The following is a 57,671-nucleotide window of genomic DNA, read 5'->3' on the forward strand; positions in this document are numbered from 1 at the left end:
AGCGGGCTGTCCCGCCGCGGTGTGGATATGGCCGGCAACGGCCGTTTCATCCGCAACCTCATCGAAGCCGCTGAGGAAGAACGAGAATTCCGGCTCGCCAATGACGAGTCGATCGACCTGAGCGAGATCGACGAGGCAGCGCTCATGCGCATCGAGGCCCCCGATATGAAGGCCGCGCTGACCACGCTGCTCACCTCGCTCGGTCTTTCTTCTGCCACAGACTGAGGGGGCTCGCTGTGACTAATGCCGAACTGCGTTCGGATGAACTCTGGTTGTTCCGGGTGCTACCGCTGCGCCTGGTCATACCGGTAGGACTGGTGGGGGTGCTGGCTTCGCTGGTGACCGTCGCCTGCCATACACCTTGGTGGGCGGTGGCTTTGGCAGGAGCGCTGCCCGTGCTCATCGGCCTGGCGCCAGTACGCGGCGAGGCCATCGGCCTGCGCCTGGGTAGCTGGGTGGCCTTCCGCTGGCGGCAGTTCGGCCATCGCGCGGAGGACGAGTCGACCCAGTTCGATGTGCCGCTACCCGATGGCGGCAGCTACGGATTGCGTTGGGACGGAACACTGCTCATCACCATGCTGCGCATCGAAACCCCACCCGATACCCTGACCCTGCTGCGCCGCGGCTCGCTGAGTACCGATCAGCTGCTGCCGTTGGCCGAAATCGCTTCCTGCTTAAGGCAATACGATGTCGAGCTGGATTCGGCCGATGTGATCAGCACAGGTACCCGTACGGCGGGCACCGAGGCCGTACTGTCCGGCTACGCGGCCAGTATCGCGCCGCTGGGTCGCCTGTACGACGAAATCCTCGGCCCGCTACCGGCTATCGCGCACCGCACCGTGTGGCTGGTGCTGCGGTTGAACCCGCTGTCCAATACCAAGGCTGTACACAACCGCGGAGGCGGCTCGGAAGGCGCACTGCGCGCCGCCATTGTCGCCACCCGCCGTGTCGCCAATCGCCTTGCTGCCCGGGGTATTACGGCTTCAGTGCTCACTACGGCCGAAATGACCGCAGCTACCCGCGAATTGACCCGAGGCATCCCACTGAACGAGTTCGTGGAGACCCCGAAGTCTCTCGAACACAATGGCGTTCACCTCACCAGCTTCCAGGTCGACCCGGCGCTCTTCACCGCCGACGGCCTGGCGTCGGTCTGGTCCGTCCGCAGCCTCGCGACGACTGTCACCGTACGACTGCGTCCGGTCGAGTCCGCCGCATCCGGCACCGACCGCCAGGACGAGTTCATCGAGGTCGACGCCCGAGTCCGCTACGACACTCCCCAGGCCCTGGACGAGCCGCCGGTCCTGGGTTTGCGCGAACTCCCCCAGCGCCAACTGTGGGCGCTCACAGACACTCTCGCCTTCGGTGCGCAAGAGCTCCAAACCCGCACCCACCGTGGCCCGGTCAGCGCCCTGGCCGATATCGCGGTACCCACAGCGGGCTGCGGTCAGCTCATCGGCGCGGACGCCACCGGCAGGGGAATAGCGGTGCCGCTCATCGGCAATGGCTCCCGCCGCATCGACATCATCTCCGACCTGCACTTGGCCCAGCAGGTCATCCTGCGTGCCATCGCCCTCGGCGCCGGCGCCGTGGTGCACACCGCCCGCCCCTGGGCCTGGCAGAACATGGTCAACAATGTCGGAGCCACCCACGCCCTCTCACTGGCCTCATCGGTCACCCACAGCTCCCGCAACAGCGTCATGACGGCCCGCACCCCCCATCCCGCCGCCACCGTCATCGTCTTCGACGGCGTCCCCTCCACCACCCCGCCGGGCTCGGCGACCGTAATCACCCTCCACGAAACCCTCCCGCAGAACTACCAGCCCGACGCCGACGTGACGATCGTCCAGCACCCCAACGCCCCACATACGGTCACCGTCCACACCCCCGCGAGAAGGACTACGGCACAGCTGGTCACCACCCCGACCGAACAGCACTACATCGGCGGAGACATCAGCTACCGCTGAAGAAGCATTTGACACCTGCGTGAAATGCGGGCATGGGCGAGCAGAATCTGGGCTGAGCTATCCGTCCAATTATGGAGGGCGTCAATCGCTCCACGATCCAACGCCGTTTTCGCGTAGCGGTACCGCCGGTGACGCCGAAGACGCTACGGCCACGCCGGTAGCTCAGTGCTTCGGCAGGTTGCCGACGATCTCCTGCATGATGGATTTCGTTGAGGCGCATATCGTCTGGTAGACGTCGCCGCCTTCGCCGGAACCTTGCAGGGTCAACTCGACCAATTCAGTCTTGCCGCCCGTGGTGCGATAGGGGTATTCGAGCGCGCAGATCGAGTCCACGACGTGGTTGTCCGGAATGGCCTTCGTGCCGTTGCCCAGGTCGATCGAGGAGTTCGTATTGACTTCCTCGGGTTTCACCAGATTGAGCTGAAGCTTCACCTCGGACGAGCCCTGCCAATGGCATTCGTGCGCCGAAATCTCGGACGGCGTAACCAGAACCGGTCCGACTGTGCCGTTCAACCGCTCGTTGGAGACCAGTCCGCACGGATCGATCTGGCCCAGCGATATGGCGTCGATCCGCTGCGGTGGCGCACTGCGCGTGGCGACCAGCCGAGTAAGCACCTTTTCGGCGAAGTCGCACGAGGTCATATTGCGCATGGAGACGACGATGCCCCACTTTTGGTTCGTGCCCGAGAGGTCGACACCCCGGTCGCAGTCGGAACCGCCGGTGTCGCCGTAGGCGAGGATCGGCATGCCGTCCACAGTTCGACCGGTCGGGTTGAGCGAGGACGTGCTGTAGCCGGGCCTGACCGCCAAGTATTGGCGACCGGTCGTGACTCCGCAGTCCCAGCCCAGGTAGGTCTCGGTCTTCCACGTCGAAACATCTTCGGGCCAGCCCGAATCCGGGAGTACCGAGCCTTGCATCGACTGCTGGAGCCACGCGCAGGCATCGGCATTGCGCATCCGGGTGAGCACCGCGGTTGCAGTAGGTGGTCCGGTTGGCTTGTCCGACATTCGAATCCAAGTGATGCCACCTGCTACCAGCAGCAGCACCAGCAGGACGGCCAAACCCGCCCGCAGGACTATCGTGCGCCGCCGCGACGTCTCCTTATCCGATTCCGCCGGATCGGCCACGGCAAATCCCGTGCCCATTAGGGTGGACCCCTGGCCATTCCCCGAAATGATTACGGTGGCATCAGGGTTAGCCGTGAGGGCGGTGAGCCCGGCAAGGCTGCGTTGGATGCCGGCCTGCACCGGTGCGGGCCACGGCGCGGCACCTTCCGGCAGCCAGCCGATCTGGTCCAGCAGTTGTGCCGGAGACGGCCGATACTGTGGTTTCTTGTTCAGGCAGGGACCTATCAGGTGGCGCAGCTCCGGCGGGACCCGCTCCCAATCCGGTTCCGAGTGCACGATATTGAATAGCGTGTACGCCATCGACGTTGCCGAGAAGGGGCTCTCCCCCGTCGCCGCCATAACCAGCAGCGCGCCCAGCGAGAAGATATCGCTAGCTGGTGTAATCACCTCCGCCGAAGCCTGTTCCGGCGACATGTACGCGGGAGAGCCCAGGACGGAACCGACTTCGGTCAACCCGCTCGGGTTCTCATTGAGCTGCGCGATACCGAAGTCGATCACCCGCGGACCCTCGGTCGTCAGCATCACGTTGGCGGGCTTGAGATCTCGATGCACCAGCCCGACCCGGTGAATGTCCTGCAAGGCCACCGCCAAGCCCGCGGCCAATGCCAGAACGGCAGGGACCGGTAGCGGCCCGTACTCGGCCACTGCTTTGTCCAGTGGTTGGCCAACGACGAAGACCGAAGCCAGCCAGGGGTTTCCGCCATCGACGTCGAAATCAACGACCGGGGCCGTGAACGCCCCCGACACTCGGGTGCTCGCGTGCACCTCACGCCGGAATCGAGCCCGATACTCGTGCTCGCCCAGCAGATGCTGATGGATCTGCTTGATCGCCACGAATCGCCCATCCGGCCCTATGCCGAGCAGGACCCGGCCCATACCGCCCGAACCCAGCACTCCCAGAACGCGATAGCGGCCGATAACTCGGGGCTCGTCCTGAGCGAGCGGTTTGACAGTCATGACTTCGGCAAGCGTGGCAGAACGTCGGCGATCAGCTTCTTAGCCTGGTCACAGGCCGTATCATTGGCCCCCCAGTCGCTGATCCGGACCATGACGATCTCCGCATTCTCGTCGGCGGTTGGCCGCCCCTGGTATTCCACCTCGCAGTTGCCATTCGCGGCCTTCGTCCACAATTTGTCGATATAGATCGTGGATTGCCCTACCTGAACGATCTGGTATCGGCTGGTGTCCTTGTCGGGCCGTAGCCTTTCGGTCAGCGTGACTTCCACGGTTCCGGTGCTGCCCACATAGTGGCAGTCGCCGGCGGAACTCACGCGCCGCGCGGGATCACCGGCGAGGCCGCCCGCGAGCGTCGGGTCGAGCAGTGAGCACGCGTCGGCATGCAGGATCGAGTCGTGCGGCAACTTCAGCTGCGGGGCGTAGACGGTGAGTTGCTGCACGACGGCCGTGATCGCCCTCTCCGCCATCTGGCAGCTGTCGACGCCTGTCGGTGCTTCGGTCTGCACCGTCAGGGCATTGTGTCCACCGTTCTGGGTGATGACGGAGAGATCACACGTCAGGCCCGGGGTCTCGTTGCCGAGAATCGGCGTCCAGCCCACGGTTTGACCGGTCGGTTTCTTATTGCTTTCGACCTCGTCGGCAGAGGTGAAGTTGTCCAGTTCCACCGAGATCTTGTGATTGCCGGAGTCCATAACCGCGGTGCTACAGCCGGCATATTGCTTCTTCGGATCCCTGACCCGCGTGCCCAATTTCGGGACCACGAGATCGAGGAGCTTGCAGACATCGAGTTGCTGCAACTCCATTGTCGTGACGGTCAGCGAGGGATCGGCCAGCGGCTGCGGATGCCCGCTCTGCAAGGCTAATTCGCGCATGCCGAAGATTCCCGCGCCGACCACCACCAAAGCCGCCACAGCTGCGGCCGCCCACCGCAGCATATTGCGCCGCCCGGACTTGGCGAGTTCCAGCTCGTCGTGGAACTTGAACTCGCGTTCGGCGGTGCGAACCCACCAATCGGAGTCGGCGCGATGTGCCTCCATCCGGGCGCGCACCGGCTCCGGCCACGCCGGTTCTGGCTGAATCCGGCCCGCTGCCTCCAGCAATTGTTCCGCCGTGGGACGCTGCACCGGATCCTTGGACAGGCACGCGTCCACCAGTTCTCGCAGCTCTGGCGGCACGCCGTCGGTATTGGGCATGGTGTGCATGACGCTGTAGAGGATCTGCGGTGTAGACAGGCCGGGGAAAGGACTGGAACCCGTCGCCGCCATGGTCAGAATCGCGCCCACCGAGAACACATCGGCGGCGGGCGTGAGCGGCTGGCCCTCGGCCTGCTCGGGTGCCATGTACGCAGGAGAGCCGATGACCGACCCGGTGGCGGTCAGCCCGTCACCGTCCTGCGTGCGGGCAATGCCGAAGTCGATGACCCGGGGGCCTTCGGTGGTCAGAAGAACGTTGCCCGGCTTGAGATCTCGGTGCACCAATCCGGCGCGGTGGATCTCCAGTAGTGCCGACGCCAACCCGGTCGCGAGCAATCTCAGCCCACCCAGATTCATCGGCCCACACTCGTCGATGACCGTCTTCAGATCTGGGCCATTGATGTATTCGGTTGCCAGCCAGGGACTCTCGGATTCGGCATCACTATCGACCACGGCAGCGGTGTACGCACCGGTGAGCTGTCGGCTGGCCTGCACCTCGCGGGCGAACCGCCCCCGGAATTCTGGATCTTCGGCCAGGTGTTTGTGAATCTGCTTGATCGCCACCAGTCGTCCAGTCGGCGTGCGGCCCAACAGCACCCGGCCCATGCCGCCCCGGCCGATGACCGCGAGAGTGCGATTGCGCCCCAGCCACTTCGGATCCTGCGGCGTCAGCGCCTTCATGCCGTCCCTCCCATGACCGAATACTGCGCGGCGGCCAGTTGACGCACATCGGTGTCGGTATTGCTGTACACCATCGCTACGTACTCGCCGCGCATCACGATGCAGCGGAAACGCCTGGCCTCCACGGAATTCGGCACAGGCTTGGTAAGTTGGCCGCAGGTCACGTCGGCGAGTCCGGATACACCCTTCATCGGCGTGAATTCGGGACCGTCACGCAGTTCGCCGAGAAATCCAGCGTAGCTCTTGGCCGTGGCCTCGTCGCGCATCTTGAACAGGTGCTTGTTATAGGAGACCGCCACCTCGGTGACGCCGTGATCAGTGTTCTTCCTGGCATCCTCCGCGGGGCTTGCCAGGAACACGGAGTAGGCGTGCACCCCATAGACGACGAACTTCATGTCGGTGGGCGTGGGCTCCTCGGTCTGTACCACCCGAGTCAACAACTTGTCCGGATCTAGTTGCATCTTAGGCAGATCCGCCGCCGGAGTCGGGGTGTAATTCGCGAGCAGATCGATCTGTCGCTGGTACGACCGGGTGACCATGTCGATCAACTGCCCGAGATCCGGATCCTGCAACTGCGCGTACACCCGGATCACCAGCGACTTGTAGGCCATGACGCTGCCGAGCGTGGGAATGCCGGGCCGCCAATGATTGATGGCGGCAGGAAAGGCATCCACCGCGACCGGCGCGTTGTCGGCATTCGCTTGGAAGTCGGCGCGATCCATATCGGCCGCCGCCGCACCCGCGGCCGCCTCATCGGGAAACTCGAGTAACGACACGGCCAGGAACTTCTCCGACTGCCCTGCCGCATAGGACTTGTTCGCCGCTAGCGCTCCGAAGGCCGCGAGCGGGCCGTGGCCGTCCGCGGCGTCCGATTCCGGGCCAGAGATGAACGAACTCTCCAGCCCGCGGTAGTTGGCGAATACGCCGCCGCCACGCCCCACTTTCAGCTCCGGATCGATATCCGTCGCATAGAGGATGTGCTCGCCCAGCCGCAACGACTCCGCCAGCACACCCCGGGACCTACTGGGCTTCTGGTCGTAGTCCGCAGCGCCGGGCTTGCCGGAATAGGGTCCGTAATCCGGTGTGTCCCCGCCGCTTCCACCACATGCCGCTACCCCCGCCAGCATGACGAACCCGACCGCCGCAGCGGCGGCTCCCCTCAGCCTGAACCGCATATACCCCTCCCGAGCCCTCCGCGCTTTCTCGGCGGACCCTCTAACAAATTCGAACTGCGAGCCGTACCCCCAGCGATCCGGCACAACCGACGCACAACCTAACATCGGCTGGGCGACACGACCATTCGGCACCGCCCGCACAGAATCGCCAAATAGGTCCGCCCGTCATTGACCGGTCGGCAGAGTATCGCGAATGGTCAGGGCATCCTGCGCGGACAGTGTCGGACCGGGGACCAACTGGCCGACGATCTCCCAGGGAGCCAGGCGCGGTGCGGTGCCAAGTCCGAGAACCTGTGCGGTAGCGAGATCCGGTATGCCGTAACGAATTCCGTTGTCGGCGATGTAGAACAGATTCTCACGACGCGGGCTGCCCGGTTCGATTCCGGTGGTTCGCACGAACTCGCCGGTGGACGGCGGCACGAAGACGGCGTCGATGCGATCACCGGTCGGGCCATCTGCGGTGGCCAATGCGACCGGCGTCTGCGAATCACGCAGCGGCAAGCGCGTACCCACGAGCAGTTGGACCGAAGCCCGATCGGCAGGCCCCTCGGCGGCGTCCGCCTGCTCCTTGCCAACAGCGCTGTTCTTCGCCCAGGTAATACAGGCGACCGGGTTGTCCTCCGCGGTAATGATCTTCGGCGCGACGCTCGGGAAGTCGTCCACCGGTAGCGAATGCACGTTCGGGATTCCGGACAGCATGTCCGGCGTAACGGACCTGATGTCGGCCATATTCTGGGAGTTGGCAGCACGAATCACCTCGGTGGTGAACTCCGAAATAGACTGAATGCCATCGGCCAGCACGACATACAGGTGGGACCGATCCGACCCGTTCAGTGCCGAGACCTGGATAACACCGCCGACCGGCACACTGCTCAGTCGACCGGGACCGGCGTCGCCGGCATGCGGGATAGTGGGAGCAACCAATGGCGGCACCTTGATTGCCGCGTCCACCAGATCTGTCGATATGGGTCGCGGCCGTTTGCCGGTCAGATCGAGCGATTGCATCATGCCATCGCTTTGAAGGTTGAACTCGGCACGCTTGCCGTCGTAGATCAGATAGGTGTGATCGACCCCGTTGCCGTCAACCTTATGCGCAAAAACGGCGGTGGCCGGATCGGATTTCTTCATCCGGTCGCTGAGCTCCAGTCCGCCGGAGATCACTGTGGTGACCGCGCCGGCCGACGACGCCGCACCGCCGGATGCGGACAGCTGCACTGCGTCACACAGGGTCCACTGTGCCCGATCGCCCTGTCCAGTGCCGGGCAAAGACGCTGGCGCACCGGGGATTCCACGGAGAGGACCGCGCGGAACCGAATCGAGCTTGCTGTCCTTGATCGATTTCGGCGACTCACTGGTACCCGTTATCAAACGCGCCGAAGCGAGATTCAACGCCGGATACATGGTCAGCTTCGTCTTGTCGTTCTTGTCCCGGACTACGGCATAGAGCGCGCCACTGTCCTTGCCCATCACAATGTTCGCGTCACCGATCGAGCCCTGGGGCCGGATGAAGGCCATGATCGCGGCGCCCGCTACCACCAGCACCGCCAGCACCGCACCGGAGATCAGGGACCGGAACTGTGCGCGCATCGGATCGTGCAGCATGCGCACATCGCGGCGCATCAGCGCGTGATCGAGTCGTCGCAGCAGGAAGCGGTACCCATTGACCTGGGCACGCGTGGTCAATTGGGCTGGCACAAATCCTCCGTCGGGACGAAAACAACTCGCATAACACTATCGGGGTGATCAGCTGACGACGGCGCACCCCTCCCAGGGGAGGGGCGCGCCGTTTTCAGTACAGAACGATCGGCTTCTTCAGAAGTTGCCGAAGCCGTCACCGATCTTCTGGTCGGCGCCGAGGGCCTCGTTCAACGCCGACTCCACGAGCTTCGCAATCTCGTTCAGCTTGTGCACCGCGCCGCTCGACCCGTCGTGGCCGTCGTATTCCTTGCGCCAGTTGTCATACGTTCCCATGAAACCGGTCAACGAGTCGCCGGTCCACGCTGCCGCCATCTGGTCCTTGGCGCTTGTCATTTCATCTCCGGCGGCCGTCAACTTGCCAAAGTTCACCCGGAGCTCATCCCTCAGCGTCTCGATGATTGCCCGGTCATACCGCATTCCGTCGCTCATTATTAATCTCCTCTGTTGATCCGCAGTTGAGTTCTATCGCCTACACCAGGTTGGTGTGGAAGCCGATCTTGTCGAAGCCCTGCGCGTTCGTGGAATCGACACTCATGAATTCAGCTTTGCCGACTCCGACCTGTGTCTCGATGTCGCCGAGAAGCCTTTTCAGCGCGACGACCTCCTGGTCCCAGGTATCGGCAGCCTTTTGGAACGCCGCTGCCGCATCGCCCTGAAAGCCTGGTCGCGCGGCATCCACAGACTGCTGGGTGTTATCGAGAATTACCTTGACGGTCGCAACAACCTCCGCCATGTGGCCCTTGGCCTTCTCGGCAGCGGCGTGGTCGGATGAGACAATATTCGCGCCCATGGTGTACCTACCTTCACGTGTCTGTATGGATCAATAGGCGATGCGGCCTTGCATCACCCATTCGGAGTGGATCAGCTGTCTTCTTGCCGATGGCTTACGACAGCCACCTCCCCCCAGGCAGCTGCTCGATCAGCGCCGACATCGCTTGCGCGATGCGGTGCTCGGTGCCCGGTGTCAATGTGGACCAGACTTGCTGGTCCGGTGCGACCCCCGGGGCGGCCACAATGCGGCCTCGTGCGGTGTCGTACACCACGACGGCCCCGGGTGATCGGTCTGTGATGCCGTCGGCGTAGGCGTAGGCCACCACTTCGGCATAGGAATGGCAGGACGAGAGCGCGAGGCCATATGCTGTGGCGTCGGTGTCGGCGACACCGAGGCTGTACACGGTGCTCGCGTAATCTTCCGAAGTCATTGCGGTGTCGAAGCGTTCGGCCAAGTCCGTGGACAAGGCACTGAAGCTGGCGACATCCGCGGGCGGGCAGGGACCAAGGGCGTCGAGTATCGGCCGGGCAAGCGATTCGCCCGACCCGTCCGACCAAGTCGAGCGGATCTCGACGCTGTCCCCGCGGCGGACTGCCAACACGTGTTCCTCACCGCGCCTGGCCAAGCACACTCGCACCTGGCCTTCGCTGGCCACAATACGCACTGCCAGTTCACGATCCGGCTGGGCCAGCACGAAAAGCGCGGTGGCAACGCCCGGGTCGACATCGCCGCGAGAATCGAGCACGTGACCGGCGATGAGCTCGGCGCGAGCCTGCTCCTGCGCCAGCGCCAAGTCCCGGTACGAATCCTGCTGTGGCCCCACAGATAGCACCAGCGGTAAGGTCTGCACACCGAGCTGGGCGGCGAGCGCGATCACGCTGTCATTAGTGAGCGTTGTCATGCCGTCGCCACCTCACCGGTAGATGGTGCTGCGGGTTTGACGTTCTCGACGCCCGTGCTCGAGGCATTGAACGCGATATCCACCGGTACGCGTTGCGCATTCGGATCGACACCACCGAGCACCGCCGGCCCGACCTGCATGCCCGAGGTGAGCCCGAGCTCCGCATCACTGGGAGCGCCAGTCAGTCCGGAGCGCGTGGTGTGCTCGTCGTCGCCCTGCGTACCACCGGCCGCAGCGCCCGGAGCCATTGGCATGGAGGAACCCGTCTGAACCGTGACCGGTTGCGTCACAATCTTTTCCGATTCCGCCGCGTTCACCTGCGCATTGCCGCGCACGCGGAACTCGGTCTTGACCGGAGCGAAGTCGATCAGCCCGATCGGCATTCCCGAGATTCCCGGCATAGCCGGAATCTCCGGCGTCGTCGTCGCCTCCGGATCCACAGCTGTTGCCTGGTTGCCCCCGGTATCCATCCCCGCAGTGATCTGCGGCGGCGCCTGCTGGTCCCACGGTGTTGCGAGTGATTCCGTCGCCCCCTCGTAGGTGCGCATCACCCGCGCGGCAATGGCTTTCGCATCATCCGCAGCGGTATCGGTTTGTGCGAGTTTGGCCAGCATGGGTGCGCCGACCGCAGCGCCCAGCTGCTCGAGCAGCTCCTTGAGTTGCTTGATCTTCTCCACATCACTGGCATCCGGCATCGCCAACTTGGCGATTTCGTATGCGGCAGCGTGCGCTTCGGCCTGCGCGGCATTAGAGGCCGCATCGGCCGCCAAGGAAGCAAGCCAGTCACGCAGCGCCCGGATACGTTCGATGAACGGCTTGCTGTTCTTCGATTCCCAAGCGCTGTCGAGGATTTCGAGAATCCGCTCGTATTCGATGGCGGCCGCGCCGAAACCGGCGCTGAGACGCGCCCAGGCGAGACCGGCCTCGGCGGCGGGCACTGCGCCCGCCCCCGTTACCAGGTCTCGGGCCAGCTGCTCGGGCGGTCTGGCTTCCCAGACCGTCCCGGTGAAGCCGGGTTTCGTCGTTTCCAGCATCGAATACTGTCCGTTCAGACCGTCGGCGACGCGAAGCTGAGCGCGCTCTGCTCCTCGACCTGCCCGAAGTGACCGGCCTGCGCGCGCAGTGCGGCGGCCAGCTTGCGGACCTCGTCCACGCCGGCGCCGCCGGACGTCTGGAACGAACCGGCGACCGAGTTCAGCGTCTGCGCGGCCCGCACGGAGACCTCGTCCGCACCCGCGGGTGCGATATCGAGCTTGGCCTGCTCGACCGTCATCCCATTGGAGATCCGGTCGGCCAGCGCATCGAGCTGCGTGGCGGCCTGCAGTGCGGTCGTCGCGTCGAAACGCACGCCCTCGAATTCGTTGGTGCTCATACCAATCCTCCTCTATCCCCTGATCTCAGAGCGTGAGCGCTTTGTCCGGCGGCTCGTCGACGGCCTCGACCGCGCCGACCACCGGAATGGAAACACCCTCGATAACGCCGACCACTTCGTCGCCGTGTGCGCCGGTGACCAGAGCGGTACGCTCGCCGCTCGCTTCTTCGTCTCCGGATTTGTTCGCCAGACCCGCTCCCGAGGACATGCCAGGCATGCCCGAGGTGGACCGAGTCTGAGTCGCTTCGGTTTGAGCTGCTGCACGCGAGATCGGCGAACCAGATCCGAGCCCCTCGCCTGTCGGAAGCTTCGCCCCCGACGGGGAACTCAGCGGATTCGACCCCAGCCCCGCCCCCATCGGCATGCCGTTCGGAATCCCCCCGCCGCCCCCGCCGGTCGAATCATCCGCCTTGACGGTGGTGGTGTCGAGCGGTTTTCCATCGGTCGTCTTATCGTCGGTGGTTGTGGTCTTGTTGGCCGTGGTCGCCGTATCGGTATTGGTAGTCGATGTGGTCAAGGCGCTGACCAGCTGCTGGCCGGCCGTGCCGACACTACTGAGCGCGGTCGAGCCGGAACTCGCTACTTCGCTGCCCTTTTCGACAACCTTCTCCGCGGCGGTCCCACCGACGCTGAGGAACGGCTGGACCATCTGGGTCACCTGGTTGGCCAGCGACGCCACATCGGCGACATTGGGTGCACCGGTGATCGGGACCTTCATTCCGGCCGTCACGGCCGCAGCGGTGTGCACGGTCAGTTCAGCACGGGTATTGGCCGCGATGACCCCGGCCTCCGACAATGCGTCAGAGACCATCAGGAGCAAGGCCGGCAGTCCGGCCGGGGTTACCAGGAAGGCGATGTCCGCGATCACCTCTGTGACAAATCGTGAAATGAGGGCGGAGAGTAACGCATACCCCTGTGCGACAGCCCTTTCGGCGTCGAACAGGATCACCTTCAGCTGATCACCCTGCGCGGTGACCACCGGAACGTCGGCTTCCACCTGCTTGCTCTTGGACTCCGCCGCCTTCGCCGCGTCGCCCTGCCAGCTGTTCGAGACCGCGCTGGTCGCTGCCGAACTGGTAGAAGCTGCCGAGGTGAGCGCCTTGCTGATCGAAGAGAAGATCGAGACCAGCTCGGTGCCCATGCTGGAGGCGCCGGTGCCCATCGCGGACAGCAGACTGATCGCCGGCTGAATGAGCGTCGACGGATCAATCGTCGGCAGCGTAGGCATCTGAAGGCCGGACAGGTCCGGCAATGTGATCGCTGGAAGCTGAGGCAGCTGAGGCAGCCCCAGACCCTTGATCACGTCTGCCACCGGTGTATCCACCAGCGCCCCAACCGGACTGGTACGTACAACGTCCAGAACGGTGGGACTTGGTGTCGTGGTTACTACACCGACGGATTCACTCACAGGTTACTGAGGAAGGTCGTCGCCGAGGCCAGATCGGTGCCCGAATACGTGCCCACCGCCGAGAACGCGCTGATCGCGGTTTCCCCGTGCACGGCAGCGATTTCCGCCGCCGATGACATGTAGTTTCCCTGAGCGCCCGCGAACGCCAGCAAGAAGTCCTGCCCGATCAGCCCGAACATCGGCACCGCCGAAGCGAGCGCGCTGATCGAGTCGGCCGCAGCCGCACCCGCTACCTGCGCCGCGATTCCGGCATGTGTGGTGCCGTAGCCCATGATTTGTTCGAAGTCCGCCTTCACGTAATCGGCCATCGGTGGTCCCTCCCAGGTACATCGATCTTGAATGACACTACAAGCACCAAATTGGTTGTGCCAGAGAGTAAAACGAAAATTCTGGCGCAAAACTGCGTTAACGGACGGGTCTACCCGGCCATCTCCTCGTTGAACTGGTTGACGATCTGACCCCGGCGCTCGAACGCCGCCCGGGCCGCCGCAGCCGCCGTGGTGACCACGACCCGCTCGAATTCGTCCGGCGACATCCGCGAAATTTCGTGGCTGAACTGCAGATCCCGCAGCGCCCCGTTTCCATCGACCTCTGCCATCACGGCCCCGTCCTCGGAAGTCTCGCGCCCCCGGACAGCCGCCATCTGCTCGGCCAAATCCTGAAATCTGTACAACTGCCGACGAACCCGTTCCTCGAGCTCATCCATCGACCCGACCACGTGTCCCCCTCCTCACACAGTCCGAAGCCAGCTCTGCGGCTCTGTATCGTAGTCCTGCTCCTCGACAATCTCTTGTCGAGCGACGTCAGCCTCGGTGGGAAGGCCGGTGCGCGCCAGGGAGGCAGCGCTCATCCCGGCTTCTTCCAGCTGCTTCCGCTTCGCCAGCCCGGCCCGGGCAGCAGCCCGCTGACACAGGCGCAGCATCTCCCCAGCCAGCTGCGATGGATCCCTATGCAGCTCAGCCGGATCAACCTTCACAGCAAGCGGCAAACCTTGCTCGGTGGTTTTCACCCGAATCGCCCCAGAAGGCGTCGCCGCACTAACCGAAGCCCAACCCTGCCCAGCAGAGCTGGAATCCGCCGCCCCCGCGTCGGTCATGCAGAACCCCTCCCGTTTAGCTATGCGTAGAGATACCATACGACGTCCTCAGGCGCCAGCGATATTCAACGCCATGCGCCCTTGGTCACCCCCATGAGACGCCATCCGCACCTTGCCTCGCAGGCATCGGCACCGCCGGCCCAAGTAATATCAGCCTCCGGTGATCAAACGGACCGCCAGATCCTTCGTCGCTTCGTCCACCCCTGCGACCTGGCAACGGCGAGTAGCTATGTGCCGCAACAACTCCGGCCTCGGCGAAACCCCATGCTCGTGCAGGTAGTGCGGTACGGCTCCCGACCGAATCCACACCCCACCTGTGCGGATTCCAAATAGGCCAACACGGCAGCCCACGAATTCGGATCGAGCGCCGGCCGTTCGACGAGGGGACGGCCGTCAGCGCCACGGCCGTCGTATACCCGCGCCATGCGCGGTGACCGGCGAAGCTCTGTGGAGCTGCAGGATTCGGCACAGGCAGCGAGGCGAGCAGCACAGACGTAGCGGGTCTATCGCCGGATCACGTTGTGGCGCAACACTGCCGACCCTGGCCGCCGCTGGCACCGGATATCCGCGAAGGCACACGATCAGCTCGCGCAGCGCCCGTTCCCGCCAGCCTGGATTATCGCGGGCGACACGGACGCGGGTTGCCGTCACCATTCGTTCCTATTCCGCCGCATCGCATTATGCCATTTGCTGAAACAAAAAGTGGCCCAGTCAGTTCGAGTCGGACGCAGGCCGATGCGCGACGATTAACCTTATGTTCGCCTGATGTACAACCCATGCGGTGGATGAGCGATAGAAGATCGTCGAGGAGCTTCATAGGTTCTCGATCGGGGTGGGTCGTGGCGTGGATGACCGCGCTCGGGGATCGCTTTCCGAGCTGGCTGCTGACAGCGCTGAATTTCGGGCAAGCGTATCCGAAGGGTGACGAGGATCGGCTCTTCGAACTCGGTGACGCCTGGCACCGAGCCGCGTCCACGCTGGAGCAGCTCGAGCCCGATCTGAAGCGCGTCGCCGGCGCTGTCCCGCAGTACTACACCGGCGACGGAGCCACCGCGGTCAGCAAGGAATTCGACACTCTCTTCGATGCGGGGTTCGACTCCTCGATTCCGAAACTCGTCGAAAGCCTGCACAGACTCGGCCACGACACCCGCGCTACCGGTACCGAGATCGAGTACATCAAGATTCAGGAAGAGGCGTTCGCGGTCCTCACCCTGTACACCGCCGTCTCGCTGATGGTGTCGATGTACGGCGACGTGCTGCTGCCCGCCTTCCTGGCCGCCGCGCGCGAAGCGATGGCCGAAATGGCGGAAGCCGCCACAGAACGCATCGCGGCCATTGTGGCCCGCTCGGGCTTGGACACCCTGGCCAAACCGTTGCTTCGAGAGGTCGTCATCCCGCTCACCGAGAAAATGGCAACCAATGCTCCGCTGCGGTACGGGGTACGAACCTTGGGAGGGACGCTCGGAGGAGCCGTGCTCGGCGCCGGTTTGGACGCAGGCACCCAGGTCGTTCAGATATTGGAAGGGCATCGAGACGACGGCTTCGACTTGAAGCGGACCTTCCAGACCTCGATCTCATGGGGCGCAGGCGGATTGCTCGGCACGCCCGTGCACCTCGGGGCCGCAGAACTGCTGACCGATCGTTTGTCCTCACGACTGGGCGGATTGATCAGCGGCGGCGTGGGCGGAATGGCCGGAGGCGTCGGCATGTACGCCGGAGGTCTCGGCAACCAGATCTATGACCACTTCGCCGGCGGCACCCGAATCGACTGGAGCTTCGATCCGAAGCTGCTCGTCGGTGGCGCGGTACTCGGCGGATTGGGCGGGGCCAAACACGGCCTCGACAATGGGGGCGGCTCGTCGGGCGAGGGCACCGGGCGTGGTTCGCCGCGCTCCGATGTTCCGGACGGCGGCTCACCGAAACCCCCTGTCATCACCCCGGATTCAAACGCGGACGGCAAGCATCTGTTCCGGGCCTTCACCAAGGAAGCCCACTCGGACGTCCTCAGTAGTCAACCGGAGCACATCCAGCAGCTCGGCCGGAACCTCACAGAGGAGGCGCTGAAGATGCGCGCCGAGGCATTCCAGCAAGGCGGGTTCAGCGAACAGCAGGTCTCCAAGCTGGAAGAGCTGCGCTCACAGTGGCGCACAGTCGTGCCGCCGGAGGGCACCGCGCCCCACCCCGGCAAATCTGGAACACCCGAATTCCGCGCCGGATCACCCGATACGACGGCGCGGCCCCCGGAGCCGACGGTTCGGCCGAGCGCCGTGGATCGGAGTACGACACCGACCGGCCCGGGTCCGAGCACCCAATCGCCATCCGTCCCGCAACGTACTGGGCTCCAGCCGGATTCGGCTTCCGAAACCAGCAGGGCCGGAGGGGCGCCGGTTACCGGCGCAGACAACCGCGGCACGAACGTCGCTGCTACACAGCGTGGGGAGCGCCTGCCGGCGGTCGTGGCCGAGGAACCCCAACCCCCCGCGGCCCGCGAGCGCGGGACTGGTGCGCTTCAGGCGGATCCGATTCCGGACATCGTCCCCGCCGAGCTTCCAAAACACGCGAATCCTGCTGTACCGCAGGCTGATCCATCCACCCACAGCACGCCGGTGACAGTGCGTGCGGCGGGCGGGAACTCGACCGCGGCCTACGATGCGCTCCGCCGCCGTGCGGGTGACGAATTCACCACCACCCTCCAGGTACGTGTGCACCTCGACGACGCCGAAAGTCTTCCACCCGAACATATTCAAGCCATCAGAGACAATCTTCGGGCCGCCGTCCACGAAGCATTCGATATCGGTGCGACACTAAGCCACGGCGACCACGTGGAAGTCCATATCAAGTACACCGCCGCGGCGGATGACGCGCACCTGAGTATTCCGGTCGGCCATCCGGACGGCACTGAACTCCACTCCTGGTCGAGAGAAACCGACTCCGTTGCCTTGGTTCGGCAGCTGCGCGGTCATCTCGGATTGCCCAACGAGAACGGTGAATTCGCCCTCACCCCCGCGGATCTCCGCCTGATCAGCCACGATGTCATGGCTGCGAACACGGACTCTCCAGTGCGGGGCCTGCACCACCATGACGAGCAGTTCGGTCCCAGTCCGCTGCTCGATCAGCTCGAAGATCCGCGCTACCAGGAACAGATCCTCGACGCGGCGCGGCAGGACGACCACTACACCACCGACTTCGATCCACGCACCCAGCCCGCTGCGCGGCTGGTCAACGACGGGGGCCCGGAGGTTCCCGGCCGCCGCACCAACTGCATGGAGGCAGCCCTCTCCGGTTTGTTCACCTTCAAGGGCAAACCGACTGTCGCACTGGCGATGCGCGCCGAGATCCATCTCGACGGCACCGTCGCCTACTCGACCGGTGAGCCGTCGGAACGCGCGGTCGCGGTTCTCGGCGGCCCGTACGTCGAGTTCCCCGGGGATATCCCCGCGCAGTACCAGCGGCTACAGGACCTCATCGCCGAACTCGGGCCGGGCTCGGCGGCCTTCGTCCGGACGAGATGGCAGATGCTCGATCCGGACACCGACGAACGGATCTTCCGACCCGATGGCAGCGCGCGGTTGCGGGGTGGGCACGCCAGCTTGATCGTTTATCCACGAGACGCGCCGGGACCGGTCTGGTGGGATCCGCAGAGTCATGAATTCTGTACCGAACCACCTGCCGAATTCCTGCACAGGTCAGGCTTTCTGAATGCCATTCCCCTACTACCGGATGGGAGCCCACACTTTGCCCGAACCATTGAGCACGACACAGGACGCTTGGGACTACCTGGCTCAAGTCCTCTCGATCGGCCGGTCCTACGACCTCTACCCGTTCGAGCTGGGATGGGTGATCGCCCCGCGTCTGACGAGGGAGGAAGAGGGGCAGGACGCCTGGGTGGTGCTGGCCCAGATGGTGCTGGACGCCCGAACCAGGGTGATCTACCAGTTCCCGAGCTGGTCGGTGATCAAGGTGAAGGAGCGCTACCTGGAGATGGTGCGGAAGGAAGCACCGCTGCAGGGGTACCAGATCTATCCACATCGGATTCGTCTGCACCTGGACCTGACACGCCACGAACCGGACCTGGTCGAGTACGAGATCCGGATCGAATCCCTGACGGACACAACGGAAGTGACTCCGGAGTACACCCTGTCCATCGATCGCCGGACCATGCGGTATCACCCGACGGACACCTGGTCGGCGATGGCAGCGACCTGGGCGATCGACCGGAGCCAGGGGAACCTGGTCTGGCCGCTGGCGGGGCACGTCGACTACTGACCGGTTTCGAGTCCGAAGAACCGGGAGGGGAGCTGCTCAGCGGCCTCCCCGAATCTCCGTGGGATCCCATCGGCCCAGAGCAGCATCACCAACCCACATCCCATGAGGTTCGCAACGAATTACGCAGTGCAGCAGACCAACTGGCCGCGAGGCACACCGAGATCGCCACGGTCGCGGACGCTCTCGCCGACATGGCGCGTGAGCTCGGCACCGATCCGGAGGGTCTGCGCGCGACGGAGCTGCAGCGGGCTATGGAATCGGCGCTGAATGCCAAGGACGCCGAACTCGAAGAGCTCAGCCGACGCGGCAACATCCCCTCGGGTGAGATGGTCGCGTATTGGGACGAACTCCATGCCCAGGAAGCTCTCGGCCTCGAGCGCCTCGAATTCCGTCGCCGCATGTACGCGTCTTTCAGCCGGCTTCACGCCGAGTCGCAGCAGGTGATGAACATTCGGATAGCGGCGGAGACCATCGCAGTACAGGACGTCCTCGAGGCCATGGGTGCTCGACCGGCGGGACCTGAAGGCGTCGGCGTCCTATTCGGCGACCCGGTCCAGGTCCTGGTGGTGTCGCGCACGGTCGTCCTGGACGATCCGGTCTCACCGGATTCGCGGCAGCGGTTTCTGTCCAACGGCGTCAAAATGCGCTATCTGCAAGTGCGCGTCGAGGATTCGGGTGAGGTCACCGTCGTCGACGTGCGCGGGCCGACCGAATCGCCACAGGCTCATACGACCAGTCCGCAATCCATATCGGCGCCACCGCAACAGCGCCGCGCCGCTCCGCAGCCGGCGCCCGGCGCCCGCGCCCCGGAGCCGGTCGACCTCACGGCACAGCGCGAAGATCTGGTTGTACGGCGAGATGCGATGCAGCAGTTGCTCAATGAGCGTACCGATGCGTTGGGCATCGAGCCGACGCTGCTCGACCCCCGTCCCGGCGAATCGCAGGAGAACTGGCGCACGCGGGTCGACGATGTAGTGGCCGCCCTGCACCAACGACCGACGGCGGGCAAGGGCGTGACCGGGTTCCTGCCGCGAGTCCCGGTCGAGGATATTCCGCGCTTCCGGAGCGCCGTGGACGAACTCGCCCAGACCATCGCCGACCTCGATACGGCGACAACGGCCGTCCACCAGGCCGACACCCGCATCGAGGCGGCCTCGTGGCTGGAGACCGAGCGCGCCGCCCTCATCACACGCGGAGAAACCCTGCGGGAGTTGCGGGATCAGATTGCCGCGACATTGGGCCTGACACCCGATCGGCTCGAGCCCGCTGTCATCGATCACACACTGGCTCGGCTCCGAGACAACATCGACCCGCTCGAGAGCACCGTCACCGATCGCGCCGTTGAGGAACTCGCCGAGAAGTCCACCGATCTACAGCGAATCACCGACGACATCGCGACCATCGACGCCGACCTCACCTCGGTCGCAGCGGGCGAAGTCCCCCACGCCTACCACGACCAACTGGTGAACGACCGGAAAGCTGTGGTGCAGGAACGCGAATTCTGGCGCGGCAAGCGTGACAATCGCGCCGCGCGGTTGAATCTGCCGGACCCGGACGAAGCACTCGGGCCGGCGCACCTGCCCGATACCCTGGCAGAACTCCGTGAACAGGTGACAAGCTTCCACACCACCGTCACGATCGGCGACGACCCAGCCGCGTCGATATCCGAACACTTGGCACCACAGGAACTCGCCCGCCGCAACCGCGCCATCGACAATCTCGAGGACGCGGCGGAGCGATTCAACGAATTGAGTTCGGCCCTGGCCGAATTGAACGAGCGCCTGCCATCGAACCTGCCCCGCGAGTCCCCGTACCCCACCTCACTGGCCGAGGTGGAGCGTCTGAGCACCGATCGCGCGAATCTCTGGACCACCAATACCGAACTGCGTAAGCAACGCGCCGAACTCGCCCGGCAGCTCGGCGTGGACCTGGCCGACCTGGGGCCAGACCGCCTGGCACGCACCATCGACGACCTGTACGACACCAAAGTCCCGCCCCGTACTCGAGACGCGTTCAACGACCGCGTGCGCCGACTGGCCGAAGTATCTCGGCAATTGCACCCGATCGACAATGAGATCGGCCGCATTCAGGACCGCCTGGCCGAAATATCTGGCGCTGGAAAGGAGATTCTCGACGCCGCCGGCGCACGCCGACTTACCGAACGTGTCGGAATCGTCGATGGTCATGACCCGCGGGTGATAGTCATCGGGCCCCGAGAATCGCTCGAACATGCAGCAGTCGAACATGATTCAGCCCTAGCAGACGCGATTCGCCATGACGCAAGGTTGGCGAACGCGATGCGCCTGCCATCGACAGTCGTCGAGTACCACCGAATCGTGGCCGAGTACGACGGTCGATGGCGAACCGAGCAAGGCCTTTCACCTAAGCGACTCCTTGCTCGATACGGCTTGGAAAGTGTGGCGATATGGCGTGACAGCCAGGGCATTTGGCACCACATCGAACCCGATCGGCCGAACATCGGCGGGGGCTCGCAGTACAAGCCAAAGACTTACTCTCCCAAGGAAATCCCTGACGGAATGAGCACAAGCACGCTCGACACCAACCAGGCCCTGCTACAGGACCCGTTCATGCACGGCCACCCTGGTGAGGTCGATCGCGCCCTCCTGACCCCGGTCCCGGCCGGCGGCCGAATGGACGAGGACGTGCTGCACACATTCAAGGACCCGTTCGCGGGTACGGCCGGAATGGTGTTCAGGCTCGCCGTCGAGGCGCCGAAACTACTGGGGCTCAAGTTTCATCACCCCGACGACCCCTACACCTTCCACGTTCGCGTCAATCCGAAGAACACAGCCTGGTACAAGAACTACTTCGCGGACCATCCCGTGATCCGGCAACCGATGGTGCGGCAGTGGGAGGCATGGGAGCACGGCGACACCAGTACCACAGACTTCGACGTGGAGAAGCAGCAGCAAGCCGTCTCGCGATGGGCGGGGGTCCGGGAATGGGCGGACCAGCAATACGACGTCTTCCGAGCCGATGACGGCGACCTCGAACGGATTCGGACCAATCTCACCGCGAAGCGGGACGCCATCCTGGAAGCGCAGGCGGACAAGCTGATCGACAAGGCAGCCGAGGAGGCTGACAAGCATATTCGCCCGGATCTGGAGCGCATCGTCCGCACCTCCGGGGTACAGCTGCGCGACGAACGGCCCGAGACCATGGAGGCACTTCTCGATCACATGGCCTTCAGCGATCGCCTGGAAGTCCTGGATCTCTTGTCCGAGCCCGCATTCACCCAGGATCAGCTGCGCCAGATCAAAGACCATCTGATGCGCGACGAACTTCTGGTCAACGATCCGCGCACGGGCGATCCGGTCCGGCGTCCCCTCGACGCGGTCGCCGACGTCGCCGAGGCCTGGCATCGACTCATCGACGGCACACCAGGGCCGGCGGACATCCTGCTACTGCGGGACGCGCTGGCCGAATCGAACTACCTACGCGAACATCCGGGCGCATTCTGGAGCGTAGCCAACCAGCATGCGATAGCACTGGGCTACGACTGGGACAGCAACCGGACTTCGCCGGCGGCCTGGCGGGCGAAGATCGACTACACGCCTTTGCCTTTGGAACCAGAACCCGGACTCCCATCGCGCCCGTCCAGGTTCGAAGCACCGCAACAACCCCACCTACCGCGGGGACCCGAACCAGAGTCGCAACCACAGCCCGAGTCCGAGGCACCATCGCAGTCCGAGGCAACTTCTCAACCAAAACCCGAAGCGGATCCCGGGCGATCGCTCGCAATGCCCACGGCCCCGGTGCAGGAATCGAATATCGAACCACGCCTGGAATCCAGCCCAGAAACGCCGGTCGAAGGTATCGAAGATCCGAAGCCCTCTGCGGCAGAACCGGATTCCTCTCATATTCGCCGACCATGGCTATGGGGCGTGGGCACTCCCCGACAGCCGCCCAATCCGCCATGCGGCCCAATTCCGCCGAGCGGACCGGTCCCGTCCGAGCCTCCACCGAAGCCGCAGCCTGGACCTGGCAGCTCAACGCCGAACACGTCCGAGCCGCCCAAGGATTCGACAACACCTCCCGGAGCCGAAAGCGACTCCGACGGTGGACCTCCCGCCGCACCGAACCCCGCCCCGCCGGAAGCAAGACCGACCCATTCGCCGGACCCACTGGACGCACCAGACGACACCGAATCGCCGGATATCCCGTTCACGCCGCCTGACGATGCTCCTGTCGATCCGGGAACGCCGGGGAATCCGGAACCCTCGGACCCGTCCGAGCCGCCCGGGGTATGGATACCGCTGCCACGTCTTCCGGACTGGCTGGGAACCGGTTCCTCCGGCGGCTCGTCACCGAACCAAGGTGTTCCCTGAACCGGATACGCTCAGCCACGCGGCATGATCCCACCGTCCACCGAAAGCAACGGAAGCCGATGAGCGACACGAACAACAACCGCCCGGTGACATACGCAATGCGGTGGGACCCGAACACACTGCGCCCGGACCAGGTGATGACAGACATCGACGCACGATGGCGCAACCAGCGGGGATTCCACTATGCCGTTGTACTAGGCGACGTCGAGCATCCCGAGGTCGTCCTGGACATCGACTGGCGAAAACAACTACTCATCACCTATTTCCTCGACGAGTTCAGCCGATTACGCCTGAAATACCAGTTCCAAAAGATCGACGACGAGTCACTGTTCATGACCACCTCAACGTTGTTCATGTACCAAGGCAGCGCTCACGCACCGGCGGACTCCGCCTACCTCGTCGACCAGTGGCAATACCTGCCAACCGGCCGCGGCCACCGCGAGTTGTGGGAGGACGGCAAAGGCCTGACGGAAGTCGACTTCGACGAAGCAGATATCGCCCTCTGCTGGGAACCCACCCCCACCTTCGGCGCCTGGACATCGATAAGCCGCATGGACCGAACCCAGCCACTATGGACCCCACCACCACCGAGACGCTAGCCCGGCAGGCTGCGCGCCGGGTTTAATTGCGGCTCGACAACCCACGAACAGTCACAGTGCCCGCTCTTCCCGGATCTTCTGGACTATCGTGGCGACCCGGGTGTTGATGGCAGCGACCATCCTTTTTGCACCGGCAGGAGCTGCGAGAGGTGGCTCATCACTAATTATGTATCGACCGTCATCCTGGAGGTCTCGCCATCTCAAACTGTGCTTGACAATCCCGCGCGGCCCGAATTTGGAGTAGCCCTGCACGATATCGAAGCCTCCTTCGCCGACAGTCGGAGCGTCGAAGAATCTTTTCGTCCGCAGGGTATCCGAATCACCGAAAACATCTTTGACGATTATCCGTCCGGCGTCAGGATAGGCAGTCTCCTCCGCACCTTCGTACACCAGTGGGATCTGTGCCTGTCGCCCCACATCAGCGTCAGGAAGCCCGGCGACAAGCGCGTCGGCCAAGCCCACTGGATCGCATTCCGACACAGTGAATCCGTCTGAATCGAGTGAGGTCCCCTGAGTACGCTGCTCGAGAACATAACCCCGACTACTCAGCCGTACACCCATCATACGAATACGCTGGGCACCGGAGTCTTTTCGGTCCATACCGTCGACCGAAATCCTCAAATCCGGATGAGCGATCGCCTCCAGTGCCGGATCGAACGACCGGTCCCAGTTCGCGAACATACGCTCGGCAGTCGCCCGCTGCTGCTGAAGATGGTCGTAGTACAGGGAGGTGTCGCTGGTGTAGATGAAGGGACTCGGCAGCCATTCACTCGTCGCACGCTGCCACAGCGTGAGAAACTCCAGATCGTCGAAATGCCAAGTTGCGCTCATTTCTCTGCCACCGGCAGCACTGCCTCCGGGGTCCCGAACACCTCCTCGAGATTCTCACCGGACCTGAGGTATTCGGGACGCTTGTGTTCCTTGGCGGCACCCTGGCCCCCGGCGTTCGCGCCGGAACCCATCGGCGTGCCACTACCCGACGTACCCGAGCTCGATGTCGTCGAACTCGCCGCCAACCCGGCTCGTCCGGTGCTGACAGCTTCTTCCTTCACATCACTGCTCACCGCAACACCCGCGCGAGGGAATAGGCGGCTTAGCTGATTGTCCTTTGCCACCGTTGTCGTAGGTCCGCCAGAAGTGACACCCGACGGCGAACCTCCAAGCGAGGACGGGCCGGGGCTCGTCAGCGAACTGGTCAGGTCAGCAAGCTGTTGCTGCACCTGCTGTTCGGTGGTGGTCTGGGGCGTCTGCTGAGTCGTCTGCTGGCTCGTCAACAGCGACGCTACCGACTGTATGCCCTGCTGAGCCAGAGTCGCGCCTTGCTGGGCCAATGACTCTACGAGCGATGCTCCTTCCTTCGCCAGACTCTCGACGGCGGAAACCACTGTCGACAGAGTCTGATCATTGGTATTCGCCGGGGTGGTGTCTTTGGGGGTGGTGTCCTTCGGGTTGGTGTCCTTCGGAGTCGTGTCATCAGGAAGAGTGGGCGAACCTGGACTCGAAGGGGTTCCGCCGCCGGGGGTGCCGCTCCCGGGGGTGCCGGCGCCGGGGGTGATCTTCGGCGGAGGATCCGCGATTTGCGGAGGCGGAGGAGGCGACAGAGGCGCGCCGGGCTTACTGGTCATAGGCGGGAATTCGAAACTCGCCAGCGATTTGTTATGGGATTCGATACCCTGGACATAGGTATCCTGGAATTCCGCCCGAAAGACGTTTGTGGCGAGCTCTTCGCATGCCTCCGGACTCATGCCCGTGACTGTAGGAACGATCCTTTTCGTATCATTGGTGTAGTCGACAAGCTTTATCTCATACTTATGATTCCCTTTGTCCTCGACATGAGGCTGAGGGACTTTCGGCATCTTCAGGTGAGCAGCGCGCAACCAGCCGTAGGCGTCCACCAATCGATTCTCTATGTCTTGAATTTTTGCGGTCAGCGCATTGCCATCATTAATAACTGCAGTCACTGCTGCACCACCTTTGTCGGCTGATCTGCCACGCCATCCGTCGAACATCGGCTCCTTTTGTGATTCAAATTTCTTGAATGCCGCGTCCAGATCGATGCGCACCTTTTCCCAGTCAACCGCGAGAGTCATAACCCGCTCGGAGATGATACTCTCCCCGAAATCATAGAAGTCTTTCCAATGAAGGCTCTTGTCGTACCCCCATTCCGGCTGGACCCCGCCCGTCCCCTCGGCCGTATAGTGCTCGTAGGATTTCCGATCATTTTCCACCGATGCCTGAAGGCTGTCAGCGGACGGTATATTGGAAGTCCTGTCGGATGATTTACCACTGACATTCTTATAAATTCCGGTATCCGAGGCGCTCGGCATAGTCGGCACAGAAGACCAGTTCGGATCGTCACGATTCTTGGGCACATGGTTCGGCATAGTTACACTATTGAAGTCATCTACCGATTGAGCCTCGGTATTCACAAACTTCTTTGCCGCGAACTTGAAGGAATCGGCCATAGCATTCACGATGTCGATATGCGAGTTAACCTTATCGCGTAAATCAAGACCGGCAGTTCGGAATACATCAGCCCATTTCGGACCTGACCGAAATATTCCAGGCGGCCCAGCGAAATCATAAGGGTTGCATATGGAACCCGAATCGGTTCGGTTGAGAGAGTCCTGCACGACAAGCAGACTCCACATCAACTCGGTACAGGCATTGAGCCCGATCTTCGCCGCGTCCACCGTAAAGTACAGCACCTGCGGGTCTGCGCCCAACCCACGCACATCACTCCATGACGGAACTTCTGTTGGAGTCACCGACACCCCTCCCCGCTCGCAACGATGACACTGAACCGCACCTGCCTCCCAGCGTGCGCATTGCCCCATCCTGCCGCATCGTTCGCGGCGCGCGCCACCGATCACGTCCGTAGCGCTCATGTGATCATCAGTTCGAGAAACGCCTACAACTCACATAGCCGGTGGGCCGGCCATCGGGGCCCAGTCAATGCCGATGCGCTACAGGAATACTGCGCTGCCGCTCTCCTCCGGCACGCCCCGCAGTACACCGTCGATTAGGGTGGCGGAGAAGATTTCCAAGCTCAACGGGGGAAGTGCGTGTACGAATCGGGTCAGCGGAATCCACAGCAGCCAAGCAACCCACCAGGGCCGCAGTTCTTTCCGATCGACCTCACCTCTACCGCCGGGCCGGATACCGCGCTGCGGTTAAGCCGGGTCTTCGCCGTGGCGCGGTGGCGATCACCGGCTGGGTTGGGGTTCACCGCGACAGTGCCGCTGGTCCTCATGGCGCGACGTATCTGGGAAGTGATCATCGGTGCCGCAGCGTCCACGAATCCGGTAATCGGCTTGATCGAACTGTATCTGGGACTGTTGGGCGTGTGCGTGGTGATCGGTCTGATCATTACGGGCGTGCAGTTGCTCCGTCGCAATTCGTACGTCACCACCTACGCCTACCCCGGCGCGGTGATGGCGGTGCGCTACTGGCCGGATGCGCTGGAGCTGATTCTGCCGACCGGGACGAGAAGGGTTGCTTACCAGCAGATCCGAGAGCTGCGCCCCATGGCCGGGGCGATGTTCCTTCGCCCGCACGGCGCGCCCGCGATTGCGCTGCCCACCGAGCTGGTACCGCCGGCGGCATTCGAGCTGGTGGGCCGACCACCCGGTAGTTCCGTCGGATCGAGGGTGAATGCCGTTATCGCCGGTAAACCACTGCTGGGCGCAGCGGTTGTTTTGGGTGTGTCGTTGGTGGTCGTCGCTGCGATTGTGGTGGCGGTCCAGCCACATAAGTCGACCGCCTCCGATGCCGCATCGACCACGGCCACTGCGACGGAACCAGCCGCGACGCTACCGGATTCGTGCGTTCTCACCATCGAACAGCAGCAAGCGTACGGATTCATCAAGCAATGGCCGAGCGATACCGCGCCCCACTACCACCATTGCGAGTGGGACTTGGACCACGGCGATCACAGTCGGCCCTACGACTGGGCGCGGGTGACCCTGTCTACCGACCCATTCACGCATAACGATTCGACCAAAGACGAAACGACACCGTATCCGGTGAAGGCTGTGGGGAACATCGTGCCCGCACGAGGAGATCTCGTGCGGCCCAAGGAAAACAGGTACTCGTACCACGTAACCTGCATAATCACGTGGCCCACCTCCTACGGTGCCGCCTGGATCGAGATCGGCCGCAGTAACTCCCTCGGCACCCCCGATGTCGACGCACTGAAACGATCGGCAGAACAGCTCGCCGACACGCTTTTTGCGAACCTGCCGCGCTGATATCACCAGTGGCCAAGGCAGACCGCCTGAAGCGGTCTCGGGGCGGGTCAAGCAAGATCGCAACGTCAGATTTCACCAGGCGACCTCGTGGCTCCTTAGGTCGCCGTCGAGATCCAACGATAGACACCGTCACGATTCATCGATGAAGCCAGGCGCATCCACATTCGTGGCCTCGGCGCACCATCTGAGCTGTGCTTCCCGACGACATCGGCTAGATTCGGACGAGCTGCAAGCTCGACGAGAGCGGAGACCGAGGACAGTGTGAGTCAGGACAATTCGACTGTGGAATCGCCGGATGTGGGGTTTCGGATGGCGGGGCAGGCTGCTACGGCCGAACCTGGAATCGGGTTCGCCCCTCATCGACGTGCAGGTTCGGATCGATCAACTGAACCGGGCAATTTGGCCGAGCGGGTCATCGGGGAGCTTCTTGCGCTGCTGCCGGAGGGGTGGGATCGGCTGGATGCGGCGGTCGCCATGACCGTCAGTGACGAGACGGCGCAGGTGATCGTGTCGGATGCGCAGCATTCAGCGCCGGTACCGTTGTCGGCACGAATGGTCGAGTTGCTGCGGGAACTTCGGCATCGATCGGCCGAGTCGGCCGAGGGTCCGTGGTGGCGCTTTCTGGCTTCGGCCACTAGTAGAGGTTCGGTACAGATCGAATACGACTACGGCACAGATCCTTTCCCTGATCACCAGTTGTTTCCACCGCAGGCGTACCTCGCGGATCTTCAGACATATCCGCGCACACGGCTTCCGGTGTGGTTGGCCGCCTACGTCGGCCATGCGGACCGGCAAGTCCGTACGCCGGGCAATGCCGCGCACTCTCGGGCGAGCGATGGCGTGTTCGCGCCACGGGCCGAAACCGACCTTCCCGCGCTGCCTTTGATGTGGGCGCGCTGGGCCGCGATCGCCGCCGCCTTCGTGGCAGCGGACTCACCGCTAGGACCTCGGACCACGACAGCGCTCGGCTGGTTCGAGGGAATCTCGCGCAGCGGGTCGACCCTGCACGTGCTCCCGGGGGGACGGGCAGTTCTCTCGGGCGGACTGTGGAACGATCCGAGGCTCGACGCGGCCTATAACGACGGCGTCGCCATGCCGCAGCTGTATCGAGGCGCGCCGGACTGGGTTGCCGATCCCGTGCTGAATCCCCGTGCGGCGAACGGACTGCTGTCATTTTGCTACTGGTGGGACGGCACGGCGTGGCATTGCGGTGAGTCGCCGGCCGCGACCGAACTGAGTCCGGCTTTGCCGGGTGTTTGGAGCAGTCGGAGCGCTGCCGATGCGATCAACCAGCTCAATGCCCGAGTTTCTGTAGACGCGGCAGTGGACCTGGTGACCGCGGCCGAGGCAGGCACCCTGACGCGGTCGTTCGCCGGGCCGATTCTCGGTGGCAAAGCAGACGACACGCACAATGCGTACTACCAGCTCATGTTGGCCGGGGTCGTGACATCCGAATAGGCGCAAAGCCATTGGGGGTATTGACGTCGCCATCGATACCACGCGGCGTATATGATCATCGGGAATTTGCTCCAATCATCGTTACCGGGGGGTTGACCATGGCCGAACTCGTAAAGGTCGAGATCGCGGGGTTACGTTCAACAGCAATCGATCTCGACAGCGGTGCAAGCTCGCTCGACGCCATCAGGACCGCTCTCGATGCGGCCGCATCGGGCTACGAAGGCTGCTGGGGTCACGACGAATACGGTGACCAGTTCGAGGGCGGCGACAATGGCTATAAGGTGCGTCGTCCGGCCCTGGAGAACGTACTCACATCGATGTCGGCTCGGTTGCGGCAGTACTCGGGTGGCCTGAGCGACGGCGCGAACACCCTCGAGCGGGCCGAACAGAACAACACCGACGGCTTCCGTTCCAGCTAACCGGATGTAAAGCCCACGGGCGCGGCGCTTGTCGCGGTCGCTTCGTGGGCTGGGGAGGAGAAGTACATGGCGAACGAGGCCGCGAAGGGGCGCCTGGCCGAACTGGTAGATCTGGTTCAGGGCGGCATCGCATCCGTTGCTCGCGCGCAGGAGGAACGTGCCCAGCTCACCGCGACCGCGCAGGCCGCGAGCCGACGTGTCACAATCACGGTGAACGCTGATTGCATCGTCATCAAGACCGAATTCTCCGATGACATAGACGATCTCACGTACTCCGAGATCGCTGCCGCCGTGACCGCTGCTACCCAGGACGCGGCCGCTCAGGTGCAGCAGAAGGCGCAGAAAATCCAGGAAGCTGCACTGGAAGAACAGTCGCGCATCCCGGCGCTGTCGGAATTCTTCCCCGACATGCCAGACATTCAGGCCATGATGCCGACCCCGCCGACGGTCTCGACCGCGCCACCCGGCTCACCGGAGCGCACTGCGCCGGAACCGGAAGAGGCTGTGCGCTTTACCAATGTCGAGGAATGGGATCACGACAAATCCAGCCGATCCACAATCGCCGCACCGGGGTGGTGAGCTAGCGACACGCGGGCTCACGCATGGGGTGGACTACGGCAGTCGGGGACTTCTTCCCCAGCTGGCTGATGACGGGACTCAACTTCGGGATGGCTTACCCGAAGGGCGATCAGGACGAGCTGTTCGCGCTCGGTGATGCCTGGAAACACGCGGCAGCCGAGCTCGAAAAGCTCGAGCCGACGCTCAAGAGCACCACAGACCGGGTTCCGCAGTACTACACCGGAGACGGCGCGACCGCCGCAACCACCGAATTCGCAACGCTCTTCGACGGCGGCGAGCACTCCATACAGAAGCTGATCGAGGGCCTGCAAGGCCTCGGCCACGACGCGCGTTCCACCGCAACGGAAATCGAGTTCGCGAAGATTCAGGCGGAGATCTTCGCGGTCATGACGCTCTGGACGGTCATCTCGCTGATGTCGTCCTTGATCGGGTCAACCGCAGTCCCCGGCTATCTCCTGGCGGCGCGCGGGGTCCTCGCCAAATTCGCCGCGGAGGTTTCCGCACGAATCGGCGAGATCATGGCAGAGTCGGGTCTGAAAACCCTGGCGGCGCCGCTGGTTCGCGAAATCATCGTCCCGATCGGTGAGCGAATCGCTCCTCTGGGCGAGAGGCTCGCTCCGATCGGTGAGAAGCTGACAGCTGCGGGCGACAAATGGGCTGCGCTGAACAAGACCATTGCCGATAGCGGACCAATGGTCCGCTATCCGGTCGCTGCGCTGAAAGGCGGCGTACACGGGGGCCTGATGGGTGCCGGCCTCGATGCGGGTACCCAGATCGTTCAGATCATGGAAGGTCACCGTGACGACGGCTTCAATCTGAAGCAGACGTTCCAAACCAGTCTTCAGTGGGGCGCGGGTGGCCTGCTTGGTGGACCTACCGGCGAGCTTGCCGGCCGCAGCCTGATGAACCGTGCCCTGAAGGATCCGGCCAAAGAGCTCCCGAAATGGTTGGGCGGGACGATAACCGGAGGAGCCAGTGGCGTCGCGGGTGCCACCGGCATGTACGGCGCGGGCCTCGCCACCCAGCTCTATGATAACAACGGCGACTGGAACAAGGTCAACAAAAGTTTCAGCCCGCAGCTGCTCATCGGCGGATTGGCGATGGGCACCATGGGTGGCAGTCACCACGGGTTGGAGGAACAGGCCCACGTCGACAAGGCCGCCGACGTCGACGCCATCGCGAAACAGGCTCCCGTCGAGTCGGCCGCCGTGACCAAGGTAGATGGACCGCAGGCGCTGGCCACGCATCAGAAGCCTTCCGACGAGCAGTTTGCGCATCCGCAGGCCGGTGACGCCGCTCAGCAGGGTGGTGGGCCACGGTCGAATTTACCTGGGCAGGAGAAACTTCCGAACAACGGCCTCGCGAATGCATCGGAGCATCGAGGCGGTCAGAATGCGGAGGCTCGCAATGGTGCCGGCGAAGCGAACCGGCCGAATGCGGAGGCTGCGAAACCAGCCGACGCCGGAACCAAACCGTCCGACAGCGGAGCACGTCCGGCAGCAGACAATTCGGCGCGTGTCGCCAACGCCGCACCCGCCGATCAGAAGGCGAATTTCGTTGCGAGCGCCCAGGACAAGCCCGCGCAGGGGCCGGTGGCCCGGGCACCGGAGGTTCGCGCGCCAGGGGCTCAGATCGCCGCCCCGGAAGCCGAGCTGCGTCCGACTCACTCCGGAGCCGCCACCCAACCGCCGACGGCACGCGCCAACGACGTCGCGTTGGCTCGACAGGACGCGGCGCCCGCACCCGAGGGCGTGCGCCCCGACCAGCGGACCGACGGTACCCCACCCACTCGACAGACTCTCGGCGACGATGCACCGCGCACCGAGCCGCCTGCTGACCGGGATCACAACCGTCCGAACACCACGACCACGAAGCCGGAAACGAATACCCGTACCCCGGAGAGGGTCTCGAAAGACATTGCAGCGGATACGGATCGGCGTGACAACGATCCGGCGTTGGACCAGCCTGTGGCCCCGCTCCCCTATGTCGAGCCCAACGAAGGTCCCCGAGCTGCGCCGAGTCGGAACGCCGAGGACGGCCCTCGCCGCAACGGTCAACCCCGGGCCGCCGCAGACGACGTCGGAGATTTCCGCGGCGATGCGCGCCCGCATGATCGAGCCGACCTCACACGCGACGAACTGCTGAACCAAATCGAAGAGAACCTCGACGGTATACTCCCCGAGCACGGTCCCGATGGGAACCCCGACGCCGGATCTCCCGCTGTCCGTTGGGATCCGGAGGCGCAGCGCTTCCTCGTTCACAACGAGCTGACCGGTAGAGAACTCGAGGTCCACGTAGACGTCGGAACGTTGAGCCATCCCGATGCGGTGGCCGAATTCCACCGAGCCCCCGACGAATCCGGCTATCGCATCACCGTCTCCGACCGCGCCCGCACCGAGGACGTCGCCCGCGCGGTCGCATATGAGCTGGCCGAGATTCGGCTGGAGCAGGATCCAAACCATCGTCCTTCGGGACTTCCGCGGGAACCCCATTCGTCTGCGCCGGAGCCCGTAGAAACTCATCCCGCTGACGGCCTTCCCGCCGAAACTCATCCTGCTGAAGGTGATTGGTCGCCGCGCCCCGACGACGACTGGTCGCGGATGAGTCCCCAAGAGATCTCCGACGAGCTGGTCCGACGCTGGGGAGTCGAAACGGTCGGTTTCGACCACCCGAACCTGCAGCCGGAGGTGGTGCGCGAATTTGCCCGCGCCGTCGACGACATGCTGACCCGCTACCCGGACGTGGACCTGCCCAGGCTCGTAATCGAGCCGATGTCCGAGGAGTACTACGCCGAAGCCGTTCGGCAGATAACCCCCGACGGACGGGCGCACACCGACAAGCTCGTCCTGAACGAACTCCATGCCCTCGATCCCGAGGCAATGACCCGTGACGTCGCCGACGACGAAGCGGACGGCCACTTGGTACCCGCTTCCAGCAACCGGCCGATCCATTCAACGCTCGTTCACGAATTCGCCCACGCCATCTACTTCGAGGGACAGCAGCGCTCCGGCGTGACCGCCCACACGGCACTGCGCGATTACTACGAGACCACCCGCGGCGGAATGGACGCGGGGTTCACAGAATGGGTCAACCAACTCAGCGACTACAGCTTCAACGAAGACGGCCGATTCAATGCCGGTGAGGCACTGGCCGAGGCGTTCACCGATGTTGAATACAACGGCCAAGCCGCGACCGAACCAGCCAAGGTCCTGTACTGGCATCTCCTGGATAGCGCCAACCAACATAGCATCGCCCCGAACGGGTTCACTCGTATCCCCGAGGACATCATCCCCCGCCCGAACGGCCCGTACGCACCCGAACAGGCCACCTCGAAATCTGCACGGCCCGAAGGTCTTCCAGAGAACGAGGACCATCCCGACCGTTCCGGTCCCGAGCCAGATGCGGCCGCGCCCAAGCCGGAACTGCACCCCTCCGAGACAAAGCTAGACATCGAGGAACCACACACCACGCCAGACCCCGACGAACCGAACCGCTATGGGCGGACGTCGCGACCGGACGAGACCAACCCCGACGGTTCCGCACACAAGGACCCGGAAGACCGTGGCCCCGAGTATGAACCGGACCACCCCCGTGAGGAATCAGTTCCTGAGCCGCAGGAGCGCTCCCTCGACACCGAGTCGCCCGAGGAGCCTCAGAACCGAGATACCGAGCTCGAACCGACGAAGAACGACGACGAGAATCGCTCGCGCACAGCCGAACCCACGACCGACGCTCCCAAAATCGGCGCATCTCCCGACGAATCCGAGCCCATCCGGTCTGCGAACGAAGTAGATGTCGCTCCCGGCACGAGCGCGGGCGGCGATCCCGAGGCCTCGCCTGCACGGCAAGATCGGGAAGATCCTGTCGCCGAAATCCAGCCGGAGCAGACGTCGTCAGTCTCCCCGGACGGCAAAACCGGCCATCCGCAACAGGTCACGAAGATCCGCGACGAGCCATACGCCGAAACCATGGTCCGCGACGCTCGAACCGGCGGTGCCCCACATAATCCCGACGAGACACCGCCTGCGGTCGAAAGGCCCGTATCCGAGACAACACGTGTGGACACCGACCCAACTGGGGACGACACACGCGACATGGCCACGCACCACAAGGCCAACTCCCGGATGCCCGGCGGGCTGATCACCTTCGACGAACTCTCGCCGAAGGTGAAACATCTGGTGAATTCACTCGCCGACGCCGACCATATTCCGCTTCGTCCGGGTGAGGTGAATGTCGGCCATCTCGCCGAGCTGCAACAGTTCTCGGGCGTCGAACACGCCGTCGTGCAGAACGCGAAGGGCGACCTGCGCCTATTCCGCGGTGATCAGACCAGTAGCGCGATTCCACGCGACCTGCGCGGCGAGTATCACTTCGTGTTGCACACCCATCCCGAAGACCGGCTCCCCGGACCACCTTCCGAGGAGGAACGCCGCTTCGGCAGGTTCACGAACAGCATGCATAAGGACCTCGACTACAAGCACAGTCCACATATCGAGGCGGTAGTGAGCCGCGACGGACAGGTCCGCTTCTTCACCAACGAAGGAATCCTCGACGTTCCGGCGGGCGAGTATCCGAAGGGCGGACCGCTGAACGACCGCGGTTTCGTCGTACCTGTTAAAGGATTGGGCGACAACAACCCGGAGCTAGGTACGAAAGGTCCCACGCACCGCAATATTTCGCCGGACACTCCAGACAACCAGGGGGCGCGCCCGAGCGGTCCCGGCTATTCCGCCGGTCCATCACCAGAAAGCCCTGTACGCCAAGTTATCTCGCCCGAACACCCGAACCGTGAGAGTCCGCCTCACACCCACCCGAGCGAGACTCCTGCCGCCGTCGACACGCACATCGACCAGGCACTGGCGACGCTGGAGAATCCTGCATCGATCGTCGAGCAAAACGACGGAGCGATGGCCATCGATAGTCTGGCCGACTGGATGGACATCACCGACCCCGAGCAACAGCACGCGCTCGAAGACATGTACCAGGTGTCCCGCGACCATATCGCCCCGTTCATCGTCAAGGTCGCCGACGATATGCTGACGAACTTGAAGGCGCAGGTTGCGGAAAACCCGAACCTGAAGGTTGTCTTCGTGGGGCGGGATGGGCACAGCCTCGGCCTCGCCATGACTCACCTCGATCCGCAGTTCGTCCAGGATCATGGGCACGAGGTGACCTTGTCACGGGCCGTAGTGGAAACGGCTGTCCAGGATCTGGAGAACAACGCAGGATGCGACTTCCCAGAAATCAGCGGATTCCGAAATGCCGCAGGAAAAGTCGATCCCACCGCGATTGACGACGCCTATTTCCGGCTCACCGAGTACTTCCATGATCTCGGCATTCCGATGGGCGAACCAGGTAGCGAAATCGCCCTCGTCGATACGAGTTACAAAGGAACCGTTCAGGAGCTCCTGAACGCTATATACCCCGAGACTGGTTTCGAAGGCCACTACATGTTCTATTCCGCCTCGCCGGCGGATGTGCATGTGGGCAACAAGATCGGGTATGCGCTCGACCTCGGTGTCGACGAAGGTAATGGCGGACTCCCAGTCCGGCAATTGCCCGCTGATCGCGACCTCACGTTCTCACACCAGGATGCGCTGGGAACGATCGAGGAGATCATGCACGGGCCGCTCGGCAGCCCGAAAGGGATCGGTTCGGACGGCCTCCCGGCGCAGAACCTCCAACGATACGAGTCGGATCCGCTCGAAGGATTGAACCCCGCCACCGTCGCCGATCGCTTCGCCGATCCACTGGTTCGCGAGGCGGCGAAAAGAATTTCGCTTGTACCGGTCGTGCAGATAGCTCACCACATCGCCGAGCTGCGAGCCAATGGCATCGAGCCACATGGCGAACTGCAGGGCGGCTTCGACAATTGCGTCGATCGAGTGCGGGAATGGATCGAAGGTGGCGAGGCCGTTGATCCAAAACTGAACCAAGTATTGGACTCCTTCGTCAGGCGGGGCGACAAGGGACAGGTTCGGGACCTGACAAAGCTGCTTGAGCAATCCAGGCTCGATGAGCACGAGACCGCACGTGTATGGCGCGAATACGCCGACAGCGGACCGACGGCTGCCGACAAGAAGGCATTCGTGGAGCGATTCAACGAATCTCATCCCGCTGCCGACACTGGCGACGATGCGGATTACCACCGAGCTATAAGCCAAGACCCTGCTGACGAGCACGCCGACCGCACCCCGGTCGGCGATCGGCCAGAATCCCGATCGACCACTGCCCATCAGGAGATTCGTGCAGGTATCGACCCTGCCGAGAATCTCCGAAACCCGAAGAATCACATCGACTCACCACACAATGAGGACACTCGCCCCAGCGCGAATACGCCCGGCCGAACCGGCGAACCTGACAATCACCATGCCCCGGTCCAGCCAAACGGCGAACAACCTCAACCGGATTCACACCCGTCGCATCCTGCTTCGGACGAACAAGGTCATCACTCGAACGAACCAGAGCTGACGTCGGAAGAACAAGCCGCCAAGGCCGCGTGTGATCAGCTACCACATCCTGAACGCAACGCCCTCAACGATTACGCTGGCGATGCGTATAACGAGATCAACCGCCATTTGCGATTCGGCGAAGAACTTCACACGGTCTCCCCGGAGACCATCGATCTGATCCGCAGTGGTCTGGACAAACTCCCGGACCATGCCGGCCCGGTCAAGAGATCGCTGATGCTCTCGCCGAAGGACTTGGAAAGATTCTGGTACGACAACCACCCCGGTGCGAAGGTCGAAGACCCCGGATTCGTGTCGACCTCCAAGACCAAGTTCAAATGGAACCCGAACGTAGAGTTGACAATCGTGTCGGCTACCGGAAAGGACATCTCGTTCCTGCAGCCCCTCGAAAATCGTGGTGAGGCAGAGGTTCTTATTTCGGATGGACGGCAGTTCCGTGTGCTCGACCGGCGAATGAGCGACGACGGAACTCTGCGCATTAAGTGGGAGGAAATCACAGATTCACCACGACCGCTGGACCACATCGAATCGGATTCGGCTCCGACACTGCGTGACCGGGAAACGGATCAACCTTTCCCCGGGGAATACGTCAACGACCACCACGATAAAAGCCTTTCGCTCGAGCTCTCGGATTCAGCGACACCGGCAAAACCGTATGAGTCGACGTCCGAACGCCCCCTTGAAACTGCCGCGGCACCCGACCTGCAAAGCCAGTACCCGCAGCCGGCGAACACCCATCCGAACGAGTACTCCCCAAGGATGCGCGAGGCTATTGCGAAACTCGTAGAGGCGCTGTGGGATCCGGCCCGCGCCCACGAAGTGCCGGATCTACGCGGCAGTTTCGTACATCAGCTCGACGAGGCGGGCCTGCGCAATCCGGAAACCACCGATGCCGCCTGGCGACTGCTGTCCGCTCACGATGCGAATCTCGCAAAGTATCTAGCCGACAATCACACTGCCCTCCTTCCCCCGGTCGACGAGTCACATACCCCCGCCCACGAGACCACGCCCGCACACTCCATCGTGCAAAACGGCGAGCACCTGCTGCCTCATCCGGAGGATCATGCTGAAGCTCATGTCGAGCCTCACACAGACCCATCGGAGTACGAGCCAAGCGAGCAGTCGAACAACGAACATCCGGGGGACAAACCGCACCAGGATGGTCCTGATGCACAGGCGCACAGCGAGATTCCGGACACTGAACCAGCGGCGGAGCCCTCCCCCGACGAGCATAACGCCGTGCATCGCTACACCGATCCGGACGCGGACGTCTACAGCGATCTGAACCACCGCCTCCGCAGCGGGCTCGAACTCGACCCAGAACAGCAGAAACTTGTCGCCGATATGGCGTCGGGACTCGAGAAGCTGCCAGCCTACGATGGAACCGTCTGGCGTGGAACGCATCTCAAGCCAGAGCAGCTCGCTCGCTACGTTCCCGGAGCGAGAGTCACCGAGCCTTCATTCACCAGCACTTCACGGGATCCGCGCCGAATCTTCGCCAGCAATGTCGAATTCATCGTGCACTCGGAAACTGGCCGCGATATCAGCGCCATCTCTGCACGGCCGGGCGAAAAGGAGGTGCTATTCAAGCCGGGCACCACTTTCGAGGTGCGCGGCGTGGTCAAAGACCCGAATGCGGGCCTGTTCGGTATCACCCGGATCTACCTGTACGAGTCCTCCGAACACGCCCCGATCCACGAGACACCGGCCGATCACACCGGGCACGAGGGGCTGCCGGGCGATCACTCTTCATCGCTGGGTGGCGATGCTCATCCATCCGAGGAACTGCCGATCCGTCACGGCACCGACCGCACCGCCCTCGGCGACTCCCCCGAAGTCCAGCGCGTGTACGACAATGTCCGCAACGAGGGTGAGCACGACGTTGTCGTACACGGCGACCGATTCGGAAAGCCCACTACCGACGACAATTTCGAGGTCGACCCACAGCGGGTCGTCGAGGCTATCCGCAACAATCCCAATTACGTCGAAGGCACTCCCATCCGGCTGCTCTCGTGCCACAGCGGCAACGACATCGGCTGGGCCCAGCACGTCGCCAACGAACTCGGCGTCCCTGTGCGCGCGCCGTCGGATCTGGTCGGCGTCCGCGCAGTGCCCGATTCACCTGCGATCCTCCACAACGCCACCGAATGGCGGACCTTCCATCCGACCGAGGCCGACGGCACCACACTCGAGCCCACCGTCCACAAGCCGACCGACCAGCCTGATGGAAGGCTCCCAAAGTACGAGGAAGATCCCCGCGAGAACTGGGACATCCTCGGCAACGAGAAGGCCGGCGACGAAACAGCTCCCCTGTCGGATCGGACCACTGAGGAAAGAACCGCGGCTGAGTCGACTGAGCCGACCCCGGATGCACCCATCATCTCCGAAGTGCCGGAGGACCTGGTGTCGGAGGAAGAACCCACATCCACGCGCCCGGCACCGCCCGAAGATCGAGCGACGCAGCCGCTGAACGACAAAACCGAACCGTCGCGGCCGCGCGACATCAATACACACACGATCGACACACACCCGATCGACGAACCACACCCAGAACAAGGCCCTCCACAGGATCCTCCGGCCGACCAGCAGCCCGCACGAGATATCGAGCAGCGGCGGCGCCCCGATGAAGCACCGATTCGGAATGACGAGGAACAACCCCGAGCGACCGAGGATTGCGGGACCGAAACCCACCCTCCCCGTGCGCCTTCCGGTGACGCAGAGCATCAGCAACCGCACGCGGACAGGCAGGCGCAACCCGTTTCGGAGCAGCGCGACCAACCTACGGGTCATGACCCGCAGGCCGAAACACCCGCGCACCAGCTAACTACCGACGAGAACACCCACACCAAGCAAGACGACGATGATGTGGTCCCCCGGCCGGTAACCGAGGATGAACTCCTCAACCAGCGCGGCATGCCCTTGGCCAATCAGCGTGCCTTCCAACGGATCTGCGAAGAGTTCAACTACGTCATGGACGTGCGACCCACGACGCCCAGTGCTGTGCACTGGCTCGAAGAGGGTGCGATACCCAAACCCAAGCCCATCAAAGCCAAGTCCATCAACGAGTTCGACGTCTACCTCGGAGCACCCGAGGACAAGATCGGCCTGGTCGGCTTCTTCGAACCGGAAATGCCCGCGAAGGCAGACGTACCCCCGGAGCTGTGGGACAAAGTCAGTTCGCGATACGCCGAGCGTCTCAACGAATGGAACCGAGACGCCGAAAAGATGGCGAAGTTCGCCGACAAGAACGAGTTCTTTGTCGAGGACAAGGTGGTGTACGGCTTCGACAAGGACACTGGCGAACCTCGGCCGCTGACGGGCGACCACGACCTCTTCGACATCCGAAAGCCCAACGGAGACAGGCTTTCACTCGAGGAAGTCACCGCAGTCACCAACCGCATGGTCGACGAGAACATGGGCGCCATGCACGGTCCGCACCGCTATTGGCCGGAGATGGATCCGCCTGTCAACGAGGATATCTACCAGAAGACCAACAACAGCCATGGGCCCGGCGGCGAACCGCTTATCCGATTCAGCCCGGACGCCGGCCCGGTACTGGTCGACTCCTCGACCCCGGTTCCGCATGTCGTCGACGGCCCTGCTCACCCGGAAACTGATACACCCGTTGGACTTTCGCACGATACAAGCCCCAAACCGAACGACACGCAGTCTGCACGCGAGAAGCCGTTCAACCTGCCCGAGGACAACAGCACACCGCGGTCGCCCGGGGCGGGGCAAGCGCCGAAGCCCGAGACCGAGCAGCACCAGGAACCGGCCCAGCCCCACACAGATGAAGCCCCGGCTGTCGACGACACCACCCACCCGGCGACAGGGTCCAGCGAGCACGCCCGTCCCGGCAAGGAAACCGAGGCCGGTGTCTCCTTCCATCCGGACGACGAGGTCCTCTCGAACCTGGCCGAACAAGTCCCCAAGGACCCCAACCATTTCACCGCCGATGTCCACATCGACGAAACCGGCAACGCCCGCATCGGTGACCGCACCTACACCCCCGAAGAATTCGGCGACCTCCTGCGCCGCTCCGGCTGGGACGGCAAAACCCCCATCCGCCTGATCGGCTGCGACGCCGCCACCAACGGCTTCGCCGCACGCCTAGCCGCACACCTCGACGTAGACGTCCTGGCCCCCACCAAACCCGCCTGGTCCGACACCCAAGGCCGCCTCTACACCAGCACCGCGGAATCCCACCCAGACGGCACCCGCCGCCCCCGCATCCCACCCGACGGCGAATGGGAAACCCACCACCCCGACGGCACCAAAACCCGTGCGGCAGACGACGGATTCGCCCCGGGAACACACGACGAACACAAGAACGACCTCGAACCCATCGGCACGCGCGATCGAGCGACCCTCGACCCATACGCGCAGGAGGTTCGCGACGAAGCGCGGCTCCGCACGGGCGGCCGTGACGCACTGGACTCGGGCAGTCCGGCACGGGAACTCACCCGCGCCGATGTCGAGCGCATCGAGCGCATCGAGGGGCTCCGCGATGATCTGAACCGACCCGGTGTCGACCCCACGGCCACCAAGGCGAAGCTGCGTGCCGAGTTGGAGGAAGCGGGTGTGCTGCGGGAGGGCAAAGGCATCCTGCGCAACGACGGTCCGGCCATGCAACGCCGGGCATTGATGACGGAGGCGGGTCTCGACTTCGGCGCGGTGGCCGACGAGATCGGCCTACGACGTCCTCCGCCTGCGCGCATTGACAACGAGGGACTGCCGCTGCGCGGTGAGCACGCCGATCCGGCCGCGGTGCCGCGTCGCGACGTCACCTTCGCCGAGGTCGACGCGATCGTTCCGGACAAGCTGATCCAGGCGCTGGAGAAGTTCGGCGTGAGTAGGGAAGTCGCCGTGGAGTACATCGTCGACAACCACAACGACCGCAGCCGTCAGCGCTACCTGCCCGACCTCGAGGGTCTGGCCCGTCAGTACGGCATTCCCCACGGCGATGTACTCGTCATAGACCAGTACACGACCAAGCTCTACTACGAAGAACTCAACCGCCGACTACGCGACAACGAGGATGTCGACTCCGTCGCCGAACTGCAGCAAGCGGTCAACGACTCCCTGAGCAAGCTTCCCCCGGCCGCGGCGCCCGAGCTGTACCGGTCGCTGTCTTTCAAGCCCCGGAAGCTGACCGGCTTCCTCACGGAGTACACCAAAGATGCCGTCATCGACTGGAATGCGTTCACCTCGGTCGCTGGTGAGGTCGGCGGGACGTGGTGGGAGCAGCCGGGGGAGAACATCTTGTTCAAGATCCGGGGTGGCGTGGCCTACGACATCTCCGACTTCGCCGACGGCTTGCACTACAAGGATCCACCCAATCCTGGCCGGGAGCTGCTGTTGCCGGCCGGTATGGTCGTGCGAGTTGAAAAGGTGACCCCACATGTGTTGCCCGACGGAACGACGGGCCACGTCATCGAACTCCAGGTCGTCGGATCAACCAGGCCGACAAGCACGGCGGCCCATGACAAGTAGCCACAACCAGGAGGACGTACATGACGTCAGAACAAGTGGTGCCAGGTCCGGTGCGGGACACCTTCGTCACAGCCCTGACACCGGAGACGACCCACATCGCCGCACTCCCGGATCCACTGCCGGTGGGGATCCGGATAGGGCTGTTCGTACCAGAAGGGTCGTCCCGCGAGCGGATTGTCGTCCGCGCCGAGCACGACGAGACCGGCTACTTCCTGGACTTCTTCCAAAGGACCAACGACGGGGAAACCTCCTCGCACGACCGGGTCCGCGAGGACGGCTCGATCACGCCGCTGGAGAATCTCATCTTAGTGCGCCGGCACTTCGACGATCCCGAACAGGCCCGGCAGGAGCGGGAGCGCGTTGCCGCCCACAACAAGCGGGTCTTGGAGATCCTGCGGGCGAAGAATTTGTACCTCTGAATCAGAGGAACTACACGGTCATGACCTCGGAAGAAATGGTGCCAGGTCCGGTGCGGGACACCTTCGTCACGGCCCTGACACCGCAGACGACCCACATCGCCGCACTCCCGGATCCACTGCCGCTGGGGATTGGAATAGGGCTGATTGCACCAGACGGGTCGCCCCGCCAACGGATCGTCGTCCGCGTCGAGCACGACGAGTCCGGCTACCTCCTGGATTACTTTCAGGAGAGCAACGACGGGGAAACCTCCTCGCACAGCCGGGTTCGCGAGGACGGCTCGATCACGCGACTCGAGAACTACGACTGGCGTCGGCACTTCGACGATCCAGAGCAGGCCCGGCAGGAACGGGAGCGCGTCGCCGCCCACAACAAGCGGGTCACGGAGATCCTGCGAGCGAAAGACTTATACATCTAAATTAGAGGAACCACACGGTCATGACCGCGGAAGAAATGGTGCCCGATAATTCGCCTGAGCGGCGGCAGTTCGAGGTGGGGATGGTCTTCACCGATGTCGAAGAACTAGAGGATCACTCCCGCAGTCAGATTCGCACCGATGACTGGTGGGAGTCGGGATGTGGAGCTCACGCTGGCGGCTCCGTCAGCCCAGCCCGAAACCAGCCGTAGTACAAGCAATTTCGGCCAACGGTTGACCGCCGAACTCGCAACGCTCATTTCGCCCGAATGACGGGACTCGTCATCGATTGTGCGTAGCGCCATCTCAATGCGGCTGTTCTATCAACCTGCCCCGCTACACGTCGTCGCTGTGAGTTCACCGAGAACGGCACGGGCGCGGCTTGCGAGTGCTGGTTAGGATCGGGGCGGCAGTGTCGGGGGAACAGGGAGGCTTTCGGGCGATGGGCGAGGGATCCGATCAGCTGCGCATGGCGCGGGTCTATGACGGGCGGGACGACGGTGGGCGGCCCATGGCGGTGCGGGAGGTGCTGCCGGACTGGGTGCGCGACCAGCTCATTACGTATCTGGAGGGTGCGCCCGTGGTGCTGGCGGCGCGCAGCTTCGACGAGGACGAGTTCATCCCTGGCGACCGTGATATGCCGCTGAACTTTCGAACCGACGGGGTGTGGATTTGGTCTGGGTCGGTACCACACTATCTTCGCAAGCACGGGTTGCCGCCTGAGCCGGAGTTGGTGCAGCACATCATTGATCACGGGTATCGACTCGGCGAGATCGATGACGCGACAAAGGAACTCGCGACGCGGATCATTACCGGCGGATGGCAGGGGTAAGGGCCGATGACTGCTCTGGATAATGCGTCGATCGCCTTGCGGGCCAAGTTGTTGCGGGAAAGCCGACAGCTGATCGATGAAGCGGTCGAGCTGGAGCGGGTGCGCGAGATCGAGGCCGCGCGTGCGCTCCGGCGGCGAGCCTCTGATGTGAAGCAGGAATACACCAAGACGCTGCCCGATATCGCGGTGGCGCGTTGCCCGGAAACCGGTGCGGTCGTGGAGTATCCGATCGACATCGTCGACTTCGACGGCTGGTACTGGGATTCCGGGAATCCGTGGCGGCGGTCGCCGACGGTGCCGAAGAATTGGCTGACCATGTCCGGCGCGGCAAGGCTGAGCGAGCCGGTGGCTTTTGCGCCTTTCAGGTGCCAACCGGGGCCCGGTCTGCCGTACGTGATTCCGCGGATTCTGGCGAACGAGGGTGTACGCGCAGTGCTCAATCAGGTTCCTGTCGGACCCCACATCGGATGGACCATCAGCTATTTCGGGCCGCGACCCGAAGGGGTCAAGCTGGAGAACACCTGGGGGTCGAATGTCTACGACATCTACAGCGACGACGGTGAATGGCTCGGCTGGGGTGAACACGAATCCGATGTAGGCGAATACGATTTCGACCTGGCGCCCTGGCTCGAGTCCGAGAAACTGCTGTGGATCGCACCGGGTGATCCGGAGGTACAGCTGAATGCCGGAGCTACGGGATGCCCGTATATCGGCCTCGAGGGAGAGCACCGCAAAGCCGGGATCTTCCGCGGCGAGCTGCGGCGCAACGACTGAGATCCGCGCCCGCACCGCACGAGAAATGTGCACTGCGGGGGCCGGCGGTTTATGGCCGTGAGGTAGCGGTACCGCCGATGAAGGTCTGGGCTTCGAACGTGTCGTTCACATCACACCCTATCGAGAGACCACTCGTAGGACGCGTCAGCCAGTCCGACCAGTAGGCTGGGCGAATTCCATAGTCATGTCATCACGGGGGTTGCACAGTGACCGAAGCGACAGCTGGTGGGTTGAAGCCTGTCGGGATTTATCGCGAGATGTATGGGGAGGTGCGCGAGGAGCTGCCGATGTTGCAGAACTCCCACACCAGTCGGCGGGTAGAAGATCGAAACCTGGTGGCGGAGTACATGAAGACGGCAACGCCGGTGTTCGATGTGCCGGGGGATGTCACCGATCTGCTCGATACCGCCGAATCGATCCGCAGTGGGCCGTCGCTGGTCTCGGATGGGGAGTGGATCTGGCGGGTCGATTCGATCCACTATTTGGAGAACTACGCGCTGGATATTCCGGTCGAGTTTCTCGATCATGTGCGGGGCCGGAACTACCAGCCCAGCGGCGATGTCGACGTGTCCGACCCGAAATTCGACGCCGCGATCGCGGCCTATTTCTAAGCGAGGAGCCGTTCATGGAGCCACTACCTCTGCCGCCGTGGATGAATCACGCTGATGTGGACAAGCAGCGGGAGATCGACGAACAGACCGCGGCGCGAATGGGAATCACCGTCGAGCGATTACACGAGATCGACGGGCAGATCGCGGCAGATATGCGCGCCCGTGAGGCGTTGAGCGACTCCGAGCGCATCGTCGATGAAAATCCGAAGTTCAACAAGGGGTTCGGACCGGTGACACCGGAGAACACTATCGCGCCAGGCGAGGTGCGTGCTCATTACGAATCGTCAGAGCGAGCTCCGATGGGTTGGGATCCTGAGGTGTTTGCGCGAATCCGCGCCGAGTCCGATGCCGAACAGGCCGCGCTGACACCCGAGCAGCGCGAGAGATTCGCCAAACTGGATTGGGACTACCTCGACGGTCTCGACGACTCCGACAACTATGCGCCCGACAGCTTGCAGGACAAGATGCGCGATGTCCCTGGATTCGACAAAGATCTGAATCCATTTCCGCTCACCGGGAAACCAGAGGAAAACCAGTAATCCGACGATCCGATCGCGAACGGCAGCAACTCTGCCCGTCGATCGATGGCTCGGCAGAACGACGGCGATGCCGACCGTACGGCCGGTCTAGGATCAGCTTTGCCACTGTTCGGAGTTCGGAGAACCCGCTTGCCAGAGGAGAGCCGAGGAAGCAATGGTCGCCTGGATCACCAGCGCAGAGGGCCTGATAACCGTTCGCGCGGGGGACGGCCGATTGCATCTGCCGAGCTACCTGACCGAGCAACTGGAGGACCCCCGAGCATGACGAATGGCGAGAACCCCTCGGACTTTTCGACCAACAAGCTGCGCGATACTCTGGTTGATCAAGCCAGAAGCGTCGGTCTCCACGACAGGGCGGACGCACTGGCCGCCCTGCCGGATATGCTTCCACCGCTCTCGACCATGCCACTGATCGTCGACACCGACATCGGTGGCGACCCGGACGATGCTGTGGCGATCGCAGTTGCCGCCGGACGGCCAGAGCTGGCCCTCGTCATCACCAGCGACGAGCACCGAGGTCGCCGCGCCAGACTCGCGCGACATCTGCTCGACCTGCTGGGCCGACCCGATGTGCCAGTTGTCGCCGGCAAAGATCTGGGAAATGAGAAGTACTGGGCAGCAGACGGACTCGTTCCAAATGAGGTACCAGAGCAGAGCGACGACCTCCTCGCCGCAGTCCAGCAGGTGTTGGCCCGAACCGACAGCAAAGTACGCTGGCTTGGCATCGGCCCCATGTCGAACCTTGCAAGAGTCGTCACCGAGATTCCAGACGCCACAGCACGACTGATCGTCACGCAGATGGGCGGCGGTCTTAACTACCGACACAACGACCGCGCCGAGCACAATATTCGACTCGACGTGGCCGCAGCGCGAGAGGTGTTGCGCGCCGGGCCGCGAATGTGGATTGTGCCGTCGGACGTAACCTTTCATCCTGACAACGAAATCGACTCGAGCTCAGCCGAATACGAATTGCTCGCAAAGTCCGACGGTGCGGGTCTGCTGATCCGTGCCCATATGGATCAGTGGTTCGCGAGCTTTCATCCAGGCACCATGCAGCACGACGCGATGGCTCTCGCGCAAGCCTTGGGGCTCTCGTTCCTGCGGTTCGGTCGCGTCAACGTGGGCCTCGACGAAATCGGAAGGATGACCGCTGGCAAGCACCAAGTCTCCCTGACACGTTCCGTGGACTACGCGGCATTCCGATCGTGGTTGCTGAACCGCCTCGACCAGGTGCTGAGCCACAACCCTTCGACGACTTGATGGGGCAGTCGACTCGAAATATAGAGTCCCCTACATCTGGCGAGAGCAACTTCGGCCACCGGCCGGAGAGGATGCATTGAGAGGCGACGAGTGTTCCACGAACGCAACACCTGCCACTTCTGTGGTCGATTCGTTTTGGAAGTCGAAGGGTGGGCGGAGTCGGTTCAGCCGTACCACGTGATCCTGGCTCCCTGGGACGATGAAGCCAATTTCTTCGAAGGGTCGTTCCACCTGGAATGTGTACGCAGGTTTGATCGCCGGGTAGAGTTCCGGGCAGCGGTCGTCGACTGGATCACCTGTGTCAATGACCAGGTCACAGTTCTCGGCGAGGACGGGCAGAACCACGGGATTCCGCGTACCGGACTCGGTTTCACGAACCTCGTCGCCGAGCTGCCTACCGGGGAGATATATGAGGATCCGAGATTCAATCAGTGGGTGCTCGTCGAGTACGCGGGGCCATTCCATTTCCTCGCACTGAAGACCGCGGAGGCACTCGGACGGGGGGAACGAGTGCGCGGCAACGAGGGGCAGCGAGCGGTCGTCCTGCCCGGGGATCCGGGCGCGGAGATCTCGGCGTGGAGTTTGATACACCTGCTCGACTTCTTGGCCGTGCACGATTTGTATCAGCCGATGCTGGATGCGTTCGAACCCGATTATGAGTTCTGGGATGGCGGCCAGGGGAGAGCCGGATTCATCCTGAACTACTCCCTGTCGGCCTTGCGTCCGATCCCGGAGGATGTCAGTGAGTTCTTCCGCCGATACCTGCCCTCGTATGTGCTCAAACGGCTGGAGGACGCCTGAAGTCAGAGCGGTCGAAAGCGGTCTGCAGCAACAGAATTACAGCTGTGGTCCGCTAACGGGCGATAGAAACCCCCTGGTCTGGTCGCGCCAGCGTTGACCATCTGCGTACGGCGTTGGCCGGGAGGTCGAAGTAGGCAGTCGATGGCACCCGGAGGCGCGATGCCGATGCCCTCCCCACCCAGCGGAGAGGGATGACAATTAGTCCTCGCGCAGTGCGTACCTACTGCGAACGCTTCGATCGCGCTTCACGCTCGGCGAGATCGCGCTCGAGCTCCGCCTTCCAGCGCGCGGTATTGCTGCCGTCCAGCTGTCCGGCGAAGGCCCGGCGGGCGGCCTCCACAAGTTCCTCTGTGGCGTTCGGATGAGCGCGGGCGATCGTCTCCAGGGCACCTTCGGTTTCGTCGTCGAGCCCGGTCCCAGTGGGGATCCCACGCCCCGCCAAAACCTGTGACAATACGCGCTCGAAACTGCTCTGCAACTGTTCTCTGGTGGGGTAGCCACGCCGCACGTTCGGTCATCTCCTCTGTCGAACGGACCTTCAGCATTACACACCGTGCCCGAGAACCGATCTACGAACGACTAGGAAGCGTCGACCGAGTTCGATCTACCTGTACCACCAGCGGACTATCTTCAAGTAGTGCGTCGCCGTAGGCGAGAGTCTGTACCTGCCCGGTGAAAATCACTGCCTGCTTGAGGGATTAGCCCGCAAACAACACCCGACGACGAGACTGTCGCGATCAACCTGAACGCTCTTCACGCTCGGTGAGCGCGCGATCTCTTTCTGCCCGCCAGCGTGCGGTATTGCTGCCATCCAATTGCCCGGCGAAGGCACGGCGAGCTGCCTCTACGAGATCGTCGGTGACATCCGGCCCGGCGCCGGCGATCGCCCACAGGGCATTCTTCGTCTCTTCGTCCAACCCGGAACAGCTGAGGAGACCACCGCCCGACAGGATCCGCGACAGTAGGTAGTCAAAACTGTCCTGCAATTGCTCCTTGCTGCGTCGACCACGCTGCACGCCCGAATCACCCTCCGTTGAACTGATCTCAGCATTACATATGGCCGCCCATCGCACGGCGGGCGAAGTCGTGAGAAGCGATAACCGCACAGCGCTCGTGCGACGAAAACCGCTGCAGGAAGCATTGTTGGAAGTCGGCTGATAGAAAACGAGACGTGGTCGGTCCGTAGGCAGCCGGGTCGACAGGACGACGCGGAGACCATCGATCGGAAGGGAGGGACGGTGTGCGGCATGGACGTCCCAGTGAGGAACAGCTGAAGCTGAACTTCGAGGATATGTTGACGCGGGTTCTGGAAGGACGTGGTCTCCGGACCGAGACCGGGCTCGACAGCCCCACTAGGGCCACGTTGACGGAGATTGCCCGAGCGCACCCGAATGTCACCGACGAGCTTGTGGAGGTCGCACGTCGCGCCTTCGCCGGGCAACTGGACGGCAGCAACTCCGCGCGTTGGCGTGCCGAGACGGACCGGATGCTCGCCGAGCGAGCGGCGCGATCGAAGCGCTCATAATTGAGGGCGTCTACATGGAGTGATGACCAACCGTGGCGCTACTGATCTACTTCCGCCAGATTCGCGATGACCCCGCCGAGGTGGAGTACTGGTTCGGGGAGACCCGCGAACACCTCAGCCGCACCCCTGATCATACAAAAGGCCGAGAAGATCACTCGCACGCCACCGTCGGTCACATCATGCGCCGAGCTACGCGCGAAAAGGCATGGCCTGCACACGGTGTGATTGCTTCTTGATCGACGGTCACTGTTGGAGACTGGATCAATTGGGCTGCACCGCTGATTCAGCGGCGTAAATCGCTGATCTATTGGCGATCCTGACCCGTTCCAGGACACGTCCTCATGGTCGGGCGGGTCACCGTTCCAGGAGAAGAACCCAGTCGACCCACACTCCGTGCGGACGGCGGCCGGTGCCGATATGGTCAGCGGCAGGCTTGAGAGTCGCTCCCGCAGTGCGCTATCCGCTCAATCGCACCGAGCGGGTCAGTAGTCCGCGGCCCGGTGTGGTGTCACTGCGGGCCTTGCGCGATCAGTGATCGGGCTGCGAGCAGATCGCAGGGAGGGGATACGGATGGCCGAGGACAACGCCCTGACCGGCCTGCGAAACGACGCACACGCGGGTATCTTCTTCGATGCTGCCGCAGCGAGCACGATGGCCCAGCAGTGCGCAGGCATGCTTTCCGCGGTGGACTCGGCTATCGGCGTATTTCAGCGGGCAAAAGAGGTACAGCCGCTGAATCAGCGGAGTTCGGGCGCCAAGCTGGCTGACAAGTTCAATGCTGTCGCAAGGAATCTGATCGACACGGTGTTGAAGGATCACAGGCAGGTTCTCACCGCCATGGGCGAGTCGTTCGGGGCGGCCGGTCAGATATTTACCGGCGTCGATCAGGCGTCGGCCGACGTGTTCAAGAACGGAACGTTCACCGATCAGCAAGCGACCCTTGCCTTTCAGAAGTACCGTTCCGTCAGTGGCCAACCTGGTCTGGCGGTACAGGCAGGCGAGCAGCCGAGTCTGGCGGTATCCGCGACCGGGCAACCGGGACTTGCAGTGCAACCCGCCGGACAACCCGGATTAGCCGTGCAACCCGGCGGACAACCCGGACTGGCAGCACCGGCGGGTACGCAACCCGGCACGAACCAGTCGACCGTACTAGCCGGCGCGAGGGACAAGGTTGCGCTCGACTCGGCGGGGGTCGAGCCGGAGTACAGCGCGCAATACGAGTGGGACGACTTTCATAATCATTGGGACTACGTCGATGGGCAGCGGATCGGCGATCAGCTCACGAATCTCGCGCAGGACTGGCTCACGGCTCAGACCTATTTGGGGTCTCAGTCGAACACCTTCCGGAGTGCCACCGAGAAGTACCTCCAGGACTATCAGGGATCGGCCGCGACCGACGAACAGGTTTGGGCGTCACCGGCTGCGAAGATTGCTAAAACCGCGGTCCAGAAGTATCTCGAGAATCTGGGCGCGCTGACCGGTTCGATGGAGTACATGAGCACCAATCTCACCTCCGCTCAGAGCTGGCTCACCAACCTGCAGAACCACCTGCCGCACAAGAGCATTGCCGACACCTACCCGGATACATCGCACAAGGCAGAAGTCGAACAAGCGATGAAGGCCATGCGGCAGGCGTGGGAAACCTATTACGTCGCGGGCGTCAAGGATTCCAGCGCCAACATTCCCATCCTGCCCGACCCGAGATCTACGATCGCGGCGCCGACGGCGAAGGTCGATACCGCTCCGGCGCAACAGGGGAATCGCTCGCAGGGCGGCGACAATTCGAACGATGCCTCGAACCCGAACCCGACCACTCCCGACACGACAACGGACACCACAACCACCGATCAGACCCCCCAATCTCTGATCACACAGGCCGGCGCGGTGATACAAGCGGGCATCCAAGCCGCCCAATCGGCTGTGGAGAAGGCCACAACGGCCGTTCAAGACGGTCTGAAAACCGGCACCGACACAGCTCAGAGTTTGCTCAACCAGCAACTGCAGCAACTGGGCCTGATCCCGGGTGGTGGCAGCCCGTCCGGAGGGTCACCCGGCGGCGGAGGCCCCGTCAGCAACCTGGTCGGTACGCCGCCGAATTCTCAACTCTTCCCCCGCGCCGCCGGTCCGGTGACGACGGACGAGTCGACGATCGTCAGCACTCCGAGCGCCGGGTTGGCGGCGACCACTACCGGGTCCTCCGGCCCGACGGAGGAGCGTGCCGAATTCCTCACGGCCGGTCAGCATCTCGGGGAGGTGCTCGGAGAGCTGTCCGACGCCATCACACCGGTTGCCGAGCAATGACAGCGTCCTGGCAGTTCGCTGAAGCCGAGTTCTACGTCCTGTGGATGGATCAGACGGGAGAGGAACCGCCCGAACCGTTTGCCTTCACGTCGGCGACCAGGACCCCGGAAGACTTCCACAGCGAACTGCGGGAGGCGCGTAGGCGCCTGAACCACAAGCTGGACAGCGACTTCCACCGCGTCTTCGACACACTCTCCCACCCCGACCTGTACCTGACCGCCTACGGGTGGAGCCAGCAGGACCCCTGGGGCGCGGACTCCCAGATTCGTGTGCGCGCGGTCAGGAAAGGTCCGAAAGGTTATGTGATAAGCCAGCTTCCGGGTGCGACATATTGGCGTCGCGGCGGGTATACCGTTGTCGAGTGCGACCCGCTCCAGCTGTCCGATGCCGTCGCCGCGGCCATGCCGTCCGCTCCGCGCGGCCGCCGGGGAGATTTAGCCCTCGCCTCTCGGGATGAGAACCTGGACTATGACTTCGGCCATTCTGGCATCGCCGCACGATCGGACTCCCCGATATCGCGAAGCGCCGAATTCCTCGAAACTCCGATCACGACGGCGGGCGTTGTCCACATCGTCCAGGGCAGCTCGGTCTTCGGCCCTCGCGGCATCGCTCGCTTCGAAGTTCGCTTCCGAGACCTCGCCGACGACGGCCGGTACGCCATCACCTCGAACCCGGAACAGGCTCTCGCCGTGGACGAACCACGATTCGCCTCGGTGCTCGACGATTACATCGCAGCGGTCATTCAGAGGATCGATGACGAACGCGGCTGACCGTGCGGATCGCTCCTCAACGAAGTAGCGAAAACACTGCCACGGCACCGTAGATCACCGCGCACCGAACCGGCGCCGAAATTCAGCGATGCCATGGAGTACGAGGATTGGCCGTCGTCGCAGGACCGCGGTGGGCCCACCAGCCGGGGCTGGTGAACTGGCCTACTCGGAACCCAGCTCGGGATAGAAGCCGCGCTGGAACGGCTGCAATTGCGAGACAGCCAATTGCCCGCCCCCGCGGCAGATCGGGCATACCCGATCCCCCGCGCATTCGGGGCAGGTGCGCTGCCCGGTCACCGCATCGGGCAGCCAGCCGCGGCCACCACATTCGGGGCACACGCCCAGGCCGTCGCACTCGTAGCAGAGCACATAGCCCGCGCTGACCGAGTCCGACGTGCGGCTCGGGTCCGGCTGGTCGGCTTCCTGTGGTGTGGACAGGGCTCGGGCCGGTGAGTTCGCGCTGTACAGCACGGTGGGTGTGTGGTCGGGGACGCGGATTTCGATGGTGCTGCCGTCTCGGTAGCCGGCCACGAGGGTGCGGTTCACCTCCCGCGATTCGGACACCTCCCAGCCCGCATCGGCCAGCATGCGGGCGCCTCGGCGCACGGTGTCGGCGGCGTTGACAGATTCGGGTCGCTGTCCCCGGAAGGTGGTCGAATACCGGTATTTCACCGGTTCGGCCCAATCGGAGACGGTCGGTTCGCTGAGGAAGAGCAGCATGAGGTCCGCGCCCGGGGTGAGCTGTTCGATGAGCTCGACCAGCTGGGCACGCAGCACTCGGCCCAGGCGGTCCAGTTCCGCCCGCGCACCTGGTATTTCACCCATGCCAACTCCCTTCTGGCGGGACACTATCATCTGCCGAATGCCTGGTCGGACTATGGACCACCACGGTATGGGAGGAGTTGCCAGCCCCTCTGGACGGCGATCGTATGAACCCTCGGCGATGGCCGGGCGACGGAGAGATGGCGTGCGCCAGTAGCTTTCATGCGCCATTCACCTCGAGTTGTCTGGCGCCGTTGCGACACAGTCGATCTCTGACCGCCGATATCGAACCCGAGTAGCGGATACGGGCATCGAATAGGCTGCGATCCATGGTTGAGCGATCCGGGGAAGCGCTGCGACTGGCGCGAGTGTACGAGGGGCTGGGAGCGGACGGGCGGCCGCGGGCGGGAAATCGGGCGGCTATTGTGCCGTGGTTCCAGGACGATGTGCTGGCTTATCTGGAGGCGGCGCCGGTCGTGCTGGCGGCGCGCAGTTTCGAGGTGGATGAGTTCGCGCCGCAGGAGCGGGATGTGCCGCTGAATTTTCGCACCGACGGGGTGTGGATCTGGTCGGGCGCGGTGCCGCACTACCTGCGGAAACACGGGCTGCCGCCGGAAGGTGAGCTGGTGCGGCACATTGTGGGGCGCAATTGCGAGCTCGGTGTGGTCGACGAGGCTGCCAAGGAATTGGCGGTCCACATCATCACCGGGGGCTGAGCATGCGGGACAGACTGGCCCTGCTCGATGAGGGCAATCGGCTGCACGCGCTGTATCGGGAGGTCGGATATACGCCGGAGGGTAAGGACGCCATCTATCGAGTGTTCGACCTCCAGGACGCATACCGCAAGCTCTTGCCCGATGTCATTGTCGCCCGCTGTCCGTTCACCGATGCGGTGGTGCGCTGGCCGCTGGACAATGTCGATCTTGATGGCTGGTACTGGGATTGGGACCAGCCTATCCGCCGGCATGTTGCCGGATTGCCGTTCAGCTGGCTGACCATGGAGGGCGCCGTGCGCCTGGCCGAGCCGGTGACGGCTGCGCCTTTCCACGCCATGCCCGGGCCGGCCGCGCCCTACGTCGTCCCGCACCTGCTGGAAGACCCCGAGGTGCGCGCGGTGCTGTCGGAGCTGCCGATCGGCCGCCATACCGGTTGGGCGATCACCTATTTCGGCAATAAGCGCCCCAAGGACATTGCACTGGAGAATGTCTGGGGCAGCCGGACCAATGAGATCCACGATCCGCGCGGGCTGGAACGGGATTCGAGCGAGCACGTCCCGCATCCCAGCGATCACGATTTCGACCTGCGGCCCTGGCTCGATGCCGGACAGCTGCTCTGGATCGCGCCCGGTGACACCGATACCGCGCTGCACGAGGGCGCTGCCGACTGCCCCTACCTCGATATCGAGGGCGACCACCGCGAACAACTCATCAACCGGGGCGAAATCATCCGCTACTGAATCCGGCTGCAGGCGAATCGAATCCGCCTGCAGACCGGGTTGTCAGAGGTTGGTGGTGGGGACTCGCGGGGTGGCGGATCCGGACGCGCCGACTACCGGAACACCGGTATTGCCGAGCTCACCGACAACATCGTCGCCGTGTTCACCGGTCACCAGGTTGGTGCGGATATCGCTGTCGTCGTCGGCTTCCCCGGCGCGCGATGCCAGACCCGCGCCCGCACCGCCCATCGGAGGGGCCATGCCCGGGCCGGTGGTGGCGGCGCGCGGGGCGGCCGCCGGTTCGGCGGCCGGGGCCGGGGATCCGCCGGGGGCGGCGGTGGAGCGGGTGCCGGTCCACTGACCCAACTGGGCGGGACCCGCTGCGCCCAGCCCGCCGCTGATCGGGACGGCGCTGCCCGGCGTGCTGCCGGCGGTCGTGGTGATCGGCTGATCGACGGGTGCGGTTGTCTCGTCCACGGGCTGGGCGGTGAGCGTCTGCGCGATCGATTGCAGCTGTTGCGCACCGGAGCTGGCCGAGCTCGCCAGCGTCTGGAGGCCGCTGAGCAGTTGGGTGACCTGGGAGAGCGAGTCGACGCCCTTGGGCGCGTTGGTGACCGCCACCTTCTGGCCTGCCACGGTCATATTGGCGTTGTGCACGGTCAATTGAGCGCGAGTGTGTGCGACCACAGCCGTTGCCTCGGCGGCGGTTTCGCTCGCCATCGACAGCAGGAAGGCCTGGCCGGGCGGAGTCACCAGGAAGGGCGCCGAAACGGTGACGGCCGTGACGAACTTGGTGATGACGGCCGCCATCGAGGCCGCGCCGATGCCCACCGTTGTTGCCGCGCCGCCCAGTACGGTCTTCTGCTGCACATTCTGGGTCTGCAGCTCCAGCGCATCCGACTGTGCCGCAGCGCCTTTGTCGGCCGCGCCGGTGGCGCCCTGACCCTGCCAGAGGCTGGAGGCCACGGACATGAGTGAGGAGGCCAGCGAGACGACCTGCTGCAGGGCGCTCGAAACACCCGAGAGCACCTGCATGGGATCCACGCTGGCGCCGCTGATCTGGCCGGTGCCGAAGGACTGCGCCAGATCGGTGAGCGGGCGGGTGAGCGCGGACAGGTCGATCACCGGCAGCGGCGGGAGACCCGGGAGCGGCGGTGCGGGCGGCAGCTGGGGCAGCGCCGATACACCCATATCGCGCAGGATGTCATTGATCGGCCGGTCCAGCATCGGACCGAGTGCGGTGCCGCGCAGCACATCCGCCACGGTGGTATCGGGTGAGCCCGGCACCTGCGGCGTGCTCATAGCTCCTTCGACAGTGCGATGAAGTCGACGCTGGACTGCGCCTCGACGCCGTCGTAGGTCGCGGCGGCCTCGTGCGCGGTGACGGCGGTGCCGGCGTGCACCGCCGCTAGCTCAGCGGTCGAGGCGAAGTGGTTGCCCTGCGCGCCCGCGAAACTCAGCAGGAAGTCCTGGCCGATCAGGCCGAAGACCGGTACCAGGGCCGCGACGGTGGCGACCTGATCGGCCCCGGCGGCGCCGGCAATTGTCGATGCCATCGCCGCCGAGACGTCACCGTAGTGGCGGATCGCGTCGGGTGTTGCAACAAGGTTGCTCATGAGACCCCCATCGTGAAGATCAACTCGAAATGAACTATACGGAGCGAAGATTCGGCAGGCATAGGAAAGTGTTCACCAACTCCGGACCTGTTCGGTGAACAAAAGGTGTTCCCCGGGTTATAGGCAGAAATCGGTATCAGACTGCCGCACTGCGGCTTTCGACCATTTTAGATGGGCCGCAACCAACTGTCCGGTTCGGTGTCGTAATCCTGCTCCTCGACGTATTCCTGGCGAGTCACCTCGGCGACCGTGGGCAGGCCGGTCAGGGCCAGTAGCTCCGGCGCCAGACCCGCGGCGCGCAGTTGCTCGCGACGCTGTAGACCCGCGCGATTCGCGGACTGCTTGCACAGGCGCAGAATCTCGCCCGCCAGCGCCTGCGGATCATTGCGCAACTGGTCCCGCTCCACGCTGACACCCAGCGGCAGGCCCTGTTCGGTGGTGCACACCACCACCGCTCCCGTGCGGGAGGCGACGGTGAACTCGGTCGGGAACGGCGCACTATCGGATTGCACTGATATACCTGCCTTTCACACTCATTCGTCCTCGATGGCCATGAGCACCTCGGTGATCCGGGCGTCCACGGCCGTGGCCATGCGTTTGCGGTCGGCGGGCACGGCGACCGGCGGGAAATCCGCGGTGACGACATAGCGGCCGTCATCGGCCAAATCCCGCCACTCCAGCTGGAAGCGGATGATGCCGCGCGGGCCGAATCGGGAACGGCCCTGCACCACATCGATGGTGCCCATGCTCGGTGCGGGGGCCGCCAGGAAGTCGGAGGCGCGGTTGATCACCGTGCCCTCCATGCTTTCGTGCGCCGGGGACAGGCCGTAGCCGTAGTCGAAGTCCTCGGTGTGCTCGGATTCGGCCAGCACGATCTCACTGCCGCGACCCGCGGCGGTATCCGGCAGCGCGGTGACGATCTGCGCCGCCAATTCGCGGGCATCGAATTCGGTCACGGTGAATCCCGCACTGTGCCGCACGGTTTCGCCGGGCTGCTGCACCACCAGATAGCCGAAGTCGCCGGAGCGGATGCCGAGCATGCGAATGCTGGCCTCCGCGGTGGTGCGGTCGCGGCCGTCCCAGCCGCGCACTTCGACCCGGACGTCGGGCGTGCGCAGCACGGGCAGCACCTCGGCCAGCACCGGATCCCGGTCGCGCAGTGCCTCTTTGGCACGCGCCAGGTTCGTGAGGTGATCGTCCCACCACTCGGTGCGGCTGGCGTACATGAGCGGGATCGGCAGGAATTCCTCGCCGAGCTCCTCCCACAGGACCAGGAATTCCAGATCGGTGAAGGTCCAGGTTCGTTGCACCGAATTCAGCCCTCCACCACGGGTTTCGCCACGATCGGCGCCTCACCCATGGCAGTCTCGAGCGCCTCGGTCGAG

Annotated in this window: 43 protein-coding genes and 1 pseudogene (1 of these 44 running past the window's edge); 21 read left to right on the top strand and 23 right to left on the bottom strand. The window is 63.7% G+C overall.

All coding sequences use genetic code 11. From position 1 onward, the window contains the following. Window positions 1-225 (top strand): annotated as a pseudogene (locus tag JWN03_RS18280) (type VII secretion AAA-ATPase EccA); the annotation flags it as partial. Window positions 226-236: 11 nt separating this feature from the next. Continuing rightward, entirely contained in the window at window positions 237-1,964 is a 1,728-nt protein-coding gene (gene eccE, locus JWN03_RS18285) for a type VII secretion protein EccE (protein WP_297616111.1), read from the top strand. 162 nt (window positions 1,965-2,126) lie between these two features. Here the strand turns inward: eccE and JWN03_RS18290 are convergent, their stop codons facing one another. From JWN03_RS18290 to JWN03_RS18350, 13 genes are all read right to left on the bottom strand, one after another. Then, entirely contained in the window at window positions 2,127-4,049 is a 1,923-nt protein-coding gene (locus tag JWN03_RS18290) for a serine/threonine-protein kinase (protein WP_297616113.1), read from the bottom strand. Continuing rightward, window positions 4,046-5,923, bottom strand: coding sequence for a serine/threonine-protein kinase (locus tag JWN03_RS18295; protein WP_297616115.1), 1,878 nt, complete (start codon window positions 5,921-5,923; stop codon window positions 4,046-4,048). Before JWN03_RS18295 ends, JWN03_RS18290 begins: the two co-directional genes overlap by 4 nt. Then, a complete protein-coding gene (locus tag JWN03_RS18300) occupies window positions 5,920-7,098 on the bottom strand; it encodes a DUF7373 family lipoprotein (RefSeq protein ID WP_297616117.1) in 1,179 nt (392 codons plus the stop codon). The genes JWN03_RS18295 and JWN03_RS18300 overlap by 4 nt, the downstream gene beginning before the upstream one ends. Before the next feature lie 165 nt (window positions 7,099-7,263). After that, window positions 7,264-8,793 (bottom strand): type VII secretion protein EccB, encoded by a 1,530-nt coding sequence (eccB, locus tag JWN03_RS18305; protein WP_297616119.1) that lies wholly within the window; start codon window positions 8,791-8,793, stop codon window positions 7,264-7,266. A 117-nt stretch (window positions 8,794-8,910) separates the two neighbouring features. Next, the gene (locus JWN03_RS18310) at window positions 8,911-9,225 is read right to left on the bottom strand and encodes a WXG100 family type VII secretion target (protein WP_297616121.1); all 315 of its coding nucleotides are present in this window, start codon (window positions 9,223-9,225) and stop codon (window positions 8,911-8,913) included. Between the two features lie 40 nt (window positions 9,226-9,265). Beyond that, window positions 9,266-9,586 (bottom strand): WXG100 family type VII secretion target, encoded by a 321-nt coding sequence (locus JWN03_RS18315; RefSeq protein ID WP_297616123.1) that lies wholly within the window; start codon window positions 9,584-9,586, stop codon window positions 9,266-9,268. Window positions 9,587-9,680: 94 nt separating this feature from the next. After that, a complete protein-coding gene (locus JWN03_RS18320) occupies window positions 9,681-10,469 on the bottom strand; it encodes an ESX secretion-associated protein EspG (protein ID WP_297616125.1) in 789 nt (262 codons plus the stop codon). Then, window positions 10,466-11,503, bottom strand: coding sequence for a PPE domain-containing protein (locus JWN03_RS18325; RefSeq protein WP_297616127.1), 1,038 nt, complete (start codon window positions 11,501-11,503; stop codon window positions 10,466-10,468). The genes JWN03_RS18320 and JWN03_RS18325 overlap by 4 nt, the downstream gene beginning before the upstream one ends. 14 nt (window positions 11,504-11,517) lie before the next feature. After that, the gene (locus tag JWN03_RS18330; protein ID WP_297616129.1) at window positions 11,518-11,841 is read right to left on the bottom strand and encodes a PE family protein; all 324 of its coding nucleotides are present in this window, start codon (window positions 11,839-11,841) and stop codon (window positions 11,518-11,520) included. A 25-nt stretch (window positions 11,842-11,866) separates the two neighbouring features. Next, complete coding sequence (locus JWN03_RS18335; protein ID WP_297616130.1) at window positions 11,867-13,153, bottom strand: hypothetical protein; 1,287 nt, start codon at window positions 13,151-13,153, stop codon at window positions 11,867-11,869. Window positions 13,154-13,245: 92 nt separating this feature from the next. Next, window positions 13,246-13,557, bottom strand: coding sequence for a type VII secretion target (locus JWN03_RS18340; RefSeq protein ID WP_297616132.1), 312 nt, complete (start codon window positions 13,555-13,557; stop codon window positions 13,246-13,248). Between the two features lie 110 nt (window positions 13,558-13,667). Beyond that, entirely contained in the window at window positions 13,668-13,955 is a 288-nt protein-coding gene (locus JWN03_RS18345) for a YbaB/EbfC family nucleoid-associated protein (RefSeq protein WP_297616134.1), read from the bottom strand. A gap of 24 nt (window positions 13,956-13,979) precedes the next feature. Continuing rightward, entirely contained in the window at window positions 13,980-14,258 is a 279-nt protein-coding gene (locus JWN03_RS18350) for a hypothetical protein (protein ID WP_366914445.1), read from the bottom strand. A gap of 935 nt (window positions 14,259-15,193) precedes the next feature. Here JWN03_RS18350 and JWN03_RS18355 point away from each other — a divergent pair. Continuing rightward, entirely contained in the window at window positions 15,194-22,960 is a 7,767-nt protein-coding gene (locus JWN03_RS18355; protein ID WP_297616257.1) for a WXG100-like domain-containing protein, read from the top strand. Window positions 22,961-23,019: 59 nt separating this feature from the next. Beyond that, a complete protein-coding gene (locus JWN03_RS18360; RefSeq protein WP_297616138.1) occupies window positions 23,020-23,559 on the top strand; it encodes a hypothetical protein in 540 nt (179 codons plus the stop codon). 51 nt (window positions 23,560-23,610) lie between these two features. Here the strand turns inward: JWN03_RS18360 and JWN03_RS18365 are convergent, their stop codons facing one another. Beyond that, window positions 23,611-24,390, bottom strand: coding sequence for an ESX secretion-associated protein EspG (locus JWN03_RS18365; protein ID WP_297616140.1), 780 nt, complete (start codon window positions 24,388-24,390; stop codon window positions 23,611-23,613). After that, entirely contained in the window at window positions 24,387-26,327 is a 1,941-nt protein-coding gene (locus JWN03_RS18370; protein WP_297616142.1) for a hypothetical protein, read from the bottom strand. Before JWN03_RS18370 ends, JWN03_RS18365 begins: the two co-directional genes overlap by 4 nt. Before the next feature lie 483 nt (window positions 26,328-26,810). On the opposite strand from JWN03_RS18370, the gene JWN03_RS18375 reads away from it, so the two are divergent. The 13 genes from JWN03_RS18375 (at window position 26,811) to JWN03_RS18435 (ending at window position 47,877) form a co-directional block, all read left to right on the top strand. Next, the gene (locus JWN03_RS18375) at window positions 26,811-27,809 is read left to right on the top strand and encodes a hypothetical protein (protein WP_297616144.1); all 999 of its coding nucleotides are present in this window, start codon (window positions 26,811-26,813) and stop codon (window positions 27,807-27,809) included. A gap of 399 nt (window positions 27,810-28,208) precedes the next feature. Continuing rightward, the gene (locus JWN03_RS18380; RefSeq protein WP_297616146.1) at window positions 28,209-29,267 is read left to right on the top strand and encodes a hypothetical protein; all 1,059 of its coding nucleotides are present in this window, start codon (window positions 28,209-28,211) and stop codon (window positions 29,265-29,267) included. Window positions 29,268-29,365: 98 nt separating this feature from the next. After that, a complete protein-coding gene (locus tag JWN03_RS18385) occupies window positions 29,366-29,686 on the top strand; it encodes a hypothetical protein (RefSeq protein WP_297616148.1) in 321 nt (106 codons plus the stop codon). A gap of 66 nt (window positions 29,687-29,752) precedes the next feature. Continuing rightward, entirely contained in the window at window positions 29,753-30,265 is a 513-nt protein-coding gene (locus JWN03_RS18390) for a YbaB/EbfC family nucleoid-associated protein (RefSeq protein WP_297616150.1), read from the top strand. Window positions 30,266-30,288: 23 nt separating this feature from the next. After that, a complete protein-coding gene (locus JWN03_RS18395; RefSeq protein ID WP_297616152.1) occupies window positions 30,289-42,228 on the top strand; it encodes an ADP-ribosyltransferase in 11,940 nt (3,979 codons plus the stop codon). Window positions 42,229-42,248: 20 nt separating this feature from the next. Beyond that, window positions 42,249-42,647, top strand: a complete 399-nt coding sequence (locus tag JWN03_RS18400; RefSeq protein ID WP_297616154.1) for a hypothetical protein — start codon at window positions 42,249-42,251, stop codon at window positions 42,645-42,647. A gap of 20 nt (window positions 42,648-42,667) precedes the next feature. Beyond that, window positions 42,668-43,063 carry a hypothetical protein gene (locus tag JWN03_RS18405; RefSeq protein ID WP_297616156.1) on the top strand — a complete coding sequence of 132 codons (396 nt, stop codon included), beginning with the start codon at window positions 42,668-42,670 and terminating at the stop codon, window positions 43,061-43,063. Between the two features lie 439 nt (window positions 43,064-43,502). Then, entirely contained in the window at window positions 43,503-43,892 is a 390-nt protein-coding gene (locus JWN03_RS18410; RefSeq protein ID WP_297616158.1) for a hypothetical protein, read from the top strand. Window positions 43,893-43,898: 6 nt separating this feature from the next. Further along, the gene (locus JWN03_RS18415; protein ID WP_297616160.1) at window positions 43,899-44,666 is read left to right on the top strand and encodes a hypothetical protein; all 768 of its coding nucleotides are present in this window, start codon (window positions 43,899-43,901) and stop codon (window positions 44,664-44,666) included. 287 nt (window positions 44,667-44,953) lie between these two features. Further along, on the top strand, window positions 44,954-45,277 hold the full coding sequence (locus tag JWN03_RS18420) for a hypothetical protein (RefSeq protein WP_297616161.1): 324 nt from the start codon (window positions 44,954-44,956) through the stop codon (window positions 45,275-45,277). A gap of 14 nt (window positions 45,278-45,291) precedes the next feature. Then, complete coding sequence (locus tag JWN03_RS18425; protein WP_297616164.1) at window positions 45,292-45,816, top strand: hypothetical protein; 525 nt, start codon at window positions 45,292-45,294, stop codon at window positions 45,814-45,816. Between the two features lie 261 nt (window positions 45,817-46,077). After that, window positions 46,078-47,076, top strand: coding sequence for a nucleoside hydrolase (locus JWN03_RS18430; RefSeq protein WP_297616167.1), 999 nt, complete (start codon window positions 46,078-46,080; stop codon window positions 47,074-47,076). A gap of 177 nt (window positions 47,077-47,253) precedes the next feature. Next, complete coding sequence (locus tag JWN03_RS18435) at window positions 47,254-47,877, top strand: hypothetical protein (RefSeq protein ID WP_297616170.1); 624 nt, start codon at window positions 47,254-47,256, stop codon at window positions 47,875-47,877. A 220-nt stretch (window positions 47,878-48,097) separates the two neighbouring features. Here the strand turns inward: JWN03_RS18435 and JWN03_RS18440 are convergent, their stop codons facing one another. Both JWN03_RS18440 and JWN03_RS18445 read right to left on the bottom strand, forming a co-directional pair. Beyond that, window positions 48,098-48,385, bottom strand: a complete 288-nt coding sequence (locus tag JWN03_RS18440; protein ID WP_297616172.1) for a hypothetical protein — start codon at window positions 48,383-48,385, stop codon at window positions 48,098-48,100. A gap of 229 nt (window positions 48,386-48,614) precedes the next feature. Then, complete coding sequence (locus JWN03_RS18445) at window positions 48,615-48,893, bottom strand: hypothetical protein (RefSeq protein ID WP_297616174.1); 279 nt, start codon at window positions 48,891-48,893, stop codon at window positions 48,615-48,617. A 1,079-nt stretch (window positions 48,894-49,972) separates the two neighbouring features. Between JWN03_RS18445 and JWN03_RS18450 the strand changes: the two genes are divergently transcribed. Beyond that, window positions 49,973-51,703, top strand: a complete 1,731-nt coding sequence (locus JWN03_RS18450) for a hypothetical protein (protein ID WP_297616177.1) — start codon at window positions 49,973-49,975, stop codon at window positions 51,701-51,703. Beyond that, complete coding sequence (locus JWN03_RS18455; protein ID WP_297616180.1) at window positions 51,700-52,473, top strand: ESX secretion-associated protein EspG; 774 nt, start codon at window positions 51,700-51,702, stop codon at window positions 52,471-52,473. The genes JWN03_RS18450 and JWN03_RS18455 overlap by 4 nt, the downstream gene beginning before the upstream one ends. Before the next feature lie 162 nt (window positions 52,474-52,635). Here JWN03_RS18455 and JWN03_RS18460 read toward each other — a convergent pair whose 3' ends face one another. Beyond that, on the bottom strand, window positions 52,636-53,298 hold the full coding sequence (locus JWN03_RS18460; RefSeq protein WP_297616181.1) for a hypothetical protein: 663 nt from the start codon (window positions 53,296-53,298) through the stop codon (window positions 52,636-52,638). A gap of 266 nt (window positions 53,299-53,564) precedes the next feature. Between JWN03_RS18460 and JWN03_RS18465 the strand changes: the two genes are divergently transcribed. Beyond that, window positions 53,565-53,951, top strand: coding sequence for a hypothetical protein (locus JWN03_RS18465; RefSeq protein WP_297616183.1), 387 nt, complete (start codon window positions 53,565-53,567; stop codon window positions 53,949-53,951). Window positions 53,952-53,953: 2 nt separating this feature from the next. Continuing rightward, window positions 53,954-54,691: a hypothetical protein gene (locus JWN03_RS18470; RefSeq protein WP_297616185.1), complete on the top strand. Its 738-nt coding sequence runs from the start codon at window positions 53,954-53,956 to the stop codon at window positions 54,689-54,691. A 42-nt stretch (window positions 54,692-54,733) separates the two neighbouring features. On the opposite strand, the gene JWN03_RS18475 is transcribed toward JWN03_RS18470, so the two are convergent. The 5 genes from JWN03_RS18475 to JWN03_RS18495 form a co-directional block, all read right to left on the bottom strand. Next, window positions 54,734-55,972: a hypothetical protein gene (locus JWN03_RS18475; RefSeq protein ID WP_297616187.1), complete on the bottom strand. Its 1,239-nt coding sequence runs from the start codon at window positions 55,970-55,972 to the stop codon at window positions 54,734-54,736. Further along, window positions 55,969-56,286: a type VII secretion target gene (locus JWN03_RS18480; protein WP_297616188.1), complete on the bottom strand. Its 318-nt coding sequence runs from the start codon at window positions 56,284-56,286 to the stop codon at window positions 55,969-55,971. Before JWN03_RS18480 ends, JWN03_RS18475 begins: the two co-directional genes overlap by 4 nt. A 167-nt stretch (window positions 56,287-56,453) precedes the next feature. Then, entirely contained in the window at window positions 56,454-56,798 is a 345-nt protein-coding gene (locus JWN03_RS18485) for a hypothetical protein (RefSeq protein WP_297616191.1), read from the bottom strand. A 21-nt stretch (window positions 56,799-56,819) separates the two neighbouring features. Further along, complete coding sequence (locus JWN03_RS18490; protein WP_297616193.1) at window positions 56,820-57,596, bottom strand: ESX secretion-associated protein EspG; 777 nt, start codon at window positions 57,594-57,596, stop codon at window positions 56,820-56,822. Between the two features lie 5 nt (window positions 57,597-57,601). After that, a protein-coding gene (locus JWN03_RS18495; RefSeq protein ID WP_297616195.1) for a hypothetical protein crosses the window boundary here: on the bottom strand, window positions 57,602-57,671 show its end. 1,724 nt of this gene lie beyond the right edge of the window; 70 of the gene's 1,794 nt are visible here — the last part of the coding sequence; the start codon falls outside the window, past its right edge; its stop codon occupies window positions 57,602-57,604.

This window comes from Nocardia sp. (assembly GCF_025465275.1).
Lineage (GTDB): Bacteria > Actinomycetota > Actinomycetes > Mycobacteriales > Mycobacteriaceae > Nocardia.

Excerpts from the sequence above, each read along its gene's own strand:
- JWN03_RS18290 (WP_297616113.1), bottom strand. The coding sequence starts at position 4,049 with ATGACTGTCAAACCGCTCGCTCAGGACGAGCCCCGAGTTATCGGCCGC.
- JWN03_RS18295 (WP_297616115.1), bottom strand. The coding sequence starts at position 5,923 with ATGAAGGCGCTGACGCCGCAGGATCCGAAGTGGCTGGGGCGCAATCGC.
- JWN03_RS18300 (WP_297616117.1), bottom strand. The coding sequence starts at position 7,098 with ATGCGGTTCAGGCTGAGGGGAGCCGCCGCTGCGGCGGTCGGGTTCGTC.
- JWN03_RS18310 (WP_297616121.1), bottom strand. The coding sequence starts at position 9,225 with ATGAGCGACGGAATGCGGTATGACCGGGCAATCATCGAGACGCTGAGG.
- JWN03_RS18315 (WP_297616123.1), bottom strand. The coding sequence starts at position 9,586 with ATGGGCGCGAATATTGTCTCATCCGACCACGCCGCTGCCGAGAAGGCC.
- JWN03_RS18320 (WP_297616125.1), bottom strand. The coding sequence starts at position 10,469 with ATGACAACGCTCACTAATGACAGCGTGATCGCGCTCGCCGCCCAGCTC.
- JWN03_RS18325 (WP_297616127.1), bottom strand. The coding sequence starts at position 11,503 with ATGCTGGAAACGACGAAACCCGGCTTCACCGGGACGGTCTGGGAAGCC.
- JWN03_RS18330 (WP_297616129.1), bottom strand. The coding sequence starts at position 11,841 with ATGAGCACCAACGAATTCGAGGGCGTGCGTTTCGACGCGACGACCGCA.
- JWN03_RS18340 (WP_297616132.1), bottom strand. The coding sequence starts at position 13,557 with ATGGCCGATTACGTGAAGGCGGACTTCGAACAAATCATGGGCTACGGC.
- JWN03_RS18345 (WP_297616134.1), bottom strand. The coding sequence starts at position 13,955 with ATGGATGAGCTCGAGGAACGGGTTCGTCGGCAGTTGTACAGATTTCAG.
- JWN03_RS18355 (WP_297616257.1), top strand. The coding sequence starts at position 15,194 with ATGACCGCGCTCGGGGATCGCTTTCCGAGCTGGCTGCTGACAGCGCTG.
- JWN03_RS18360 (WP_297616138.1), top strand. The coding sequence starts at position 23,020 with ATGAGCGACACGAACAACAACCGCCCGGTGACATACGCAATGCGGTGG.
- JWN03_RS18365 (WP_297616140.1), bottom strand. The coding sequence starts at position 24,390 with ATGAGCGCAACTTGGCATTTCGACGATCTGGAGTTTCTCACGCTGTGG.
- JWN03_RS18375 (WP_297616144.1), top strand. The coding sequence starts at position 26,811 with ATGGCGCGACGTATCTGGGAAGTGATCATCGGTGCCGCAGCGTCCACG.
- JWN03_RS18385 (WP_297616148.1), top strand. The coding sequence starts at position 29,366 with ATGGCCGAACTCGTAAAGGTCGAGATCGCGGGGTTACGTTCAACAGCA.
- JWN03_RS18390 (WP_297616150.1), top strand. The coding sequence starts at position 29,753 with ATGGCGAACGAGGCCGCGAAGGGGCGCCTGGCCGAACTGGTAGATCTG.
- JWN03_RS18395 (WP_297616152.1), top strand. The coding sequence starts at position 30,289 with ATGGGGTGGACTACGGCAGTCGGGGACTTCTTCCCCAGCTGGCTGATG.
- JWN03_RS18400 (WP_297616154.1), top strand. The coding sequence starts at position 42,249 with ATGACGTCAGAACAAGTGGTGCCAGGTCCGGTGCGGGACACCTTCGTC.
- JWN03_RS18405 (WP_297616156.1), top strand. The coding sequence starts at position 42,668 with ATGACCTCGGAAGAAATGGTGCCAGGTCCGGTGCGGGACACCTTCGTC.
- JWN03_RS18410 (WP_297616158.1), top strand. The coding sequence starts at position 43,503 with ATGGGCGAGGGATCCGATCAGCTGCGCATGGCGCGGGTCTATGACGGG.
- JWN03_RS18415 (WP_297616160.1), top strand. The coding sequence starts at position 43,899 with ATGACTGCTCTGGATAATGCGTCGATCGCCTTGCGGGCCAAGTTGTTG.
- JWN03_RS18420 (WP_297616161.1), top strand. The coding sequence starts at position 44,954 with ATGTTGCAGAACTCCCACACCAGTCGGCGGGTAGAAGATCGAAACCTG.
- JWN03_RS18425 (WP_297616164.1), top strand. The coding sequence starts at position 45,292 with ATGGAGCCACTACCTCTGCCGCCGTGGATGAATCACGCTGATGTGGAC.
- JWN03_RS18430 (WP_297616167.1), top strand. The coding sequence starts at position 46,078 with ATGACGAATGGCGAGAACCCCTCGGACTTTTCGACCAACAAGCTGCGC.
- JWN03_RS18450 (WP_297616177.1), top strand. The coding sequence starts at position 49,973 with ATGGCCGAGGACAACGCCCTGACCGGCCTGCGAAACGACGCACACGCG.
- JWN03_RS18455 (WP_297616180.1), top strand. The coding sequence starts at position 51,700 with ATGACAGCGTCCTGGCAGTTCGCTGAAGCCGAGTTCTACGTCCTGTGG.
- JWN03_RS18460 (WP_297616181.1), bottom strand. The coding sequence starts at position 53,298 with ATGGGTGAAATACCAGGTGCGCGGGCGGAACTGGACCGCCTGGGCCGA.
- JWN03_RS18465 (WP_297616183.1), top strand. The coding sequence starts at position 53,565 with ATGGTTGAGCGATCCGGGGAAGCGCTGCGACTGGCGCGAGTGTACGAG.
- JWN03_RS18470 (WP_297616185.1), top strand. The coding sequence starts at position 53,954 with ATGCGGGACAGACTGGCCCTGCTCGATGAGGGCAATCGGCTGCACGCG.
- JWN03_RS18475 (WP_297616187.1), bottom strand. The coding sequence starts at position 55,972 with ATGAGCACGCCGCAGGTGCCGGGCTCACCCGATACCACCGTGGCGGAT.
- JWN03_RS18480 (WP_297616188.1), bottom strand. The coding sequence starts at position 56,286 with ATGAGCAACCTTGTTGCAACACCCGACGCGATCCGCCACTACGGTGAC.